Origin of the sequence: Bacillus sp. 2D03, from assembly GCF_003946765.1 — a bacterium.
In the GTDB taxonomy this organism is placed as follows: Bacteria; Bacillota; Bacilli; order Bacillales; family Bacillaceae_G; genus Bacillus_A; species Bacillus_A cereus.
In genome coordinates, this window is sequence record NZ_RPSJ01000003.1 from 403,149 (window position 1) to 454,083 (window position 50,935).

The following is a 50,935-nucleotide window of genomic DNA, read 5'->3' on the forward strand; positions in this document are numbered from 1 at the left end:
ATTCGCTTTAAATTCCAGCGATAAAGTAGCCACTAAATCATTATTTTCTCTTCTCTCATTCAGACTATTCTACTCACTTCAAAGTCATAATTACCTGCCTTTCAACAAACCCAAACTCTTCGTACATCTCTTTTGCAAAATTCCCAGCAAATACATTCAACCGAATTTCTAAATACTTCTCCTTTAATTCCTTAATACCAGCTTCCATCAGTTCTCGCGATAATCCTCTCCCGCGATATTCTGGGAAAACGTACAATTCATATATAAATCCAAGTTTTTCACGAGAAAAATAGTCTGTATTTTCCCCAATTAATATCCATCCCATTACTTTATTTTTTTCTTTAACGATTAAATAGTATGCTCCTTTTTCTACAATCGGCTTTGTAATTTCAATCGCTTTCTCGGTACTTAATTGACAATTGCCTCTCGTCCCTTCAAAAAGCGATTGAGCCGCACATTTTAATATTTCATTGGTATCTTCTTGATTCGCCTTAATTATCATTTTTACAACTCCCCTTGAATAATAGGCATTACTATCGCTTGTTCAAGATTCTCCGCTTCCATAACAATTGCTGTTAATCCGTGTTCTGTACTTGTTTCATGGAGCTCTCCCTTTTCCCAAAACACAGCTTGTCCCGCCTCTATATTTATCTTTTCTTTATTTACCCCACATACATATCCTGCTCCTTTCACAATAAGAAGCAGTTGAGATACAACTGCTTCATGATTACCGATGATTCCATTCTCGTGTAAATGCATAACACCGATATGTATATTCCCTCGATGGTTTAATATTTTCGACATGATGAAATTAGATTGAAATACTGATAGGTGCTTTCCTACTTTTTCACTAAAATCAAAAATTTTCATTACTAGTCCTCCTTATACGTATAAAACCATCCTTACTGTCTGCATCATATGTCCTTCAAAGTCTTCTTCAAATTGCTCTAATTCAGCAAAACCTTTCGCTTCATAAAAGCGTTTTCCTTTTTCATTTGCTGCTTCTACATGTATGTACAATTTCCGTATCCCATTTAATGCTTTAATTCCTTTTTGTAATAAAGCACTTCCGATCCCTTTTCCTTGCTGATCTGGCAACAAATAAATCGCACCTAATTCCGCTTCGTTTTGTAGTCTAACAGGTGAAAAGTTCGCAAACCCTATTACTTCACCCTCTTCTTCCGCAACGAATAAATGTGTATTTTTAAGACGATATTTCATTTTTTCATCAGAATATGCCTCGTCTAAAAAACTATCTTGAATTTCTCTCGGAATAATGCCTTCATATGTATCATGCCAAGCTATTTTTGCTACTGATTGTACAGCATGAATGTCTTCTTGCTTCATTTCTCTAATTATATATGTCATCTCGATGTCTCCATTCTCTTTAAATTATATTCTGCTAATATACTAGAAGAAACGGCAAAACCATTTTCATAATTCACCTTAATTAATTTTAATTTCTCAATTGAAGCTGTTGCAAAATCAAACTTTCCATAAATATATTCCATTACACTTAAAAACTGCTTTGTATGTAATCTATTTGCAATTGTACAATGCGGAACCCATTTTCCCGGTACGTAATATGAATTTGGGTTGTCATGAAAAGTTTTAAAATAATCATGATAAGAATAATGAAGTTTTAACAATTCATCGGTAACGGTCGGCGCTAGAAAGACCGTTCCATTAGTAGGAAAAATTCCAACAGAAGGAAAAGTTACTGCATCCATATTTTCTTGAATAGCTACAAACTCCCCTAGTTTCTCAGTATACAAATGAACATCTAACTCATTATAATCCGCAATCGTTATATGAGGTTCTACTCCAGCTAATTGATTTGTTCCAATTACATTTGTTAATTCATTTTGCAATTCTGTAATTTTATTAGTAAACACACGATCAAATGTAGCAATAATAGCGTACAATCTTTCTCACCCCTTCGTTACACATAGCGCTTCCCATTCTTCACGAATCATGCCCATTCGAATAGAATCATAGTATGTTCCGTTATAATAACGACACTTTCGCATTCTACCTTCTAAGCTCATTCCTATTTTCTCCGCTACTTTCATCATTCGTTCATTACCAGACCAAGTCGTGAGCCCTACTCTACCAATTTCCATCTTTTCAAATAATAAATCTCGATATAACGTTAACGCTTCTGTACCGTAGCCACCATTCCAGTAAGTTGGATTATAAATAACAATTCCCATCTCCAACCAACGCGTCGGTTTATGCTCCCAATAAAATCCGACCGTCCCTATAATTTGACCGTTATTTTCTATAATTAAATTTGACAGTGGTTCTTCTTGCAAACGAGTTTGCATCTTCTCTTTATAGGAAGAGTATTCTTGCATTGAGAACGGGAAATATGGCGCATCCCATTTCTTCCATTCTGGGCTTTCTTCTTTAAATATGATATTCCATAATGTTTTTATATCCGATTCTTCTATTGTACGAATTGTAACTTTCTTCCCCTTTAATACAACGTTTTGCATAATTCCCTCCTGCATTCCTCTTTATTTCATATATAATTATAATATTTTTTCAGAAAAATCAAAACTAATATCATTTATTATATTGTATAATTTTGTTATTAGATACCAATTATTGATTTAGAAAGCTGGTGATTCAGTGAAGAATCGATTTAGTATTGCTTTATTTCTCACTATTGTTACGACAAATATTATTCTATATTTCTTCTTACCATCAAATATTGTTACGAAATGGGACTTTAATGGAACGCCTACATCAACAATGGATAAAAGCACTTTTGTAATCGTAAATATAATTATATGTTCCTTCTTATTCTTTGTATTTTTAGCTTTATCTAAAGCAGCGAGTAACCAGAAATTTCTCCATTGGATCGGCAACACAATGTTACTATTCTTATTTTTTGTCGATATTGTCATCGCCCTCATCGCTCTTGGCTTTTCACTTCCTCTTGATCATTTCATATTTTTAGCATTAGGGCTTTTATTTATATTAATAGGTTATTTCAGTTCCAAAATTGATACGACTAAATCAACCGTTTCATTAGAATGGAATGATAAGTACCTTGAAAAAAGAGCTTCAAATATTAGTAGTATTTCAATGATGATAGCAGGTATTTTTTTAGCGATACTTCCTTTTATCGTTTCTGCTCCCTATAGAGGTTATGCTATACTAGCAATTCTTTTAGGAATGACGCTTATCATTCTGCCGAGTACGATTTATTTACTTATTAAAGACAGCAAGCAATCTACTCCTTTAAAAAAATAGGAGGTTATATCCCTCCTATTTCAGCTTAATGTTTTATTTTTCACTTTTTCTATCTCAACTAAAATCCCTTTCTCTATCCAACCCTCTACGCCATCTTTTTTAATTAAATCATATCCTGAACAGCTATCATCAATGAGAGAAACGATATCTCCCTTCCTAACGCTTATTTGCGCACAAGAAATATCAGTTTTCACTGTATATTCACCTGACTTAAGTTGTTTCATATATTCATTTTTTACAGTGAGCACATTATTCGTTTCCTTTTGTTTACATACGGTGTAATCTTGCACCTTCTCGATAGGCTCTATGTAATAATACGGATATGTCACTCCGCCCTGCATTTCTGAATTCGCATTAAAATCCGCTATTACTTCGTACTCTGGAAAATAGTCTACATATGTATAAGAAAACGTATCGTCCGTTTGTTTCCTCTGAATAATAAATACGTTTAACTGCCCTGCTTCTTTAATTGCATTTCCTCCATCAATTGCAATAATTTTTTTCTCCTTATCAATAACTGGATTATTAGACGGTGCTTCTTCAGAATAGTTCACGACAGGCCAATGACCGACTATTACATACTTATTTGCTTTATGTGATTGATTGAAAAACTCCGGCATTGCTATCGCATTTTTGCGCTCAGTTTCTTTCCAATCTACTCTATCTTCTAGACCGGCATGCACAAAAATATAATCTTCTGTTTCAATCGCTGTTGGCAACTCTGTTAGCCAATATAGTTCTTGTGAAAATTCACTTAACAATGCTTCTTTCACTTCACGAATTGAAGTGCCCTCATGAACTGAAAAACCCAATTGCTCTAGCCATTCATTAAAAATTGAATGCTTCCTCGTACATAAATAATTAATAAGACCAGGATTTTCATTTAGAAGAGCATCAACTAAAACTTCACAATTCCCTTCAACAACGTGAACCTTTGAATTGTTCTTTACAAGATTCATAACGTAGTTTACTACGCCTACGCTATCTCGTCCTTTCTCGCAAAGATCTCCATTAATAATTAAATAATCTTCATCTTTAAAGTTAACTTTATGTAGTGCTTCTTTTAAAAGATTTAATTCTCCATGAATATCAGATATGACAATAACTCTAGCATCATTAGGGATTGATAGTTTCTTTATTTTTTTCAAGTATAAGCGCTCCAATCATTCTCTTTATTAAATTAAAACAATTCGACAAAATACACTATATAACCTTTTCAAATACATATACCATAACTTACAACCTATTTACGGTTCAATAATAACTTAAAAAATAAGAAGAAGCTGTTCCCAACTTTTGCAGGACAGCTTCTTCTTATTTTTTATAGTTCTTTATAAAAAGAATAACTCACCTTATCATACCCTTCTCTTTCATAAAAACGATGAGCATCAATTCTTGAAAATGCTGACGTGAGGACGATAGACTCACATTCGTTTTCCTTTCCCCAGTTCTCTATATACGAAAGTAATACTTTCCCATGTCCTTTTGAACGATGTGCTTCTGCTGTTACAAGGTCATATACGAAAACGTGTTTCTTATTATAAAAGTTCGTACAAATCGCTACACCTGCAAGGCTAACAACTTCATCATTCTCATTACGCAGCGAAAATAGTTTATAATTTTCTTCTTTCATATTTCGAAATAAAGAGCTTGTTTCCTCTTTTGAAAGTTTCATTCGTAATTGCTGTAAAACAGGTAATACTTCATGTAATTGCTCTTCTGTTACTACTTCTTTAACATTCATTTTTAACTCTCCTCTAACTATTTATTTAATTTTCTAAATGTTATATCATTATTATAGAAAGTAACTGCCCTTCACTTAAGTGACAGTTTAAGTGTTTTTTATAAGGCCAGTTTTAAAGGAGAGTTTTATATGGATTTTACTATCCCATTGCAATTACAAAGTAACACACCTATTTACTTGCAAATTTACGAATATATTAAAGCTGAAATTATACAAGGGACTATTTCTGTCGGCACACGTCTACCCTCACACAGAAATTTAGCATCACAACTTAATATTAGCCGCATTACTGTTGAATCAGCTTATCAACAATTATTAGCTGAAGGTTATGTAGAAAGTAAACCGAAACGTGGTATTTTTGTAGCAAATTTCGATATTGACGTTATCCCAAATAAAAAGCGAAATGCAGCAAAGAAGACGAGCAATTTGATAGACGAAAAATTTGAATATGATTGTAGCCAAGGACTTATTGATCAAAATACATTTCCGATTACAAATTGGAAACGAGCATTACAAGAATCCATACTTACATACGAAAATGCACTATTTGCCAAAGAAGACCCTCAAGGTGAATTCGCTCTTCGAGAGCATATATCAACATATTTATATCATTCTCGCGGTGTCCATTCTTCACCTGATCAAATTGTGATTGGCGCCGGAACGCAGCCACTTCTCTGGCTACTACTTCAACTGCTTGGCCCTACAAAAGAATACGGCATTGAAAACCCTGGATTTCACCGTATACACGCAATCATTAAAAGCTGTGATAGACAAATTCATCCCATACCATTGGATGAAAAAGGGATTGATATTTCTAGTTTATACAATACAAATTCCAATGTCGCATACGTTACACCATCACACCAATTTCCGCTCGGGATTATTATGCCTTTATCTAGAAGATTAGAATTGTTAAAGTGGGCTAATGATTGCAGCGGATACATTATTGAAGATGACTATGACGGAGAGTTTCGCTACGCTGGTAAGCCGACTCCTTCTTTACAAAGTCTTGATTCAAATGAACGCGTTATTTATATGGGAACTTTCTCAAAATCTTTTTTACCTTCTTTACGAATGGGATATGTTGTTTTACCACCACACCTTTTAAAAACATATCAAGAACTGCATGGAATTTTCAAACAAACAGTCGCTACAATACAACAACTTGCTTTTGCTAACTTTATACAAAGCGGGAATTGGGAACGTCACCTTAATCGGAGTCGTACACTATATAAAAGAAAACATCATGCGTTAGTAAAATCCATTATGAAAGAAATGGGGGCTAATGTTCAAATTCTTGGCGAACAGTCCGGACTTCATATTGTTTTATGTGTCCATAACAGTATGAATGAAAATGAACTGATTGAATCCGCTAAAAAACAAAGCGTTAAATTATACCCACTTTCTCCATATGATTTCGTGAATGATTTACGTAAGGAATCATACGTATTACTCGGCTTTGGTAGTATTCCAGAAAATAAAATTGAAACGTTGGCTACATTATTAAAAGACGCTTGGTTTCCTAGTTGCAAGGAAACTTTTTAACAGTGGATTTAACTTGTAACATGTTAACAATTCAACAAAATAAAAAAGAAGGCTGTCCAAAATAACTTTTTGGACAGCCTTCTTCTAGTTATTCACCTGACCTAGCTTTCCTTCCCGGACGTTTCACACCAGTCGTTTCTGTTGAATAGGAAGCTTCGATTATAGCGGCTGGATCTACAGAGAGAACGAGATCTTTCATTTTCGGATAAATGAATCGGTTTGTAATGCAATAAATGATTCTCTTATGCTCCCCTAAAAAACCACCTTCTCCATGTAGATACGTAACAGATAGTTGCAATTCTTTCATAAGTAAATCGCCTATTTCTTTATTCTTACCAGAAATAATCATAACGCTCTTACCTTGATTAATACCATCTAATATAAAATCAATCATCTTCGTAACAATATAGAAAATTGCTAATGAGAACATCGCTTGTTCGATTGAAAATAAAATGGCAACAAAGATGAAAATAACTGCATTTACTGCAAGTAAAAATGTACTAATCGGTACATTAAAGTGTTTATTCATCCAAACTGCTAACATTTCCGAACCGTCAATTGCTCCACCCATTTTAACAACAATCCCAACACCAATTCCAAACAGTACTCCACCATAAAGTACAATTAATAACTCAGAAGTCGTAATTGCTGGAAATGGTTTTAAATAAATTAATCCGAGTGTTGTAACTACATTCGCATAAGATGTACGGATAAAAAATTTCTTTCCCATTACTTTTGCAGTAAATAATAAAATTGGGATATTAATTCCTAAGAACACACCATAAAGCGGCAATCCTGCAACTTTATTTGCCATAATAGCAATAGCCGTTACCCCGCCATCTACTAATCCATTAGGTGCTAAAATAAGCTCTAATGAACCTGCTACTATAATTGAGCCAATTGTTAATAATACGTATTCAAATACTTTCTTCATTCATTACCCCCAAAACTTATATATTTTCTTAGTATTATTTTAACGTAATTTTACTACTAATTCAAAGGTATCGATTTATATACACAAAAGTTTCTCCTTTATCACTATTTTTATGTAACACATGTAACGCGTAATACTAAAAACACACTTACAAATTAAAAGTAAGTGTGTTTTTAACATCTATTTAATCTTTACGTACGGCTTCATTTTTAATTTGAATATTTCCTCAACTGCCCTTTGATATCCACCGGCATTTCTAAGCGACTCTCCCACTTTACGACTATTCTCCTTAAACGTCACATCATCCATTACTTTCTTTACAGTCTCACGTAATAATTCAGAAGTTAACTCGTTGCGATTAAGTCTTATTCCTGCCCCTACTTCAGTCAATCGTTTTGCAACGAATGGCTGATCTCCTGTTACCGGAATTACAACTAATGGAACACCGTAATATAACGCTTCACTCGAACTATTCATACCACCATGTGTCACGAATACATCAGCATGCTGTAAAACTTCTAATTGCGGGACATAATTATACAACTTAAAGTTTTTCGGGATATTTTCAAATTGACTTATATTTATCTTCTTACCAACGACTAATACGACTGTCGCATCAACATCTTTAAACGCTTCAAAACATTTTTCATACAAAGCAGGTTGTTCATTAAAAACTGTTCCCATAGAAATGAAAATCACTTTTTCATTTTTTAAATCTTCGGTAGGAAAACTCCCCACTTCTTTTCGAGTAGCAATTGATGGACCTACAAATTTATACGATTCATCAAATACCTCTGAACGCGGCTGATATTCTTTTGAAGTATATACAATCGTAATATCACCAGGATGGTTCATAATATCATACATACTATTACATTTCATTCCATACTGCTTATTCCATCTTTGCATTCCCGTTAAACAAGATTGATATAATGGATCCATTTCATCTACTTGTCTCGATTCTTGCTCATCATGAAAATTAATGTACTGATTAACAGCAAACGTTGTACAGGATGAAACGCTTGGTAATTGTAAAATATTCGCTATAATACGTCCTACTGGAAAATGATTATCATATATTAAATAATCGTATTTTTCCTCTTTTGTTTCTTCTACAATTTGAGTAACAATACGCTCTGATGCTTCAATCATATGAGATAGCATCGTCAAAGGGCTCCCACCTTCATTTACTCGTTCCATAATATTAATTTGAGAGAGAAAATTCTCAAACACTCGGAATTCCGCACCTGTTGCTTCAACCTTCTTTCTATAATCTTCAATACAATAAGAAACAACTGTTTCCCCCCGCTGAATTAACTCACTTACAACAGCTAAAGTTGGATTAATATGACCTTCCCCAGGAAAATTTATTACGAGTACATTTGCCATAACATTCTCTCCTATCCAATTAATATAATAAAATTAACAATTAATTATATTAATTAATTTAAGTCTATTATAAATGAATGCATTCTACTTCTTCATGCTTTTCTCTTCATTTTATTATTGAGAAATATTTTCTATAGTCTACATTATTGTGATTTACAATCTTATAAATGAATGCTTAATTTTACTTTTACTCTTCATAGATTTAAAGATACGAGTCTTACATTAAAGTATTACCACCATTATTTTTAGACAATTCATACAAAAATAGAGAAATATAATATTTTTAATGAGTTTTCACTATAAATGTAAGTATGCTTTCAATCTTTTTATCTTTATCCTCATAACTCATCATCTGTTATATAATGAATTTATAGAATTTCCAGAAAAATAAGCACATGCCTTTAAAAGTGGTTACGAAACAATTATGTCTATTCCTCAATTAGAAGAATATAGACAGCCTTATCGTTATTTATACCGACTGTTATCTGTGCAAGGTAATGTGGAATTAAAGAAATGGTTAAGTCACCCATCCTATTTTTAAATACAAATGAGAGGGAGTATACAATGGATATTCAGAAAAAGCGTTCTGTAACAGAAAGTGAAATACAGCAAATGAAGGATTTGGCTTATATTTGTGGGCAACAAGACAATCTTGATTACTCTTCAGATTTACATATCAACTTTTTAAAAAATCGAAATGAAGATTATATAAACGATTTTCTTCTTTATAACGGTACTCAATTAATTGGCGCTTTAAATATGTATGATTTCGAAAGACCAACAAAGCTTGAACTAATAGGCTTTGTACATCCTCATTTTAGAAAACAACGTTTCGGAACTATCCTTTTACAAACTGCAATGAAAGAAATACAAAATAGAGAGACAGATGAAGCTCTTCTTATTATTAATGGGGATTCTATTTCTGGGAATGAATTTGTAAAACATATGAAGTTACCATATTTATATAGTGAATATAGTATGGAGTTCAAAACAAACGAAATTCAAAAAACAACAGATAATAATATACAGCTTACTCTTGCACCTTCAGAATCACTTCTTGATCTTATTGAAATTTCTGGTAAAGCTTTTGGTGATTCAGTAGAAAATACGGCTACATGGTTACAAAAAATGATGAATTCATCTTCCCATCAAGTTTACAGTGCCCTTATTGCTGGAAAAGTGATAGGAACAATTACAGTTTCTAAACAAGAGCAATCTACTACACTATCAGGATTCGCCGTTCATCCTTCTTATCAAGGTAAAGGATACGGAAAAGATATTCTTTGTAATATAGTACATACTCTTATTACAGAAGGAGTTTCAACAATTGAGTTAGACGTCGAAACGAAAAATATCCACGCTTTAAAACTATATACACAATGTGGTTTTGAAATTAACACGAGGCATGACTATTATAATTTAATTAATTTTTAGGTGAATACATATGTTAAAAAAACAATTTATTCTAATTATGATATTTTAGCAGACATCTATAATAAACATTGGGGACATTTTGTTGAATACTCCTATCCAGCCTCGTTTTACAAGATGCTCTTCCCTACTCTCGTATATTAGATCTTTGTTGCGGGACTGGTCATCTCTGCCGGTGATAGTTTAATTTAGTTGAACTAAAAAGTGTGTTTCGCAAAGTTTACTCCGTATTACATAACGAGGGTATATTCGCATTTGATATGAATAAAAAAATAAAAAAACTGAATCGAAATGATTCAGTTTTTTCTTAATATATTTACAATTGCAGTTGTTTCGTCATTTTCTTTATAGACACGCGGAATTCTTCTATCTAGCATACATGTAACTTCATAGTTTATTGTACCTAACATATCCGCTATTTCTTCTACTGCGATATTTTCTTCACCTTGTTTACCGTAGAATACTACTTCGTCTCCTACTTGTACTGGCATCGCTTTTGAAACATCCAACATTAACTGATCCATACAAACACGGCCAATAACAGGTACTCGAACCCCGTTAATTAACGCATAGCCTTTATTAGATAATTGACGATTATAACCATCAGCATAACCAATTGGTACAGTCGCAATCCATTCTTCACCAGTTGTTACATACGTATTCCCATAACTTACACCACGATTCTTCTTCGCATGTTTAATATGAGCTACTTTTGATTTTAACGACAACGCAGGCTGTAAAGAAACGACTGAATGATCCACTTCTTTTGATGGATACATACCGTACACTCCTATTCCAACGCGTACCATATTTTGAAATGTGTTACTTAATTCCATTGATCCCGCACTATTTGAACTATGAATATATGGTATTTGAATTCCTAATTCTTTCGCTGTATTAACAGCCTTTTCAAATAAACTTGTTTGCATATTCGTATATGATTTATCGATTTCATCTGCCGTAGAGTAATGCGTAAATATCCCTACTACCTCTACATACTCCATACGGTTTAATTCTTCTAAAAATGGTTTAACTTCTTCTTCTTGTAAACCGATACGACTCATTCCTGTATCAATTTTCACTTGAATTTGTACTTTCTTTTGAAGACGGTTTGCAATTTCATTTATACCATGTAAATCTTCTACTCTATAAACAGTCATCATAACGTCATATTGAATTACATCTTCTACAGCCGCTACTGGTGTGTATCCTAAAATTAAAATTGGTACAGTAATTCCTGCTTCTCTTAATTCTATTGCTTCATCTACAAATGCAACTGCAAGTTGATGTATTCCCGCTTCAATTGCAGCTTTGGCAACTTCAACTGCCCCATGGCCATACCCATTCGCTTTTACAGCAGCCATCATCTTAATTTCTTCATCATTTACATGTTTTTTAAATTCTTTTACATTATGTTTTACAGCGTTTAAGTCAATTTCTACAATTGTATCTCTTCCATATTTCAAACTCATTGGTCTAACTCCTAACTCAATAATTGCATTCCATTCTATTTCACGTTTCATATGACCTTTTACAATATAATACTTTTCATTATGCTAGTCAAACTACTAGAATTTTCGGAATTTTGAGTATGATATAATATCCTCAAGAAACTATTATATACGGAGACGAGGAGAATTACAATGTTTGTTCAATCTGCATTGCATCAACTAAAAGTTGCTATTGATACTTCTATTTATATGCTTAACCAATATAGTGAAAACGATTTAAAAATACAACCGATTCACTCAAAACGATCATTATTTGAAATGTGTGCACATCTTTCTCTTATTTGTCATGCTGATTTACTCATTTTAAATGGTATTTCAGAAAAAGAATTACATACCTTTTATATAGAACATACGCCCGTAACAGTTGCTCACATGCAACAAACGATGATTGAAGGATACAACCTTCTCTCTAAAACATTTCTTTCCTACTCCCAAATAGAATTAGCAGAAGTTATGACTGCCTATTGGGGGATTTCTTATTCGCGCTTTGAATGGTTACTTGAAATCGTTGCACACTTTTATCATCATCGTGGACAAATTCATATTTTATTATGTGAGCATATGAAAGATCCTCGCATTCCTTTATTTGAGTGATTTTCCACTCATTCATTAATTATAAATAGAGAAGCTACAAAACCAATAAAAAGTATCATTCCTAATAAAATAAATGTTTGAGCATAACCTCCTATTTTCATAAGATAAATAGAAATGATAGGTCCTATACTAGTGCCTAAAAATAAAATAAAAGTATATTCCCCTTGCTTTCCCTCCTAATTGACCTACAAGAGAAACTAAAGACGGAACGGATATAGCAATACCTATTACAAAACAGACACTCATCATTACAAGTAGAGATAGATCCGAAACAAAGCCCATTGAACTTAGACTAAAAATAGCAATCAACAATCCTCCTTGAAGAACCTTTCTTACTTCAAACCTCTTTGTTAAACGACCTGCAAGTGGTGACAGCAACATACCAAACAGCCCTGCTAAGCGAAAATAAAGGATTTGTTCTGCAGTTAAATTGTAAGTAGGAGAGCTCAAATAATTCCCTAAAACAGTATACATATTAACAAAAGCCATTATTAAAAAAGGATTTTTCACACTGACTAACTATTAGTTTTAAATAATTCGTAACTTCTTTAAGGCATAAGAAATTCCGCCTTCACTCGCCTTCGTTGTAACGAAATCAGCCCTTCTCTTCAACTCCTCTCCACCATTTCCCATCGCAACTCCTAATCCTACATACTGCAACATCTCAATATCATTTCCACCATCGCCAAAAGCAATGGCTTCTAATTTACTAATGTTTAAATGTTCCAATACTTTTTGAATTGCAGTTAGCTTCGATACTTTACTATCTTCCAATACATTTATAACGTAACCATGAAAACGCTCAAACGTAAGTGCTGGATATCTTTCAATGAATTTTTGAGCTTCTGTATCATCAGCATACAGACATATGCAATACATCTCATCTGATAAGTTTCTAACTTTGTCAGGATACCGCTCTAAATTTAAAGTTTCATTTAACGCTCGTATGACACGTTCATCTTTGGAAGCAATATTATTCATTGCAAATTCTTCTGTAAAGTAAGAAACACTGTGACCATGTAATTCAGCAAAATTTGAAATATCATGAACGATTTCGCTTGAAAGTACTGATTTATGTATAACTTCTTCCCCACATTTTATATGTGCACCATTTGCTGAAATAAACGTATTTATACCTAGTTCCTTAAATTGTGAGCATAAACTATATGGTCTTCCAGTTGTAACAACTACGTGAATTCCTTTATCTATTAATCTTTGTACCGCTTCTTTTGTACTTTCGTGCATGCTTCTATCAATCTCACTTAATAACGTACCGTCAACATCGAAAAATACAACTTTGTACATAAGTCTTTACATCCCGTCCAAATGATTCGTATCATTAATGAAATGCACCGTTTTTTGTTCACCCTCAATTTCAATTAAACTTATTCCCGTATCTCCCATTTTGAAATAGTAGTCCATTGAAATTGGCATTTTGAAAAATGCACGTAATAGACTATTAATTACGCCGCCATGGGCAACAATTGCAATTCGATCATATGTATTCTCTATCATAATTTTAGAAAAGATTCCTTCTATTCTCATTCGAAACTCAATAAATGACTCTCCGTTTTCAAAACGGTCATGAAGAAACTTTGGCTCTGGGTATTTCTTTGCTTCTTCAAATGATAAGCCAGCTTGTATTCCATTATTAAACTCCATTAATTCCTCTTCTAATTGAATTGGACAACCAATTGCTTCTGCTAATATTTCACCCGTTTCGCGAGCGCGTTTTAATGTGCTTGCCCAAATGAAATCTGGTGCAAAATCTTTTTTCACTTTCTGTACAAGTCTTTGTACTTGTTGTCTCCCTTTTTCAGTTAACTCGAAATCAGCTCGACCTTCATGCACATGTAAAATATCAGCTTCTGATTCTCCGTGGCGTATTAGTAGTATTTGCATGTTTCTCTCCCCCTTTATTTAACATTCATAAAATTCCATTATATCACATTTTAAGATTCCAAAATAAAAAAGGAACGGTCTCCCGTCCCTCATCCATTCACTTTTTCCGCATCATTCCAATAATATTTACTAAACGCTTCTGTTAACACATCAATTGTGTTATATAATTCATCTAACGTATTATCAACACCACCAACTTCAATTAACATCGCATTTTTCGATAAATCTTGATTATAAACGCCATTTCCATCTTTTTTATACTTTGGAAAAATCCCTCTACTTAATCCGTAATAGTTTTCATCTAAATAACTATTGATCGCTCTTGCAATTTTTTCATTTTCAGCATGGCCTTCATTTTCCATCCCAATTATAAAATATAATCTTGCATACGATTTTCCGTTAATTACTTTTGTTGTTACTTTCTTACGCTGATCGTCACGGTGTATATCAATCGGAAACCCAATTTTATTATTTTGTGCTAATGCTTCTTTTACATATTCATGAGACGCTTTATATGATTGCGGCCATTTCCATTTTTTACTCGCTAATAAATCACCCATATTCGTTTTATCATGAACTACCGGAATTCCTTGTCCTTCAAGTTGCTCTTTCATACGTTTCCCTAGTAAAGACACATTTACATCTGGGCTAGATGAATCAGTTGCCCCTGGTAATAATGGAAAGAAGGATTCCCAGCTATGTGTATGATAAATATATACTGCACTTTCACCTTTTTTCGCTCCGTTCTTTTTCTGAACCGGATTATTCTTTTCCGCTTCTGTAACTTTATCTTTTGCTATTTCCCGTTCTTTCGTTACTTCTTCAATCGGTACACTAGATTCATTTGGGATATTCGTCAAGTTTGTCCCTTCCCCAGCTACGATAATATTAGAATAATACTTTGACATACCAGGTACTTCTTTACCGACGAATGTTCTTAAATCTTTAATTTTCAAATCTGTCGCGATAGAGAACATTAAATTCCCAACTGACTCTCTTTTATTCTTCTTAAAATAATCAAATCCGTAATAGCGATTCTCACTTTCTATCATTTGAACAAAACCTTGCATCGATACTTTTCCAAACCATTGATTTGCATAATTCGATTTCATTGTATGTAAAAATGACGTCAAAATCGACGCTATCATAATTACTATTAGCGCATATAAAAGGAGTAACGAAATCAGTTTCTTCCCATGTATTCGAGTTGCATACTTTTTCACTGCATCACCTTCTTTATACATGGATATGTACAAGCTTTTCGGAATATACGCAAAAAAAAGAGAAATGGTATCCCATTTCTCTTCCTCACTTTTATTGTTCTTTTCCTGTATCATTTGAAGGTAGTTTCTTCACTTGTTTTTCTTTAAATATTTCTCCAATTGCCCCAAGAGTACCAAGTGTTTCAATTGCATTAGACGGAATAAAGACTTTATTTGCTGGTCCTTTTGCAACTTCAGCTAATGATTCAAATGATTTGTAAGCAAGTATACGCTCATCCAAATTCGCTTCACGAAGCAATTCAATACGATTTTGTTCTGCTTTTGCGATTTCTTCAATTGCCCTTGCTTCCCCTTGCGCTTCTAATTCTTTTGCTTCTTTTATACCTTCAGCTTCGCGAATACGCGCTTCTTTATCCCCTTCAGCCATCAAGATTTTACTTTGCTTTTCCCCTTCAGCACGAAGGACTTTATCTTGTTTTGCTGCTTCAGCTTCTAAAATAATCGCACGTTTATTACGCTCAGCCTTCATTTGTTTTTCCATTGATGCTTGCACATCTTTTGGCGGGTTAATATCAACAACTTCGACACGTTCAATACGTACGCCCCATTTTTCTGTTGCTTCATCAAGCGCTAAGCGGATTTCTGTTGAAATTTTTTCACGACCAGATAACGTTTCATCCAGTTCCATTTTACCGATAATTTGACGCATCGTTGCTGAAGTAATATTACGAACACCATATTCATAGTTTGAAATACCATATGTCGCAAGTTCTGGTTCAACAATTTGATAGAAAATAATAGTATCAATTTCTACTTGAACATTATCTTTCGTAATTACCTTTTGCGGTGGTACATTCGTTTGTTGAATACGTAAGTCATGATATACACGAACACGATCTACAATTGGTATTAAAATATTTAACCCTGGGTGCATGATACGTTGAAACTTACCAAATCTTTCAACAACCCCAACTTTTTGCTGAGGAATAATTTTAATTGTTAATGCGATAAATGTAACTACAATTAGTGCGAATATAATCGTTAACGTTAATGCTACCATATTTATTCACTCTCCTTTTTCACTTGTAATATAGTACTATGCCTCTTTATAACAACGACTTTTTCTCCAGCATCAATTGAAGAATCTGCAATAGCTGTCCAAGTATCTCCATCCACTTTCACAATACCATTCGCTTCATTTGTAATCGCTTGCATAACAATCCCTTTTTTACCAACAAGCATATCTACTGTATCAGTAAAACCTTTTGCTTCTCGAAAGTTTTTTGAAATTCTTTTCGTAAAGAATGTCAAAGTTAAACTTACAATTGCACCAACAGTAACTTGTAACAGTAGTGCATCAGGAGCAAACAAAGCAATAAGACCTCCGACAACAGCTCCAATTCCAAGCCAAAGCATGTAAAATGTAATCGACAACATTTCTGCGATAAATAAAATACCAGCTATTATAAACCAAATTACCCAAGCAGCCATATGCAACCCTCACTTTCTTTCTCATTTTCTATATGTATATGAAGAAAAGAATGGTTTATCCGCCCTTTCTTACACTTGGGCGTTTGCTACAAGCTATTGTACATACTCGCTGTTACAATGATTATTAATATAATACTATATCAATATATTCTTCATTATACATGAAAATCCCTTTCAAAAAGTGACAAAAAATTAAATTCTTTAAAAATTTTAATTTTTAAATTACAATTATTCTAATTACTAAATACTATTTTTTATAGAGGTGATAATCTTATTGAGAAACCTGTCACTAATCTACTATTTAGGTTCCAAAATATGCATTACTCTCGCTGACATCGTATATGTAATGATTATTACAACTCATATTTATATAGCAACTAAATCAGCTACTATTACTGCTCTTTTTCCATTATTACAAGTTATCACAAATCTAATTGCTAACATCTCTGCACCACTTATAATAAATCGTTTTCCATCTTATACGCTGTTATATACGCTCCAATGGCTGAAAACAGTCTTTTTACTATTATTAATGATTTTGTTCCCAGTCTTATCCACAAACATTATAGCTCTATTAACTTTTATTTTTGTCATTTCATTATGTAGTGGGTGGAGTGCTCCGTTATTATACGGTATTCTCCCGCGCCTTACACCGAAAGAAAAATTAGTAAAAGTAAATAGTATCTTTTCCTTTTCAACACAAATTGTGCAAGCCGTTGCTTATTCATTTACGAGTATTGTCGTTCTTCTCATTGGCGCTACTTCTACACTCATGATTAATAACATTTTAATGATTTTCGGATGCATTGCATTACATTTTTCATTACGTTCCATACATACTGAAAGAATAGCAGATTCTCCCTCTTCCAAAAGTACTGTTTTATTGGAAGATTGGAAACTCCTATTTCAAAATCCTTCTCTCCGTACCGTTACATATATGGACTTAATCGAAACTTTCGCAGGGACAATATGGATTGGTGCTATTACGATGGCATACGTTACGACTATCCTTCATAAGGGCGAAGAATGGTGGGGATATATTAATACAAGTTATTATGTTGGCACGTTAATCGGTGGTCTATTAGCCTGGAAAATGAGTTCCTATATTCAAAACAATTTAATACGATCTATGTCGATTGGCTCTCTTATGTTTAGTATTCTTACATTTTTATACGGTATGACAAGCAGCGGATTTATTGCGCTTTTTCTATGTGTTCTAATGGGACCATGTTATCAAATTAGAGATATTTCCCAAACGACTGTTTTACAATCAAGTGTCGCCCCTGCTTTATTATCCAAAATGTATACAGCACATGGTGCACTTCTTTCAACAGCCTCTGGACTATCTATGCTTAGCATTGGCATTATTACTGATATGTTCGGTGTTCGTACAATTTATATCATCGCTTCTATTCTTATTTTATGTTCCGCTTGTTTATCTTTTAGTTTATTAAAATATCATAAGACAGAGCAGAACGATATTTCACTTTAATCACTAAAACAAAGAGGACAGGGATTCCTGTCCTCTTTGTTTATTCTATTCATGATAAGTTGGGGATTTTTCTATGCTTTGTCGCTTGTTCAAAAGCATAAGCTAGCTTAATTAATATCCCTTTAAAGAAATTCACTTTCCTTATTTAAACATCTTTAATTTCCCGAAAAATAAAAATAGTCTGAAACGGATTGAACTTCGCTTCAGACTCTTACATTACTGTGCGTATACTTCATCTAACAAATGTAAAAACTCACCTTGTTTCCCAGCTAATTCAGGGCATTTTGCAATATCAACCCATTCGTAGCAAAATACTAATCCTTTATCTTCCTCACCAGCACTTACAATATGTTCCCAAGTATCCTTTACATCTGTTAGTAAAGTTACATGAAAAAAGTGGCGTTTTTCATATTCCTGTTTTTCTTTCATATGTATGATGTAATCTGCTAAAAAACGTTCTATGCATAAATGACGCAATCCGGATTCTTCCTGTACTTCACGCAATATAGCCGCTTCTAACGTTTCACCTTCATCAACCGTTCCTCCTGGCACTTGAATACCAGCTTCATGTATATCACGATGTTTAAAAACAAGTAATTGCATAACCCCCTCTTTTTCTCTTGTAATATATGCATGTACTTTTTTCTTATATAACATCGTCATTATACGTCTCTCCCCTCAATCATTTACTCTGTTACTTCTTCAAGCGTCAGTTGATTATCATACAAATATGTAGCTTGTGGATTTCCCACATACCTTACGTGCCATGGTTCATACCGATAACCCGTAATCCTTTCTTTCGCTTTTGTGTATCGAACAACAAAACCAAATTTATGGGCATTTTCAGAAAGCCACTGACCTTCTTTCGTTTCCCCAAAAACCGTCTCTAACTGAAATTTAGCAGATTGAGACGTAATATCCATAGCTAGTCCAGTTTGATGTTCACTTGTGCCAGGAACCGCGCTAGACATTGCTGTTTTTGCTACCCCGTCTTGTTTTTTATACATTGTATTTAATGCTTTTTGTCGATCAAAAGATCTAAATCCAGAAACTGCAAACAGGAAAATACGCTCGTTGTCAGCCTGCTGAAACATATCCTCAAGCGCCCTCGCTGCCTCTTTTCTCATCTTTTTCTTTTCTTGATCACCTTCACTAGAGTAGCGTACTTTCGGAATAACTAAATCTGGCGGTCTATACCCATCTGGTAAACGCCTACTTTTATTCACAAGTACAAGCATTGAATTCGGATTATTAATTACCGCAATATCCCCATCCATATTAGCAATCGTTTCTTTCGCTTTCGGAAATACGCTATTTACACTTACTTCCCGCGCCTGCTTATCCTTATACATTTTATAATTGATTCCTGCTACTCCAACAATAATTATTGCAGCTACGATACCGAGTAGTGCCCATCTTTTTTTCATATAACGACCTCTTATTTTAATAATTTGGCCATTTCATACTCATCGATGTCCTTTCCATCGATAATAAGAGCAGCTTTTTTGACACCTTCTTTCTCAAATCCAGCTTTTTTATATAGTGCCTGAGCTCTTGTATTGTGGGCCATTACTGTTAATTCTAAACGCCATACATCATGTAATTTTGCCCACTTCTCAACCTCTTTAAACAATCTAGTCCCAATACCTCGCCCGTTATACTCTTGCAAAATACCAATTACAATGGTTGCCACATGCCTCTTTCTTTGAATGTTATTTCCATTCACTAATATAAAACCTACTATCCTCTCATCTTCAACTGCTACAAATATTGTTGCATATTCATTTTCTATAAAGCGATGGATCATTTTTGCTTGTTGCTCAGCTGTAGTTTTCCTTTCTCCTGGTTCATATAACATAAACTTCGTTTCTTCATCTAATTGCTTACTTAATTGCAAAAATGATGCTGCATCTTCTATTTCGATTTCCCTAATCACTTCAATCACCCTACCAGTTTCATAATAAAAAGTTTTCCTTATAAAAAGATTTTCTCTACTTTCCCGAAAATTCCTTTGTAAATCTCCTACTATAAATTGACAAATTTCGATATTACTATAACAACGACAAATTATGTCTATTCTGTGACGTCTCATCATTACAAAGAAAAAACGCAAGCATTACACTTACGTTTTTTCAAAAATACTGTGAACTCATCCTCATCAGGTGAGGTCTCTCACCAATTTAAAATTCACTTTATCCATTCACTTTTTCTGCCTGCCAAAAATATTCACCAAATGCTTTAGCAAGTGCATCAATTGATCGATTCAATTCTTCCTCTGTATTATCTACACCGCCAACTTCTATTAATATCGCTTGTCCTGATAGGTCTTGATTATAGATTCCATTTCCTGTCTGGAACCCTTTTTGAATGACCCCACGGCTCACTCCTGGATATTTCTTATTAATCGCCTCATGTAAAGCTGTCGCTAATTGTAAGTTTTTTTCATAGTTTTTATTTCCTTTCCCTACTACAAATGCAAGCTTTGCATATGATTTATCTCCAATTGTTTTTGTCGTTACATTCTTTCGGGCACTGTCACGATGCAAATCAAAAAAGTATTGAAGATCTTTATTTCCAGCCATAGCTTGCTGCACAATTTCCCGTGACATTTTATACGAACTATTACTGTTTAAACCTTTACTTATTAACTTTTGACCAACATCACTCTTATCGTTAGTAGCTCCAATCCCTTCACCTTCTAGTTGTTCACGGAAACGATCTCCTAATATAGAAATATTCGATACAGAACTCGTTGCTTTATTCGGATTCGGGTCATTCGTTAAGTTAAGTAAAGGTAAATAAGATTCCCAGCTATGTGTATGATAAATAAACGCAACTTGTCTCTTCCCAGTCGTTTGGGACGGCTGTTTTTTCTCTTTACTCGTATCTTGTTTAGGTACTTGTCCAGTTCCACTAGTCCGTTCCTTCACCACTTCTTCAAGAGGAACACTCGACTCTATCGGTAAGTTAGAATAATTTGTACCCTCACCCGCAATAACAATTTCTGTATCGTACTTACCAAACCCCGGGAGCTCTTTCCCGACGAAACTGCGTACATCATTAAAGCGAATATTTGTAGCCATAGAAAAGAGAAAAGAAGAAATTGAAAAATCTTGATTCAAATTTCGATACTCCTGTGTAAAATAATGATTCTCTTTTCCAAGTACATACATGTAACCATTCATCGATAACTCATTTAACCAATTATATAAATACGTTGACTTTGTCTCTTTCATAGAGGTTACCATCATACTAATAAGAAAAAAAGTCGCTAGCATTGTAGTAATAACAAATAAAACTAACTTACGCATACTTGTAAACTTCATAAAAAAAAAGCCCCGATTCATACTATCACCTCTCTATTTCAAGTTATGTACAAGCCCTAGAGAATAGACCGTTAAAATTTCGGCTATATTGTTAATGAGGTGAAATGAATTGAAGCTATTAATAGGAATATTACCAATCGCTCTATCATTCATTTTTTATTTGTCCGCTAAGCAACCAAAAATCTCTATTGTGCTACATATTTCTGCGTACTTGGCACTGTATGTACTCGGTATAATTATTTCCATTAATATATACGATGTTTTAATACAAGATTTAGTTTTCATGACGAGCATTCATGGAATTTTACTGAATCCATTTTTCCTTATTGCAGGAGCGTATATAGGAACATACACTTTGTACCTACTTTTGTCTCACATTATTATGAAAATAAAAAATGGAGCGTAATGAAATGCAACCACCATTTATCTGTCATACATGCAAAAAAAGAATTATGAAAAAGAAAGATCTTATTACAGCCACATGGTACTTCCGCTTTTATTTATTTCACAGTGATTGTTTTAAACGACAGCAAGTGTTCATCTCACGATTTCTCCCTGTGAATACACTTTTCAATTCCTTTCTTATTATATATGGACTTATTTTTGGCAGTATTCTTATGATTACAGAACCATCTATTATTTGGCTGACTTTCTTTTTTCCCATTTTTTATCGGTTTCTTTCTTATTATTATGTTGAACGTTTTTTCTCTACATAACGCGCAGATTGACCTCTCGGAATACTTAAACATTCCCACTCATTTTCTTTTAACATCTTCCCAATGTATATAATCTGACCAATATGCAATGCATAATGAGCAATTTGCCTTTCAATTGCTTGCATGACAGTATGTGCTTCACCGCGAATGTATACCGTCTTCAATAAGTGTTCCGGCGTTAAAGTATTCATCGTATTAAAAACATATTTCCATCCTTCTTGCCAAGCTATAAGGGTTTCTTCTTTTGAGTGATAGCATCCTTCAAATTCACCATCTCGATTACGATCTGTTTTTTCACCATCAGACGTTAAAAAATCCGTCCATCTAGAACGCATATTACCGTGAAGATGCTTAATAATAATCGCTATACTATTCGTTTCTTCATGAGAAGACCATTGTATTTGTTCATATGATAATTGAGAAAGTGCCCGCTCCCCTTGTTTCTTTGTTGCTTTAAAGTTCGAAATCGCACATTGCAAATATTCTCGTCCGATATCCATATTAGCCCCTACCTTCACCCTAGCTAATTTTTGTTCCATTTGGCAATTCCATATTAGGCTGAAGTAACACAACATCACCAGCTTCAGGAACACCACCAAGCACAAGTACTTCTGATTTGAATCCAGCTACACGCTTTGGTGGAAAGTTTACAACAGCAACGATTTGTTGACCGATTAAATCTTCTGGACTATACCTTTTCGTAATTTGAGCACTTGACTGCTTTATCCCGATTTCTCCAAAATCTATTGCTAGTTTAATCGCTGGTACTCTCGCTTCTTTAAATTCCTCTGCATGTATTACAGTTCCAATTCTCAAATCCAAATTTAAAAAATCTTCAAAATTAGCCATTTATCATTCCCCCCCAATTATTACTTAGACAAAATACAAAAATCCCCTTCAAAAAAAAGAAAGGTGCCTAAGCACCTTTCTTTTGTAATTCACTTGATTCATTTGATTTATAGAAGAAGAAACCGAGAATCCCGCCAATACATGATGGAATTAACCATCCGATTCCTTCGTTATATAACGGTAACATTTGTAGTACATTAGAAATCGCGTCAATTTTAATTTTCGCACTTTCTAAACCGTTAAAGAAACTAATTAACAATGCACCTAAAATAGCTCCAATATAAATTGTATTACGCTTCCCAATCCACTTATGGAAATACGAAAGTACAATTAATACAATTGCAACTGGATAAATGATCATTAACACAGGTAATGTTACTGCGATTAATTGTGTTAAACCTAGGTTAGATACAATTAAACTAAATACACATACCATTGTTACAATCGTTTTATGCGAAAGTTTTGGGAATAAGTTTGTAAAGAAACCCGCACACGCAGATGTTAACCCAACAGAAGTTGTTAAACAAGCGAGTATAATAACAAGCCCTAATAAAATTTTACCACTCGTCCCATATAGCTCATTTACAACATTCGTTAAAATAAGACCACCGTTTTCTGAGATACCAAGTGATGTGCTTGTTGAACCAAGATAAGCAAGCGATAAATAAATTAACGTTAAACCAAGTACAGCGATAATACCTGATACTACTGTTATTTTTGCAATTTGACTACTCTCTTTTATCCCTTTAGAGCGGATAACTTGTACAACGACAATTCCGAATACGAGCGCGCTAATTGCATCCATCGTTAAATATCCTTGAATAAATCCACCAAAGAAAGCATTTTCTTTGTAAGCAGCTAACGGCGCAGCTGGCTCTCCAATTGGATCAATAATTGCCTTTCCGACAATAACAGCGACAATTAATACTAATAATGGTGTAAGAAACTTTCCGAACCAATCCACTAATTTAGATGGATTTAATGATAAATACCACGTTATTCCGAAGAAAACTATCGTGAAAAGAAATAGCATGTACCACTCTGAAACCATTGCCTCTGATAAAAACGGCTTCATACCCATTTCAAACGAAACAGCTCCAGTACGAGGAATCGCGAAAAATGGTCCAATTGCTAAATAACTAATCAATGGGAAAATAAACGCAAATATAGGGTGGACTCTAGAAGATAGCGCTTTCAAGTCCCCCTCTACAAACGCGACAGCTGTTACAGCTAGTAGGGGTAATCCGACTCCCGTTACAAGGAATCCTATTGTAGCAATCCAAACATTCTCTCCTGCTTGTTGACCTAAAACTGGCGGAAAAATTAAATTTCCTGCTCCTAAAAATAATGCAAATAGCATTAAACCAATTGCTACCGTATCACCTGGCCTTAAACGTCCCTTCATGCTCTTCATTTGCATAGCACTTTTTCATTGTTTATCTCTATATTTTACAATATGCTATGCATCCTCCTCTCTGCTCAAGATGATAAAATATGCCCCTTACAAAGCAGTGTCTTTCTCCATAATTTCTCCATTCCCCTTATTTTTACTCTAATCATTAATATAATTATTATTTTAATTTTTGATTTTTTTGAATTTTTAAATCATTAGAGTGTTATTACGTGGAGTATAGTTGTCAGACCTCTTTGTTTTTATCACACATATAGTAACATATTTAGTTGCAAAATAAAAACATATTTTCAAATTGATTTTTTTGAAAATCGAAATTATCTACATTTTTTATTCTCTTACACAAATATTGTTATAATCTCACCTATTATTCAATCGTTATTTTCAAATAACTTTATACCCGTAACATACAAAAGCCATCTAATATAATTTAGATGGCTTTTGTATGTTACTCTATCGTTTCAACTTCACGTGGATTTTTCATCTCTTCCACATACACAACTCTAAATCCGTGATCTTCTAAATCTTTCAATAATGTCTCTAATTCACCGTCGTTAAACTCTTCTCCTAATGTAAACATAATTCTACGAACTAATAAGGCATCATTATCAAAAGTCATCAAACTTTGAATACCAGTGTATTTCTTTAAAACTGTCGATAACTTTTGGATTGCTCCATTATAGTCTTGCGTTCCAATCATGACAGAGTATTTACTAGAGTGAACACCCCATGCATCCTCTAATAACTCAAAAACTTTTTTATGCGTTAAAATTCCAAGGAAAACCCCTTTTTCGTCAACTACTGATAAATAAGGCAATTTTTTTATTGTAAAAAATACTTTAAAGAAAGATGAATCTTCTCTCACAAATCCTTCTTTATCGTTTAATAATTGTATTACACTCTCATCAAGTGATCCTTTATATTCTAAAATATCTACTTTATATATATTCCCTAAAAATTTCTCTTTTTTTTCATCTAAAACTGGTACACAACGATACCCCGTTTTATTTAAATGCTCTAACGCTTCCCCTATCGTAATCGAACTTGAGCACAGTAAAACTTCCCTTTTCGGTACGTAATTCCCTTTAATCCTCATAAATAGCCTCCTTATGTTAAAATACTTTCTGTGCCATAACTATATTATATTTTCAGAAAAAAATAAATAATTTATTTTATTTTTCTGAAAATTATTCATTTTCTTGTCATAATTTATTCATGAATCCTTCACTTGCATATTTTTGCTATCAAATCTTCTCTCTGAATTACTGAATGAAAAATATATTGTAACTTCTTTCAAAAAAAGCTAAAATAATAATAAGAATTTTCTGAATATTATAAGAGTAGGTGGTTATATGTCCTTATTACGCTCACATATATGTAAATTTATAATTGGTATTATTGTTATTTTTGCCATAAGTCCTATTCCAGCTCTTTTTATTACACACAATTATTCTTATCAAAATGGATTTATTAGCATTTTTCAAAACTTCGCACAGCTTTCTTCTATATCAATTCCAAAGGTTGATTGGATGCATGAATCTATCTTTTTCTCAGCAAACCAAATGATACATACTTCTAATCATTCAACACCATTATTCCCTTACATATGGGAAATATATTTTATATCGATTGTTCGTTTTACTTTTACCCTTGCGATCGGATTTTTCATAAGTTTGGGTATCGGCCATTTATTTTTCAAAGTACCTAACTCGTTTAAAAAGTTTACTACTGTATTGAAATGGATACCTTACTCTTTTTGCACTGTAGTATTACAATGTTCAGTCTTATTACTACTTCTATACATCGCACAATTTATAAACCTTCCTTACTACTCATCATTTATCATCGTATGTAGTACTTCCATGATTATCGTTATGCAAGCAGTAAAAAAATGGATTCCTTTCTTAAAAAACACAAATGAATATGAAATAAAACATGATTCTTTTCTTGTGGATACATTGTTTTTGGCGCTTACTTCGAATCATAAATCAATTTTAGGTTCCATTATTCTTTCATTCGTTTTTATGGAATGCGTTTTTCATGCAAATGGACTGTTACAATTTATCGTTCAATTTGGCGGAAATTCACCCATAATTGTTACAATCGGCTTATTACTACTCTATATCCCATATAGCATACTTTCTTTCCTTCAAACACTATGGACCACAAACTACTCCAAGCAACAGTCATACACTTTAACGAGAAGTGTTCCAAAACCTTAATTTAAAATAACCCTCTATAATCTAAAAGTAGGGGGTTATTCCTTTTGTATAGCGGACAAAATAACAGCAAATTCAAAAACTATTACAGAAACATACCAATATTTACCCTTTTCCTTTGACTATTCTTTTCATTTGGATTTATTATAAAAGTATAACATAATTGCAGGAGGTGACATCTTTATTCCAAACCTTGGAATGGAGAACACGCTTGGACATATTAAATATTTTTCTCATCTTTGTACTTATTCTTATTTCTGGCTTTTTCGTTGCATCAGAATTCGCTGTTGTAAAAGTACGAAAAAGTCGAATTGACCAACTTGCAAATGAAGGTAATAAACAAGCTTTAGCTGCAAGAAGCGTCCTATCTAATTTAGATGTTTATTTATCAGCTTGTCAGCTCGGAATTACAATCACTTCTTTAGGGCTTGGTTGGCTTGGTGAACCAACTGTGGAGCATATACTACGACCGCTCTTTGAAAAAATTAATATTACTGGAACACTGGCTAACACTTTATCTTTTGTTATTGCCTTTAGTGTTATTACCTTTTTCCACGTTGTATTAGGTGAATTAGTTCCAAAGTCTTTCGCAATTCAAAAAGCAGAAGCAATCACACTCAAATTTGCAAGACCGCTTATTTTATTTGATAAAATTATGTACCCATTCATTTGGCTACTCAATAGTACAGCTATATTTTTCACAAAATTACTCGGATTAGAACCTGCGAAAGAAAGTGAACTTGCTCATTCTGAAGAGGAATTGCGACTCATTTTAGGTGAAAGTTTTAAAAGCGGTGAAATAAACCAAACCGAATATAAATATGTAAATAACATTTTTGAATTTGATGATCGAGTTGCAAAAGAAATTATGGTTCCTCGTACCGAAATGATTTGCTTATCTACTGAAAATACGTTAGAAGAAAATATGGATATCGTCGCTACTGAAAAATATACACGCTATCCAATTATCGAAAAAGATAAAGATGATATCATTGGGATGATCAATACGAAAGAAGTATTCCATGATCAAACGAAAGGTATTTATAAACCACTTGAATCTTATATACATCCTGTTCTAACTGTATTTGAAACAGTTCCAATTCGTAAAACATTAGTCCACCTTCAAAAAAATCGCGTTCAGATGGCAATCGTTATGGATGAATATGGTGGTACTGCTGGACTTTTAACGATGGAAGATATTCTTGAAGAAATCATTGGAGAAATTCAAGATGAATTCGATGCGGATGAATCACCTATGATTGAAAAGCGTACACCTAAGCTTACTGTTTTAGATGGAAAGGTGCTTATTTCTGAAGTAAATGATATGTTTGGCCTACATATTGATGATAGTGATTTAGATACAATCGGAGGATGGCTTCTTTCTCAAGCAGTTGACTTAAATATTGAAGCTGGCTACTCCATTGAATATGCTGGTTTTCAATTTAAAGTATTAGAACTTGATGGACATCAAGTCAAAAAAGTTGCTGTACATAAACTAGATATTAAAAAGGAGCTATAAAGTGACTGTTTTATTAACAATTTGTATCATTGCCTGTTTCATTGTTTCATTTCTCGCCTTCATTTATCCAATTATCCCTGGCATACTAGCTGTCTGGGCTGGATATTTGATTTACCATTTCGGTATAAATGGAGGCGAATTAACAACTTCTTTTTGGATTATTCAAGTCATTTTCACTCTTTTCATTTTCGTTGCTGATTTTATTGCAAATGGATATTTCTTAAAAAAATACGGTAGTTCTAAATGGGGCGAACGTGTCGGAATGATTTCTATCATTGTCGGATCGTTCTTCTTCCCGCCATTCGGACTTATTATCATACCGTTCTTATCAGTATTTATAACAGAACTAGTGCATAAAAAAGCGCCAAAAGATGCCTTTCTAGTTGGAGTCGCTACTGTAGTTGGTTTTTTAAGCAGTACAGTAGCGAAAGCAATTCTCCAAATCATTATGATTATCATCTTCTTGTGTTATATCATCTTTTAACCATCCCGACTTCGGGATGGTTTTTTAATATGCAATACCTACTCGACTATTTTCATATATGTTTTTCTTACATAGATCCCATGCAAAGTGTGCTGTATCACCCACTGTAATTTTTGATCCACCCTCTGGCAATATATCTTTTTCAGTTCGATATACCTCTGTCGCCTCACCATCTATTAAATGTGTCGGACAAACAACTGTCCAACATAAATTATTACTATTACTTAGTACTTTATATGCAGCCAAATGATCTTCCGCTGCCGTTGTCGTTTTCCTTTTTGATTCCGTTGATTGAAAACGATATAAATTTAGATTTGTTCTTGCTTGTAAAATACCAGCTGTTCCTATTGTTATGATTCTACGAACCCCTTCTTCTTCCATTTGCTTAATGATTTGTGGCATACTCTTCCCTAATGTTCCATTTTGATCCGTTCCAAGTGCACTAATTACTATATCGCTTCCTTCTATCACTTTCTTTATATCATTTTCGTTCAATACATTACCTTCTATCACTCGTAGCCTTTCATGTTGTATTTCTATTCTATTTAAATCACGCGCTAATGCATTCACTTCAGCTGAATCCTTTAATGCTAAATTAATTATGTTTGAACCTACTCGTCCTGTTGCTCCCAATATACATACTTTCATTTGTTTTCCCCCTCTTTCATTCTCTTTCTATTTTTCAATAATCTCAATAAATTTACAACAAAAAAGCTTCCTCATATATGAGAGGAAGCTTTATTATTACTTTATTTCTTTTCTTTAGAATCAGTAGACTTCTCGGTTCCGCTTGTTTCTTTATCCTTTTTATCCTCTTGTTGTGTTGTTGTGTCGTCTTCTTTCTTCTTGTCCTCACCTTTACTACAACCTACCATTAATAAAGAACTTGCAAGTGCCATAGCAGTTAATGATTTAACCCATTTATTCATTTGCGTTTCCTCCTTGTGATAGAATATGTACAACCTCATATTACTCTCTATTTTTAAAGGAGAGATTGAAAAACAGTAAATATACGGTAAATTTTTGTAAATTTTCTGATAACAAAACCTGATTTTATTTCATTTCCAATCGATACACAATAAAACTAGTTTTTTCTCTCAATGGACGTAAAAAAACTAAGGCGCATACCATTTCGCCTTAGTTTCTCATGCAAACTTTTCATTTTCATATAGATGTGTAATCTTATATTCCTTCTTCATAACATATTGCCACACACTATAAGCGTAACGGTTCATTTTCAGGAAACAATTTTCCAAAAATGAGCGAAACTCTGGATTAGCAACTTCCACTGCAACTTGAGCAAACTTTAAAGCTAATCGTTTCAAGTGCGCAATATAACTGATTGCAATATGAATATCCCCTGTATATTTACTAACTGTTTCCTTTTCCATTTCATGCAAATCAAACTCCGTTGTTTCACAGGTTATATGCTGCACATTCTCTCCTTCTTGAAAATTTACTTGTTCATTATATGCTTGTAACATATATGGTAAATGGTGCTGTAATAGATTTTTTAATTCTTCGTCTCTGACCTTTCCAGCATACTCTCCAACCTTGTATATTAGCATATAACTATATCTCATTAATTCTTTCATACAGTCCATTAAAGCGCCTCCCTTCTCTTTTGTCCATATACTATAAATATGATGCTAAAACATTCGCTATTCTTGCTAAAAACCAATCCCATCTACTAATTTCCTCAAAATCTTCTTCAGAAAATCGTTTTGATTTATGAAAGTCTACCTGTAATCGACTCCATACTTCATCAACAACTGTTTTATCATATATGATACAGTTAGACTCGTAATTTAAATAAAAACTTCTATTATCAAAATTCGCTGTCCCAATATCAACAATTTCTCCATCTATGATTGTTACTTTCCCATGAAAAAATCCATTTCGATATTGATAAATCTCCGCTCCAGCATGTAACATATCTTTCAAATATGGATAGGCAGCTTGTTTTAACAATATGGCATCACTTTTAAATGGCACGAGAATTTTTACATTAACACCACGATTTAATGCAGCTTTTAACTCTTTCACCATTTCTTTACTTGGTACAAAATATGGTGTAGCTATAATTAAAGACTTTTTAGCTTTTTTTAAAAGTGCCCCATACTTTTCCCATAAGCCTTTTCCATTTGAAAATAAATATTGATATTTTATATTCCCTAATGTAGGTATACTTTCATGTATAGGCATTTTTTCTCCTGTATCTTCTTTCCAATCTTCGGCAAACTTTCTTTCCATATCCGCTGCACCCTCACCATGGATGCGCACGTGATAATCACGCCATGGCCCAAACTTTGGATTTTGTCCAAGGTACTCCTTTCCGATATTAAAGCCACCGACGTATGATACCTTTCCATCTATCGTAACAATACGTCTATGATTTCGTTGATGCAAAGAATAGAACATATTTTTCAGTTTCGGTTTTTTACTAAATGTAAACTTCACACCGTTTTCTTTTAATCGGCTAATTACCTTTTTCTTCAGCTTATATCCGCCTACCCGATCGACTGACAATTTCACTTCTACTCCGCTAGATGCTTTTTTCTCTAATAACTGTAAAAACTCTTGGCTTATTTCGTCTTTTCCTACAATATAAAAATGGATATATATATACTTTTCTGCATCGTTTATATCGTCAAATAATTTTCTATATAACTCTTCACCGTTCGTATATAGTTGAAATTCACCTAATCGAACTTGTCCTAATTCATATTCACTAGCCATTTCCTTCCCCATTTCCACATCGATGTTCATCCAAATGAATACACCTATTAAACAAAGGATTATAGCGAAAAAGTGCTTCATGGATAAATTCCTTTCTCCACTTACTGTTATTTCTATATCTTCCCTTTTTTATTACATTATCATTCAAGAAAATATGTCATTGCATGATATATGTCCATATCAAACAATAGCTCATTTGCATATTGTATGTTGTATCTTAAAATAAAAGGAGGAAATAACAATGGGCTTCGCACATGGTAATGGATTTGCGCTATTAGTCGTATTATTTATCCTCTTAATCATCGTCGGTGCTGCTTGCTTCTGCTAAGTAGCTACTGTCATATGATATGTGGATGAAAAAACTATAAAAGCGGACACCTATTTTTAGGTGTCCGCTTTTCATTTTAAAACCATTTCCGACTGCTATAGTAACTTAAATGGCTAAATATTCATCTCAAAAGGTTAACAATGTGGCTACTTTCTTACTCTCTGCCTTACGTATATGACGCTGTTCTGCACGTAACACAGCAATACGATGTAATTCTTTCTCTTCTTCTGTTTCAGGGATAACACGCGGTACTGGAACTGGATTATTTTCCTTACTAAGTGCCACAAAAGTAACGAATGACGTTGCCGCTATACGCTTCTCACCTGAAATTAAATCTTCAGCCACTACCTTCACAAACACTTCCATCGAAGTTCTTCCTGTCCAAATTACAAAAGATTCATAACTAACACAATCTGAAGAACGAACAGGATGTAAGAAATCGACCCAGTCCATAGATGCTGTGACACATTCCTTTCTTGAATGTCTGGATGCTGAAATAGAAGCAACCATATCCATCTCCGCTAATATCTTCCCACCAAATAGCGTGTTATGATCATTTAAATCTGTTGGGAATACTCGGCTCGTTTTGAACACCCTTGACTCATTGGCTGTTTTCCCCTTTACTTCTGTCATTGTTATCACCCCTTTAATGAACTATCCCTAATATTTCAATAATCACTATACTAAATGAACTACACGTTTAATATTAACAACATTCAGAACTTTTAGTCCACAAAAAAGAACCGATTTTATCAATCGGCTCCTCTAAATACATATTGTTCTTTCGGCTGTTCAACTTTATTCCATTTTGTTACTTCTAATACAGGAATATTCGCATGAAACGGCTGATAAAACTCAGTAGTTATCTCTCCTTCTACTTGAATCCAGTCATCATTATTCCACTCTACGCCTTCTGGCTTTTTCACTAACATACCATACACACCAGAATCTGCTACGCAATGTATAATACCGAAACGGAATAAGAAGTATTGTTCTTTTTTAGAAGAATCATCTCTAAAAACAAACCCTTTAAAAGATAATTTTTTCCCAGTAAACTCGCCAGGATAATTATAAATTGTTTCCATACCCTTTAGGAAGTCTTCATCTTTCAAATTAATATTATCTTTCGTAACAAACTCTTTCTTCCCTTTTTCCATTACACCGCGGTATCCTTCTTTCCCGTAATAAATGCTCGTATCAGGTCTTAGAAATTGTCTTGTCATAAATGGATCCTTACTTTCTGCTTGTGCAACAGGAAAGTGAAATCCTTTCGCTTTAACAATATCCGAATCTAGCGTCGCAATTGGGAAAAATAATCCTGAGATAATTGGAAAACAAAACAATGAGTACGAAAATGCTTTTTTCCACCATGTATTCTCATCTTTTGAATGATCATGCCCGCAATGGCTATGGTCACAACTGCAATCATTTCTCTCTTTTTCCTTTTGGTGCTCTTTTTGGAAAACGACGATAATTTGTACAATCGTTAAGAAACCTAAAATAATTGCTGCTGTTGTTGATAAATAGGCATACTTCATATTGATATACTTCGTAATGTTACCGGAAATATGAAGTTGCGCAATTAATATTGTAAAACCTAATAATATATATGCTCGAAACATAACCTACCACCCCATCGCATAAATGAGTAGTGAGCTTGCATAAACAACAAGAGTAACTGTAACTATAACAACAATTACAAATTTCGTTTTAAATGTCGCAAGCATCATAAACATATTTTTAATATCCACCATCGGTCCGTAAACGAGGAACGCGACAAGTGAAGCTGTTGAAAACGTACTTTGGAACGAAGAAGCGATAAATGCATCTGCCTCTGAACAAAGTGATAAAATGTAAGCAAGTCCCATCATAACAGCTGATGAAGAAAACGGACCTTGTCCAATAGCAAGAAGTGTTGAAGTTTGTACAAACGTTTGTACCGCTGCTGCAATTAACGCACCTAGTACTAAATATTTTCCCATTGAGAAGAACTCCTCAACAGCGTGTGTACATACATCCCACATTTTTTTACGCAGTGGACGCTTATTATTCACTTCTGGGAAGTGATCATCTCTTAATTGATGTTCTTTAAACATAAAGGATAATATAATTCCAACGATAATGGCTACGATAATCGCTACAATAGAACGATACCATACCATGTGCATACTACTCCCAAAGGCAACATAAGTAGCAAATAATACAACTGGATTAATAATAGGTCCAGTTAACATAAATGCAATCCCTGCGTATGGTGGAACACCTTTTCCAATTAATCGTCTTACAATCGGAACAATTCCACATTCACAGCCCGGAAACAACATACCTAAAAAAGTAGCTAATAAAACAGACAGAAATCGGTTCTTCGGCATCCATTTTGCCACCATATCTTCTGTCACGAACATTTGAATGAATCCTGAAATAAATACACCAATGAGCACGAAAGGAAGTGCTTCGATCAATATGGAGATAAAAATTGTATTCATTTGCAGGAATGCTTTCGGTAATTGAAACAATTCCATGATGTATTTCCTCCAACTTTTCATTAACAATATGTAATTTTAACCCCATTTCATTAATTGAACAAGGCTTATATGGAATACATACCCTTTATATACATTACATTGTACAAGTTATATTCTATTCAAAATTTGAGATTTCATAGCAAAAAAGCTGCTCTAGCGTAGTTGTATAACTATGCTAGAGCAGCTTTCTTATCGTTAAAAGTAACGTTTCTTCCAAAAAACAAAAGCTAACGTGAAAGATAGTGTTACACATATGATGAGTACAATTACAAAACCGTGGGCTTCCCCTTCAAACGGAACCTTTACGTTCATTCCAAAGAAACTAGAAACCATCGTCGGTAAAGATAAAATGATCGTAATTGACGTTAACAGTTTCATAACACTATTTAAATTATTTGATATAACGGAGCTAAAAGTATTCATCATTCCACTTAAAATGTGACTATATATTTCCGCCATTTCAATAGCCTGTTTATTTTCAATTAATACATCTTCTAATAAATCTTGATCGTCTTCATACATTTTTAAAAATGTACTATTACGCATTAACTTTTGAATTACAATTTTATTAGCCTTTAATGACGTTGTAAAGTATACTAAACTTTTCTCAAGGCCTAACAATGTGAAAATCTCTTTATTTTTCATTGACTGATTTAATTGATGCTCTAAATCAATTGTTTTTCGATTTATTTGCTTTAAGTATCTTAAATAATAAGTAGAAATTGTATATAAGAGCTGAAGTGCAAAGCGCGTCTTCTTAAACGTATAAAATTCTTTAATACGTTGATTAATAAAACGTTCAAAAATTGGATTCTCTTCTAAGCAGATTGTAACAAAACAATCCGGCATCACAATCATACCTATTGGAATCGTGTCATAAATCGAATTTCCTTCTTCGTCATGTCTAACTGTCGGAATATCGACGATAATTAAAGTATTATTGTCTTCCTTTTCAATACGAGAGCGTTCTTCATCATCCAAAGGGTCTTTAATGAAATCTAAGTCTACATTTAAAGTTTGTACTAGATATTGAATTTCTTCTTCTGTTGGATGAAGTACATTAATCCAGCACCCCTTTTGCATTTCCTCAATCTCTTGTAGTTTTCCGTTTCGGTCTGTTAAATATATATTTAACATACTATCACCCCGATTCTTTTTACATGTAGGAATCTACCTCTCTTAAATCACAGTTTTTAAACCGCCATTCTCAGCATATGAAACATACGTTTAAATTTCAATAGAAAAATTATTTTGAAAACGTTTTTATAAGAAAAATATTATAAAGTGAAACTTTAATCAGTGGGGGCTTCATCCCCCCACTGATTTTCAGCCCTCACCAATCGGGCTTTTACGGGCTGCCCGCCCCCAACCAAACTTCTTTTCTTTCGCTGAATTTTGAGATGAGGATCTTACTGCCCGTTAGAGCGGGATAAACATAGAAAAAGACAGAGTGCTCTCTGCCTTAAAAGCTTATGTTGCCTTTATAACATATTTAGAAAGCATCCACAAGTTAAACCCAACTGAAATCGTATAGCCCGCGTATGTTGAAATGATAAAACTTACATAATCGAAATACGGAAGCAATACAATATTTAAAACTATCTTCACAATAATTCCAATCACTAGTCCTAGCACCGTCTTCTGCTGTTGATTGATTCCTTGTAGCATAGCAGCCGTTACTGTAAAAAGAGAAAATAGTATGCAAGCAGGAGCATAATACTGTAAAATGATTCTCCCCATCTCTGGATCATTTCCAGCACCAAATAAAAGGGTATATACAGGCTTGGCTAACACCATCATTCCAATTGCCGCCGGTACCGTAATCGCTACTACTAATACATTTGTTCTCGTAAAATGTTTGTACAATAGCTTCGTATTTCCTGCTGTATAAGCTTTCGTCATCTCTGGTACGAGAGACATACTAAAAGCTGTCGCAACGGATACCGGGATAAGCACAACCATTTGAACAAGACCAATTATCGCATTAATTTTTTCCGCTTCGCCTTGCATATACCCTATCTGTATAAGTAGTTTATTAATTGTAAATGTATCAATCGTCTGATACAACGGAATTGCTAAGCCCACTACAACAAAAGGAATAGAATATGTAAAGAGCTCCTTATAAAGCGAGAAAAAAGATTTCGTTGTTTGTGGTATACTTGCCATTTCTTTTTTCTTTAAGTGCCTTCTCCTTCTCATATAATACGCACTTAAAACAGTTAATCCACCTACAGCTCCCATAAAGGCACCAAACGTTGAAATACCAACTGCTAGCGAAACAGAAGCTTTTAAAACATATAAAACGACAAAGCTTCCTATTAAAATGGTTAAAACCCGAAAAAATTGCTCTACAACTACACTTAATGCAGAAGGCCCCATCGATTGGAATCCTTGAAAGAAGCCCCTTAATAAACTCATTACTGGCACAAGTATTAACGCAAAACTTACAATTCGAATATTAGTAGTAACCGCTCCTACACTATTCCCCGTTTGATCATTCCCATCGATGACAAGTTTAGCTAAATGCGGAGCTAGCATATATAACGTAAAACACGAAATGACTCCCATTATAAACATAAACACGATTCCACTTTTCAACACTCTCTTAACCGTATGATAATCATTCAGTTGATCATATTTTGATACCATCTTTGAAACAGCTAGCGGTAATCCCATTGTTGCTATGCTGAGCATGATGGTATAAGGACGATATGCATATGTGTATAGAACGTAACCACTCGTACCGACCATCGCTGTAAATGGTATAACATATATAAACCCTAACATTTTTGATATCATCGTTGCCATCGTTAAAAATATCGTTCCACGTATAAACGGTGACCCTTTCATCACATTCCTCCGCTACGCTTTATTATATTACACATTATGGACAACTCCTTTTCTTTAGAACCGAAACAAATAAAAAAGCCAATGAAAAATCATTGACTTTAACGCGCTGCTTTTTTCTTTTTGAAATACTTTAAACCAAAGTATAGAGCAATAAAAAGAACAGCTCCTATAATTATGTAATGTGTGTAATCAGATGCATACTCTTTAATTTGTCGCCAATTCCCACCAAGTTTTTCACCTAAGTATATAAATAGAATTGACCATGGAATGATCGCTACAACCGTATAAAGTGTAAATAGTTTTAATGGCATCTTAGCTAGTCCTGCTGGAATAGAGATCGCATGACGTACTACTGGGATAAAGCGCGCAGAAAATATTACGCCTGCTCCATAACGCTTAAACCAACCTTCCGCTATGTCTAAATGATGTTTATTAATAAGTAGATATTTCCCATATTTCTCTACAACCGGACGCCCTCCGTAGTATCCAAGCCAGTATAAAAAGATTTGCGCTAAAGTACCACCAATCGTTCCGGCGATAACTGCACCCACAAAACTAATTTTACCATTCGCTACTAAAAAGCCAGCATACGAAAGTACAATTTCACTCGGGATTACTTCAATCATTAAAGCAAGAGCTACTCCAAAGTAACCTAAGCTTGCAAAAAATTGCAATAACTGATCTATTATGTTTGCTAACATGTTCTTTTTTATCTCCTTTTTTCTTCACATACCATCCCATTATTACATAAAGGCTGCAATCTGCCAATATCTTCATTTTAACAATATGTACAATTCAAGCAGGATTAATCTATTAATTTCTCTTTCTGCGGATCTTTCATGTAGGCAAACATCTCTTTAATTTGGTCTTCTGTATTTCTAGCAATTGATAAATTAGGCAATTCATTTTCACCAAAAAACTCCACCTCTTCTGTTTCAATGCTAGTTTTCTTTTCTCCACCAATAATCTCACATCCAATGAAAATCTTATATACATGCGTCGCCGATGGAGATGGTTGATGTTTTTCTTTATCAAATATAGCTAGTAACTTAAAATGATCTACCTCATAACCAGTCTCTTCGAAAACCTCTTTTGCTGCAACTTCGGTTGGCGTATAACCGACATCAGCCCATCCACCTGGCAATGCCCATTTCCCATCGCTTTTTTCTTTCACAAATAATAGCTTTTCATTTTGAAAAACAACAGCTCTTATATCAACTTTAGGTGTTTGATAGCCTGTCTCACTTGCAAATAATTTCTCTACGACTTCCCAATCTGTTTTCGTGTAATGTGACATCATTGAAATAGAAATATCTCGTAATTGCTGGAAACGCTCAATATCATACACATCCTTAGAATACGTTAAACCCGCTTGAGCTATAGATTGTATTTGTTTTACCCAATCAATCCATTTAATCGTCATATATCCGCATCCCCATTCTCTATCAAATATATTACTTCATTTTTATTGATACATCTTTATTATACAAAAAAAAGAGATTGATAACGTCTCAATCTCTTTCAAAATTAATCCAATTCATGTAAGTGGTCTTGTATATACTTTCTTCTTTTATTTATATATTCATAAATCATATCAGCCTCTTGATCAAATGTTTCTAATTTTTCTTTCATGTATGGATCTTGTAGTAAATATGGACGAATCAATTCACACAACCCTTCTACTTTCGGCCTCATAAACGAAACTGTAAATTGATCTTCTAATATTTCTTCTAAAATACTTCGATACCGCTTTCTAAATACAGGTATGTCTAGCAATCTTGCACTCAACGTATTATAACCTTGAATACGAATATATTCATGATTAAGCGGTCTCCCTTGTACATCTCGCCCCCAAGTCGCATCATAATCCCACGGTATAACTTCAAATAAATTTGTTTCATCGTTATGATATAGTGCATAGTTATGAACAAAACCATCAAAGTTTTGCGTAAAAATAACTCCTGCTAACCATCGTAAATATTTATCTACATGTAGAAACTTCCCAATTTCTTTTTCATAGGCTTCCCTCGTCAAAGTATTCGCTTGAAATACAAATTCACTCAGTTGTTCTTCACTATTTTTATTCGAATATTTAAATTCATAACCCGCAAAGAGCTCTGTCTTAACATCTTTATCTCGTTCACTCATTAATGAAAAATTCGCATCATCATCTATCGCATAATAAATAGAACCACTCGGTAATCCTCTATTTTTCAAAAAATTTTCATCAACCGATTCTAACTGTAAGTACACACCTTGAATTTGACCATTAATTTTTATAAATACATGTTGTGATTTTGGCGAAAGTACACCAATATCATGAAAAAAATCTAAAGATAATTTATTTCGTATGAGAGACGGATCCATAAACTCCGAATTCAAATGAAATTCTTTCGCACCTTGAAATTTTTTAGGCTTATAAAACATAACATGATAAGACTTTTTCTCAAATTCGCGAATATGAGCTCCTCGGTATACGATATCAATATCATACTTCTTTTTTCCATAAGTTAATTTTGCTGGCACTGGACTATCTGACCAAATGTCCTTTTTCAATTCCACTAAGTACATTGGATGAACAAAAAAATCATATGAAGGCAGCATGTTTTCTCATCCCTTCTCAGTTCTCTTCCTTCAATGTATGCGCCTTTTCTTGTCCATACATCCGCAATCATCTATTTATATAAAATTACACTCTTGTCCTGTTCAGAAAGATGCCTACATACATATCATGTTAAGGAAAAAGAATACCTTTTCACTTTAATACATGATAAGGAGGATTTCTATGAAACGTGATATTAGAAAAGCTGTCGAAGAAATCAAAAGTGCTGGGATGGAGGATTTCTTACACCAAGATCCAAGTACTTTTGAATGCGATGATGATAAATTCACTCATCATCATTGTACAACTGGATGTAAATGTACAACTGGGGGTAAATGTCCAAGAACAAGATGTACTCGCGTGAAACATTGTACGTTCGTTACAAAATGTACGCATGTGAAAAAATGGACATTTGTTACGAAATGTACTCGTGTACGTGTTCAAAAATGGACGTTCGTTACGAAAGTAACGCGTAGAAAAGAATGCGTATTAGTTACGAAACGTACTCGCAGAAAACATTGTACATTCATTACAAAATGCATACGCTTTGAAAAGAAATTTTTCTGGACAAAACGAAGTTTCTGTAAAAAATGCGAATTCTTCCCTAACAGACACGGTGGCTCTTGCGATGATTCATGTGATCATGGTAAAGACTGTCACGATAGCGGACACAAATGGAATGATTGCAAAGGCGGACATAAATTCCCATCTTGCAAAAATAAGAAATTCGATCACTTCTGGTATAAAAAACGTAACTGCTAGTTTTTATACCACCAAAAAAAGGCCGTTTTGCGGCCTTTTTTACATTTATTGAAAGTGACTTATATCTGCAAATTGTTTCACTTTACCGATACCCTCTTCAAATTCTATTATGCTCAAACTGGCACTATGCATAAATGGATCATCCCACACATTTTCTATTTCAATTCCCGCGAAATGCCCTACAAGTAATTTTGCTGCTGCCGCATGAGACACAATCAATATGTTTTGTCCTTTATGCTTCTCTAAAAGAAGCTGCATCCCTTCAATTACTCTTTCATAAACAGCCTCAAAATTTTCGCCTGATGTTGACTGAAAAAGATGTGGCTCATTCCAAAACAGATGTACTTCTTCTGGAAATTGCTTTTCTATATCCGCGATTGTTTGTCCTTCCCATATACCCATGTTGATTTCATAGAAATGCTCATCCGCTATAATGGGTATATCACGTTCCCCCTTTATTAACTCTGCCGTATGAAGTGTTCTTTCGCTCGGACTACTATAGATCGCATGGATTGGTAAATCTTTCATTCGATTCCCTAATTGTTTCGCCTGAACTATACCATTTTCAGTTAAAGCAGAATTTTTCCGTCCCTGCATTCGCTTCGCTACATTCCACTCTGTTTCACCATGCCTTGTTACATATATAGTTGTTTTCATTTCTTACTCCCCCTCACCATGTTGGTCGTAATTCCCACGGTTCAACTCTCCCTACAATCCACTCCGCTCGTTTACTTTCAATCCCTTTTATAATTCCATCAGCTATCTCTTCATGAGTAAGCCATCTTCCATATGTATCTTCTAAAATAAAGCCTAAAATATGAAATAAACTATATGTTTTAGACGACAAATCTAGTTCTTTACAAATATTTGATAGTGCATGCTTTGCACTTGTGTGTACCCATGCAACAACTAATGTGATTGGGCCATTTTTCTTAATTGTACTTTTAATAGCTAGCTTTACATCTTCATCATTATGATAATCTAACGAAAGGCATGTAATATTTTCTGGTGCAGAACTCATTCGCTTAACATTTTCTAATTTCACTTCATCTCGCCCGATAATAGAAACATAAAATCCTTTCTCACAAAGCCACATAGAAACTTTCTTTAGCATTCCTGTTCCACCAATTACAAGTGCATGCAAATGCTATCCCTCCCTAATAAAATGTCATATGAGATTTCTCATCTCTATAATAATTTAAACGGTCTTGCAGTGTCCCTGAGTGAAACTCAAATTTATGACCGTCAGGATCAACAAAGTATATAGATTCGCAATCTCTTACATCACGTTCTCTTCCTTGTAAAATATGAACATCATTTTCTTCTAATCGCTGTATTAGACATTTAAAGTCTTCTTGTTCAACAGAAAATGCAATGTGCGTATAAGATTGATGAATCTCATTTCTCGGAATATGCGTCTCTTCATTAAGCGCTATCCATACTCCACATATGTTAAAATAAGCTAATTTTCTTCCTTTAACTAATAATTCTCCTTCTAATACTTTTTCATAAAACATAATAGAGTTTTCTAAATTAGATACCGAAAAACAAATATGATTGATTCCTCTTAACAACTATAATTCCTCCTTATACAAATAAAAGATGAGCGAAAATTCACTCATCTTTTATTATACTATTTTTTTGTAATATATGCCCATTTATAACTGAAGTCCCCGCCAAACGTATGGTTAGCAATGCCTTTTACAAATGGCTTCTCTAAATAAGCTGTACTTTGTTGGTACGTAGGAGAAATTGCTGCGTCTTGACCAATTAAGATTTTTTCAGCTTCCGCAAGTGCATTCCAGCGTGCTTTATCATCTTTTAATAGCTCTCCTTTTGATTTCGCTACTAAATCATCATACTTCGGATTAGAATAATCCATTTCATTAAATGAGCTTCCAGTAACAAACATATCAATATAAGTCATTGGATCCGGATAATCAGGGCTCCATGCAGATAATGAGAATTCATATTGGAATTTCTTTTCTAAATCTAGCTTCTGCTTGTATGGTTGCTGTTTCAAATTCACTTTAATACCAGGCAAGTTTTTCTCTAGTTCTTCCTTAATAAAGTCGCCTACTTTTTTACGGCTACCGTTATCATCGTTTAGTAATTCAACCGTAATTGTATCTTGACCAAGCTCTTTCTTCGCTTCTTCCCATAATTTTTTTGCTTTCTCTGCGTTATCTTTACTATCACGGAAGTTTTTATTTACAGAGCGGAAATCTTTTCCATCCGGACCTGTCGTGAATTTTTCAGGTACTAAGAAATATGCTGGCAATGAACCGTCATTTAAAATGACATCAGCAATTCCTTTTTTATCGTATGCTAAATCAATCGCTTCACGTACTTTTTGGTTTTTAAATGTTGCATTTTTTTGGTTAAAACGTAAGAAATATATGCGTGGATCTAACTTCGTTTTAAATTCATCTGGCTTATTCTTTTTATATTTATCAACAAATTCAGAAGTTAAAATAACTCGATCTGCTTGATCACTATCATATAAATTTACTCCCGTGCTTGTTTCCTTCACAATACTTACATTAATTTCGTCTAACTTTACAGTATCTTTATCCCAATAATTAGGATTTTTCTTTAACTGATAATTTTGTTCATGTTTCCATTGACTCATTGTAAATGGTCCATTATATACTAATTTATCTGCTTCTAATCCGTATTTATCTCCTTGCTCTTTCACATATTTTTCATTTAATGGGAAAAATGTAGGGAACGACGTAAGCTCAAGAAAATAAGGTGCTGGTTGCTCTAATTCTACTACCAACGTTTTATCATCCTTCGCTTTAACACCCAATTGATCTGCTGGTAATTCACCTTTATTTACTTTCTGTGCATTTTTCACATCAAATAAAATGAATGCATATTCTGCCGCTGTTGCTTTATCTAATGTACGTTGCCATGCATATACAAAATCTTGTGCTCGAACTGGATCACCATTTGACCATTTCGCATCACGTAATTCAAATGTATATGTCTTTTTATCTTCACTAATCTTCACATCTTTTGCCATACCTGGTGTTGGTTTATTATCTTTATCTAGACGATATAAACCTTCCATTGCATTTACAAATACACGGAAAGATACAGAATCCGTTGATTTAGACGTATCCATTGAAGGAATTTCAGCTGTTTCTAGCAAATTTAAAACTTGTTTATCTGCCATTCCCTTATTCGATTCTTTCTTCGTTGTCGAAGCCTTCTCACCATTCCCACACCCTGCAACCAATACACTCGTCGTTAACGCAAGTGCAGCAATTGTTGTTGTCTTTCTCTTCATTCTTCCTTCCCCCAATCTATATGTATAAGTTAAATCCTATATAATATATTTTATTATACAAAAGATTCTGATTATTTTAAATATTTATTTTAACAAACATAGAAAAAAGCGATCGGAAATTTCTTTCCAGCCGCTTTCTTGAATAGCATTTACTTGTAATCCATCCTCTATATCAAATGGATTTTGAACTTTAAATATTTCTTCCATCAGCTTCAAAAACTCTTCTTCAGTTTTAGATTCACCATTAACCATAAGTGAGTATGGTTCCACTTCACCTAATTTATAATCGACAACAAATTGAATCTTCACCTTTTGTCTTGGCGTTCCGGTGTTATATCCTTGGAATTCTACTAATTCTAACCCTTCCGTTCCACGATAATATATCCAACCTGAATTTTGAAAATAATTTTCGAAAGATTCACCTATTGAAAAGAAAGGATATTCATAAAGCGAGCTTGTACGAACCTTTTGAATAACGTCTCGATCAGTTGGAAAAAAGAAATGACTAAAAAATATGCTAGCAACTGCTAAAATAGTAACAATTGTCGCTCCCATTTTGCTCGTTCCGCCGCTATCATTGATTAGATAGTTTTCAACTGATTTATCTTTTATTTCTCTTGCTTTTATTCGGTATATACGTCTTTCCGCAAATTGATAGTATAATCCATTTGCAAAAATCCCCATTCCAAACAGAATAAAAATGAGTAATAAAAACGTAAGAGGCACCATATTAATGATTGGCAACGCTACATTAAATCCCATATAATACGAAAATGCATCACACGCTACTAATAACAACATAAATAAAGCAGCTGGTACATAATACTTACGATATCCTAGCCAGCCTATATTGAAAATAGCAGCCCAACCATTCCAACTCCACCTAGCAATCCGCTTATTCTCAAGTTCCCATTTCCTTTTGTAATACGGATATTGTCTCCCTACATATACTTCTAGTTCTTTATCTATTAACGAGCTACCTTCCTCTTGTTCATTATCCAAGTTTCGCTGACAACTTGCACAATTTAACTGTTCCTCCTCGCAAGATTGCCCACAATTTATACATTTCAAAACAATCCCTCTTCCCATTCATACGTCATTTCAAAATACCTTCGTGTTTTAATAACCACTCTTTCCTCCATAAACCACCAGCATATCCAACAAGCTTTCCACTCTTTCTTATTACACGGTGACATGGAACAATTATTGAAATTGGATTCCGACTATTTGCCCCTCCTATTGCCCGTACAGCTTTTGTATTTCCAACTTTCTCTGCAATATCTAAATATGAAGCACTTACGCCGTATGGAATAGTATAAAGTGCATCCCATACATTTTTTTGAAATGCTGTTCCCTCCGCAGACAGCGGGACCGTAAACTCTTTTCTTTTCCCTTTAAAATATTCATCTAACTCATTTATACATTGTTCTATCATTTCATTTTTATTTTCTTCTTGTCGTTCATCAACAAATATAACAGACGTAATTCCTTCTTGATTCGCTGTAATTTCAAGCAAACCTACTTCGCTTTCATAATAAGCCTGGTACATATGCCATCCTCCAATTCAGTTCATATTAGTCATTGTAACACGAATATACAAAATTTTTCGTATAAGCGTTTTATTAGAGAAACAAAAAAGAGAATGATACAATGTAAGAAAATTCAATTTAGGAGGCTATTGGATGAATTCCGAACTTTTTTCACCTTATACAATTAAGGACGTTACATTAAAAAACCGGATTGTTATGTCACCTATGTGCATGTATTCATCGGAAAACGGGGATGGCCAAGTAACGAATTTCCATCTCATTCATTATGGAACAAGAGCTGCCGGTCAAGTTGGTTTAGTTATGATTGAAGCAACAGCCGTGTTACCTGAAGGTCGAATTTCAAATAAAGACTTAGGCATTTGGGATGACAACCTAATTGAAGGCTTACATAAAACGACTACTTTTATACATGATAATGGTGCAAAAGCTGCCATTCAACTCGCTCACGCCGGAAGAAAAGCAGAATTAGAAACAGATGCGTTAGCTCCTTCAGCCATTCCATTTAATGAAACAATGAAAATGCCAATAGAAATGAGCAAACACCAAATTAAAGATACTGTATTAGCTTTTCAGCAAGCTGCAGTACGATCAAAACAAGCTGGATTTGATGTTATTGAAATACACGGTGCTCACGGTTATCTTATTAATGAATTTCTTTCTCCGCTTTCCAATGAGCGGACTGATGAATATGGTGGTTCACCTGAAAACCGCTATCGTTTCTTACGCGAAATCATTGACTCGATAAATGAAGTTTGGAACGGACCGTTATTTGTCCGTATTTCAGCAAATGATTATCATCCTGACGGGTTAACAGTTCAAGATTATGTTCAGTATACAAAATGGATGCAAGAACAAGGAGTAGATTTAATCGATTGTAGCTCTGGAGCTGTTGTCCCTGCACGCATCGATGTTTATCCTGGGTATCAAGTACAATATGCTAAACATATTAAAGAGCATACTAAGATTGCAACTGGTGCAGTTGGATTGATTACGACTGGGCCACAAGCAGAGCAAATTTTAAATAATAACGAAGCAGATTTAATTTTTATCGGACGTGAATTACTTCGCAATCCGTATTTTCCGAGAATAGCGGCCAATGAACTTGGCTTTGAATTGCAAGAACCTCACCAATATAAGCGAGCACCAGGAAAAATTCATACGAATAAATAAAACCGAGAAGTCATTCTTCTCGGTTTTATTTATTCTATCGTTGTAATTTCATTTGAATTATAAGTATGGATACCTGATTCTTCTCGCAGCGCGGTTATATACATCCCTTTCGCCACATCTTTAGCTGAAATTGGTTTATATTTTTTAAAAGCTCCTTTAAAGATAAACGGAATAATACGAGATAACTTTTCAGCCATTCGTTCGCCGAAACGAAATTCTTGTCGATTTCCTACTAATAATGATGGTCTAAAAATGTGAATACCACCAATCACTAACTTTTGCAATTCTTCTTCCATTTTTCCTTTCACTTGTGAATAAAAGAAGAATGATTTAGGATCCGCTCCCATAGAAGACACGACAAGGAAATTTTGTACCCCTTGTTTTTCAGCTAAACACGCAGCTCGTAACGTATATTCATAATCTACTTTTTTAAAATTTGCTTTTGTTTTTGCTTTTTTTATTGTTGTTCCTAAGCAACTAAAAACATCATCCACAGCAAAGAACTCTTTATATTCCTCTAATACCGAAAAATTAACTTGTTTCTGCTGTAACTTCTCATGTTGCATTTGCATTGGCTCTCTTACAAAAATAGTAACCGAATCGTAGTAATCTGATTCAAGTAATAGACGCGTTATCTCTTGTCCAACTAAACCACTTGCACCGAGTATTAACGCTGTTCGCTTATTCATATATGCATATACCTCTTATTTTACTTTTCTCTCCTTCAGTAAAATACAACCTTTAGGAGTTTCCTGCTCTTATTTTACCACAAGTAAAACACTATGCGTACGCATAGTGCTTTACTCACTCTTTTTTCTCATCTCTCTCTTGTAATTTCGTTATTGTTGTAGCGTCCCCTAAATTACTTATTAATCTTCTTAAAAAAATTAATACGAAAGATAATGGCAATACTACCGCTAATATTAATAAAATAGCTTCCATTAAGTAACCCAAGCGCTCATCCCCCTCTTTACCTCCTTTTCAATATATGAAAACAGCGTTGTCACATATGCATGCATTTGCAAAAATAATACACCTATATTTGACAACTTTATAACAAAAACAAATCGGAATGATTATTATTTATTGCAACTTTATTAAAGATGTATTATACTAAGTTCGCAAACTAAAACGTAATTATTCCGTTTTGCATTAAAATGATATTTTTCTTCTATTATTGGGGAAAATATATCCGTAAAAAAGAAAAGAGGAGAACTTCATGCCTAAAAGATTGACTATATTTTCATTCTTACTTATTTTTACCTTAATTTTCGCTGGCTGCTCAAATAAAAAAGAAAGTAATGCCAAGAAAGATGGAAAGCTAACAGTTTATACAACGATTTTCCCACTTGCTGATTTCGCAAAGAAAATCGGTGGCGACTATGTAAATGTTGAAGCGATTTACCCACCTGGTGCAGATTCACATACATTTGAACCAAGTCAAAAACAAACAGTACAAGTTGCAAAAGCCGATTTATTTGTTTATAACGGCGCTGAATTAGAACCATTTGCTGAAAAAATGGAAAAAACATTACAAAAAGAAAATGTTAAAATTGTAAATGCATCTAAAGGTATTGAGCTTCGTGCTTCTACTGAAGAAGAGCATCATGATCATGGAGATGGCCATAAAGAAGATGAACATCATCACGATAAAGACCCGCATGTTTGGTTAGATCCTACTCTAGCGATGAAACAGGCAGAAAAAATTAAAAATGCACTTGTAGAATTACAACCTGAACATAAACAAGAATTCGAAAAAAACTTTGCAGCACTTCAAACTAAATTTACTGATTTAGACGATGGATTTAAGGCAGCTGTAGCGAACGCAAAAACGAAAGAAATTTTAGTTTCTCATGCTGCCTATGGTTACTGGGAACAACGATACGGCCTAAAACAAATTCCTATCGCTGGAATTTCAGCTTCTGATGAACCATCTCAAAAGCAGCTTGCTGACATTACAAAAACAGTAAAAGAACATAATCTAAAATATATTTTATTCGAAACATTCTCTACTCCAAAAGTAGCATCCGTAATTCAAAAAGAAACTGGTACAAAAGTTTTACGCTTAAATCACTTAGCTACTATTTCTGAAGATGATGCAAAAAATAATAAAGATTACTTCACTTTAATGGAAGAAAACGTAAATACATTGAAAGAAGCAACAAACTAATCCATTATACTTTCTAGGCAGCTGAATCTGTTATTCAGCTGCCTTTTTATGTATTTATCCTTGACTTGACCAAAATAACAAGTAAAATTATCCATATTAGCTTTAAAGCTATATTAATTTAGAAGGTGAGTTGGAATTATGAATCTTCACATTTGTGAAGTAACAGCAAAAAATTGGCGTTCAGTAGTTGCTTTAGACGTCGCAAAAGATCAGCAACAATTTATTGAAAGTAACGCGTTTTCTTTAGCAGAATCATTATATGAAGGAAACGGAACGTCAGTAGGTTTATATGATGGAGAAACACTTGTAGGATACGCAATGTATGGATGGTATTCAGTAAAACATAAAAGTGTATGGCTCGATCGCTTTATGATTGACCAACAATATCAAGGAAAAGGATACGCAAAACGTTTCCTTCGCTTACTCATTCAATTATTACAAGAAAAATTTGAATGCAAAATAATTTACTTAAGTTTACATCCAGACAACAAACTTGCAATGGGACTGTATGAATCATTTGGTTTCCGCTTAAATGGGGATATTGATGATGAAGGTCCAGTTGTAGGTGTTGTAATGGAGTTACTAATAGACGAAAATACAAGCCTGTGAAAACAGGCTTTTTATTATACATTTATCAATTTTTAGTTTCTCCCCCTTATTTAATTCTGTTTTGCAATCTAATAGAATGCTCATAAAAAATAAGCCTGCAATTTACGCAGACTTATTTCACACACTCCTCGAAATGTTCTTGGAACCACTCTTTATTAATATCTCTTCCGATAAAAACTACTTCACTTACTCGCTCTTCGCCCTCTTGCCACTCTCTATCGTACGAAGCAGCAAATAACGTATGTACACCTTGGAAAACGATACGTTTATCTACTCCATCTATTGATAAAATTCCTTTGTAACGATATAAATATTCCCCTAGCTCTTGAACGACAGCTGACATCCACTCATTAAGCTTTTGTAAATCCAGCGGACGTTCTTCACGTAATACAAATGATTTCACACCTTCTAAGTGGTTATGTTCTTTATGAGGGTAAATTTGCAACGTATCTTTCGTTTTAAATGTTTGGATTTGTAATAAAGATGGTATATCTACCTCACAGTTAGTCGCCTCAATTAACTTTGCAGTCGGGTTAATCCCTTGAATTTCATGCAAGAGATGTTCTTTCTCATTCTCTTCAATTAAATCTAATTTATTTACTAAAACGACATCAGCAAACGCAATTTGCTCTTTTGCTTCTAATCCTTTTTCAAAATGTTTATGTATATGATAACTATCTACCACCGTTACAACACCGTTAATTTGGTAAGCAGATTGGATGACTGGATCTAAAAAGAATGTTTGAATAATCGGCCCTGGATTTGCAAGGCCAGTCGTTTCAATTACTAAACCATCAAAATCCATTTTCCCTTCTGCTTTTACGTCCAGTAATTGTTTTAAAGCGACGAGTAAATCTTCACGTACAGTACAACATAAACAGCCATTTGTCATTTCCATAATTTCTTCTTCCACATTCATAATCAACTGATTATCAATGCCAATTTGCCCTATTTCATTTACAATCACCGCTAATTTCTTACCGTGATTTTCTGATAAAATACGATTTAATAAAGTCGTTTTCCCTGATCCAAGAAAACCAGTTAATATTGTTACTGGAATCATTTCGTACCTCTCCTTATACCTATATGTTTCTACATTATAGCATATGAACACTCCCCCACTTAACAAAGCTTGAAGTGGGGGTTTCTAACGTTTCGACCTAACGAACGATTAACGTCAGGGGAGTTAACACATTAGCGAGCTGTTTCACGCCTAACCCCTCTATCCCATTTGTCCATGCATTTGGGATTACTTTTCGTAAAATGTTAGCCGCAGCATTTACATCTGCATTAA

The 50,935-nt window shown here is 33.9% G+C and carries 59 protein-coding genes and 3 pseudogenes; 17 read left to right on the plus strand and 45 right to left on the minus strand.

The features are described from left to right. Nucleotides 1–73 precede the first annotated feature (73 nt). The 5 genes from EBQ15_RS10275 to EBQ15_RS10295 are packed head-to-tail and all read right to left on the minus strand — an operon-like array spanning nucleotide 74 to nucleotide 2,498. A complete protein-coding gene (locus tag EBQ15_RS10275) occupies nucleotides 74–502 on the minus strand; it encodes a GNAT family N-acetyltransferase (RefSeq protein ID WP_000584232.1) in 429 nt (142 codons plus the stop codon). 2 nt (nucleotides 503–504) lie between these two features. Beyond that, nucleotides 505–870 (minus strand): hypothetical protein, encoded by a 366-nt coding sequence (locus tag EBQ15_RS10280; protein WP_000688080.1) that lies wholly within the window; start codon nucleotides 868–870, stop codon nucleotides 505–507. Nucleotides 871–882: 12 nt separating this feature from the next. After that, nucleotides 883–1,368: a GNAT family N-acetyltransferase gene (locus EBQ15_RS10285; protein ID WP_000221048.1), complete on the minus strand. Its 486-nt coding sequence runs from the start codon at nucleotides 1,366–1,368 to the stop codon at nucleotides 883–885. Next, a complete protein-coding gene (locus tag EBQ15_RS10290; protein WP_000270887.1) occupies nucleotides 1,365–1,925 on the minus strand; it encodes a 2'-5' RNA ligase family protein in 561 nt (186 codons plus the stop codon). Before EBQ15_RS10290 ends, EBQ15_RS10285 begins: the two co-directional genes overlap by 4 nt. A 6-nt stretch (nucleotides 1,926–1,931) precedes the next feature. Further along, a complete protein-coding gene (locus EBQ15_RS10295; RefSeq protein ID WP_001181857.1) occupies nucleotides 1,932–2,498 on the minus strand; it encodes a GNAT family N-acetyltransferase in 567 nt (188 codons plus the stop codon). Nucleotides 2,499–2,634: 136 nt separating this feature from the next. Between EBQ15_RS10295 and EBQ15_RS10300 the strand changes: the two genes are divergently transcribed. Then, entirely contained in the window at nucleotides 2,635–3,261 is a 627-nt protein-coding gene (locus EBQ15_RS10300; RefSeq protein WP_001999660.1) for a DUF1648 domain-containing protein, read from the plus strand. Nucleotides 3,262–3,281: 20 nt separating this feature from the next. On the opposite strand, the gene EBQ15_RS10305 is transcribed toward EBQ15_RS10300, so the two are convergent. Together EBQ15_RS10305 and EBQ15_RS10310 are read right to left on the minus strand one after the other, a co-directional pair. Next, the gene (locus tag EBQ15_RS10305; protein WP_000721383.1) at nucleotides 3,282–4,409 is read right to left on the minus strand and encodes a metallophosphoesterase; all 1,128 of its coding nucleotides are present in this window, start codon (nucleotides 4,407–4,409) and stop codon (nucleotides 3,282–3,284) included. A gap of 173 nt (nucleotides 4,410–4,582) precedes the next feature. Beyond that, complete coding sequence (locus EBQ15_RS10310; RefSeq protein ID WP_001101111.1) at nucleotides 4,583–5,005, minus strand: GNAT family N-acetyltransferase; 423 nt, start codon at nucleotides 5,003–5,005, stop codon at nucleotides 4,583–4,585. Between the two features lie 129 nt (nucleotides 5,006–5,134). Here EBQ15_RS10310 and pdxR point away from each other — a divergent pair, with 129 nt between their 5' ends. Beyond that, nucleotides 5,135–6,550 (plus strand): MocR-like pyridoxine biosynthesis transcription factor PdxR, encoded by a 1,416-nt coding sequence (pdxR, locus tag EBQ15_RS10315; RefSeq protein ID WP_000348042.1) that lies wholly within the window; start codon nucleotides 5,135–5,137, stop codon nucleotides 6,548–6,550. Nucleotides 6,551–6,638: 88 nt separating this feature from the next. Here the strand turns inward: pdxR and EBQ15_RS10320 are convergent, their stop codons facing one another. Both EBQ15_RS10320 and EBQ15_RS10325 read right to left on the minus strand, forming a co-directional pair. Further along, nucleotides 6,639–7,484 carry a YitT family protein gene (locus EBQ15_RS10320; RefSeq protein WP_000755125.1) on the minus strand — a complete coding sequence of 282 codons (846 nt, stop codon included), beginning with the start codon at nucleotides 7,482–7,484 and terminating at the stop codon, nucleotides 6,639–6,641. 180 nt (nucleotides 7,485–7,664) lie between these two features. Then, nucleotides 7,665–8,873 carry a macrolide family glycosyltransferase gene (locus EBQ15_RS10325; RefSeq protein WP_000024497.1) on the minus strand — a complete coding sequence of 403 codons (1,209 nt, stop codon included), beginning with the start codon at nucleotides 8,871–8,873 and terminating at the stop codon, nucleotides 7,665–7,667. A gap of 391 nt (nucleotides 8,874–9,264) precedes the next feature. Between EBQ15_RS10325 and EBQ15_RS10330 the strand changes: the two are divergent. From EBQ15_RS10330 to EBQ15_RS31575, 3 genes and pseudogenes are all read left to right on the plus strand, one after another. Next, nucleotides 9,265–9,414 (plus strand): annotated as a pseudogene (locus tag EBQ15_RS10330) (nitrate reductase); the annotation flags it as partial. A gap of 23 nt (nucleotides 9,415–9,437) precedes the next feature. Beyond that, nucleotides 9,438–10,307, plus strand: coding sequence for a GNAT family N-acetyltransferase (locus tag EBQ15_RS10335; protein ID WP_000354424.1), 870 nt, complete (start codon nucleotides 9,438–9,440; stop codon nucleotides 10,305–10,307). After that, nucleotides 10,308–10,570 (plus strand): annotated as a pseudogene (locus EBQ15_RS31575) (class I SAM-dependent methyltransferase); the annotation flags it as partial. Between the two features lie 30 nt (nucleotides 10,571–10,600). Here EBQ15_RS31575 and alr read toward each other — a convergent pair. Beyond that, nucleotides 10,601–11,776 (minus strand): alanine racemase, encoded by a 1,176-nt coding sequence (gene alr / locus EBQ15_RS10345; RefSeq protein ID WP_001987589.1) that lies wholly within the window; start codon nucleotides 11,774–11,776, stop codon nucleotides 10,601–10,603. 171 nt (nucleotides 11,777–11,947) lie between these two features. On the opposite strand from alr, the gene EBQ15_RS10350 reads away from it, so the two are divergent. Further along, nucleotides 11,948–12,409 carry a DinB family protein gene (locus tag EBQ15_RS10350; RefSeq protein ID WP_000498002.1) on the plus strand — a complete coding sequence of 154 codons (462 nt, stop codon included), beginning with the start codon at nucleotides 11,948–11,950 and terminating at the stop codon, nucleotides 12,407–12,409. A gap of 8 nt (nucleotides 12,410–12,417) precedes the next feature. On the opposite strand, the pseudogene EBQ15_RS10355 reads toward EBQ15_RS10350, so the two are convergent. The 6 genes and pseudogenes from EBQ15_RS10355 to EBQ15_RS10380 form a co-directional block, all read right to left on the minus strand. Continuing rightward, nucleotides 12,418–12,904: pseudogene (locus EBQ15_RS10355) on the minus strand (MFS transporter); the annotation flags it as partial. 33 nt (nucleotides 12,905–12,937) lie between these two features. Then, nucleotides 12,938–13,714 (minus strand): Cof-type HAD-IIB family hydrolase, encoded by a 777-nt coding sequence (locus tag EBQ15_RS10360; RefSeq protein ID WP_000278972.1) that lies wholly within the window; start codon nucleotides 13,712–13,714, stop codon nucleotides 12,938–12,940. A gap of 6 nt (nucleotides 13,715–13,720) precedes the next feature. Then, entirely contained in the window at nucleotides 13,721–14,311 is a 591-nt protein-coding gene (locus tag EBQ15_RS10365; protein ID WP_001166452.1) for a histidine phosphatase family protein, read from the minus strand. Between the two features lie 89 nt (nucleotides 14,312–14,400). Beyond that, nucleotides 14,401–15,648 carry a stage II sporulation protein P gene (gene spoIIP / locus EBQ15_RS10370; protein ID WP_000613904.1) on the minus strand — a complete coding sequence of 416 codons (1,248 nt, stop codon included), beginning with the start codon at nucleotides 15,646–15,648 and terminating at the stop codon, nucleotides 14,401–14,403. Next, nucleotides 15,626–16,594, minus strand: coding sequence for an SPFH domain-containing protein (locus tag EBQ15_RS10375; RefSeq protein WP_000226253.1), 969 nt, complete (start codon nucleotides 16,592–16,594; stop codon nucleotides 15,626–15,628). Before EBQ15_RS10375 ends, spoIIP (EBQ15_RS10370) begins: the two co-directional genes overlap by 23 nt. 2 nt (nucleotides 16,595–16,596) lie before the next feature. Continuing rightward, nucleotides 16,597–17,025 (minus strand): NfeD family protein, encoded by a 429-nt coding sequence (locus EBQ15_RS10380; protein ID WP_000741974.1) that lies wholly within the window; start codon nucleotides 17,023–17,025, stop codon nucleotides 16,597–16,599. Nucleotides 17,026–17,299: 274 nt separating this feature from the next. On the opposite strand from EBQ15_RS10380, the gene EBQ15_RS10385 reads away from it, so the two are divergent. After that, nucleotides 17,300–18,517: an MFS transporter gene (locus EBQ15_RS10385; protein ID WP_001245224.1), complete on the plus strand. Its 1,218-nt coding sequence runs from the start codon at nucleotides 17,300–17,302 to the stop codon at nucleotides 18,515–18,517. Nucleotides 18,518–18,733: 216 nt separating this feature from the next. On the opposite strand, the gene EBQ15_RS10390 is transcribed toward EBQ15_RS10385, so the two are convergent. From EBQ15_RS10390 to spoIIP (EBQ15_RS10405), 4 genes are all read right to left on the minus strand, one after another. Then, entirely contained in the window at nucleotides 18,734–19,180 is a 447-nt protein-coding gene (locus EBQ15_RS10390; protein WP_000178285.1) for an NUDIX hydrolase, read from the minus strand. 23 nt (nucleotides 19,181–19,203) lie between these two features. Then, nucleotides 19,204–19,944 (minus strand): M15 family metallopeptidase, encoded by a 741-nt coding sequence (locus EBQ15_RS10395; protein WP_000747651.1) that lies wholly within the window; start codon nucleotides 19,942–19,944, stop codon nucleotides 19,204–19,206. A gap of 11 nt (nucleotides 19,945–19,955) precedes the next feature. Beyond that, complete coding sequence (locus EBQ15_RS10400; protein WP_000617567.1) at nucleotides 19,956–20,453, minus strand: GNAT family N-acetyltransferase; 498 nt, start codon at nucleotides 20,451–20,453, stop codon at nucleotides 19,956–19,958. 256 nt (nucleotides 20,454–20,709) lie between these two features. After that, complete coding sequence (gene spoIIP, locus EBQ15_RS10405) at nucleotides 20,710–21,864, minus strand: stage II sporulation protein P (RefSeq protein ID WP_001079280.1); 1,155 nt, start codon at nucleotides 21,862–21,864, stop codon at nucleotides 20,710–20,712. An 88-nt stretch (nucleotides 21,865–21,952) separates the two neighbouring features. Between spoIIP (EBQ15_RS10405) and EBQ15_RS10410 the strand changes: the two genes are divergently transcribed. Both EBQ15_RS10410 and EBQ15_RS10415 read left to right on the plus strand, forming a co-directional pair. Next, nucleotides 21,953–22,249 carry a hypothetical protein gene (locus tag EBQ15_RS10410; protein ID WP_000770736.1) on the plus strand — a complete coding sequence of 99 codons (297 nt, stop codon included), beginning with the start codon at nucleotides 21,953–21,955 and terminating at the stop codon, nucleotides 22,247–22,249. A gap of 4 nt (nucleotides 22,250–22,253) precedes the next feature. Beyond that, on the plus strand, nucleotides 22,254–22,559 hold the full coding sequence (locus EBQ15_RS10415; RefSeq protein ID WP_033682818.1) for a hypothetical protein: 306 nt from the start codon (nucleotides 22,254–22,256) through the stop codon (nucleotides 22,557–22,559). On the opposite strand, the gene EBQ15_RS10420 is transcribed toward EBQ15_RS10415, so the two are convergent. From EBQ15_RS10420 to cbpA, 4 genes are all read right to left on the minus strand, one after another. After that, nucleotides 22,532–23,098 carry a DUF1572 domain-containing protein gene (locus tag EBQ15_RS10420; protein ID WP_000435828.1) on the minus strand — a complete coding sequence of 189 codons (567 nt, stop codon included), beginning with the start codon at nucleotides 23,096–23,098 and terminating at the stop codon, nucleotides 22,532–22,534. The two genes, EBQ15_RS10415 and EBQ15_RS10420, sit on opposite strands and share 28 nt — an antisense overlap. Continuing rightward, nucleotides 23,079–23,408: a chaperone CsaA gene (gene csaA / locus EBQ15_RS10425; RefSeq protein ID WP_001263017.1), complete on the minus strand. Its 330-nt coding sequence runs from the start codon at nucleotides 23,406–23,408 to the stop codon at nucleotides 23,079–23,081. The genes EBQ15_RS10420 and csaA overlap by 20 nt, the downstream gene beginning before the upstream one ends. 67 nt (nucleotides 23,409–23,475) lie before the next feature. Beyond that, a complete protein-coding gene (gene brnQ4, locus EBQ15_RS10430; RefSeq protein ID WP_011110049.1) occupies nucleotides 23,476–24,813 on the minus strand; it encodes a branched-chain amino acid transport system II carrier protein BrnQ4 in 1,338 nt (445 codons plus the stop codon). 454 nt (nucleotides 24,814–25,267) lie between these two features. Beyond that, nucleotides 25,268–25,915, minus strand: a complete 648-nt coding sequence (gene cbpA, locus EBQ15_RS10435; RefSeq protein ID WP_001220526.1) for a cyclic di-AMP binding protein CbpA — start codon at nucleotides 25,913–25,915, stop codon at nucleotides 25,268–25,270. Nucleotides 25,916–26,171: 256 nt separating this feature from the next. Here cbpA and EBQ15_RS10440 point away from each other — a divergent pair, with 256 nt between their 5' ends. The 3 genes from EBQ15_RS10440 (at nucleotide 26,172) to EBQ15_RS10450 (ending at nucleotide 29,041) form a co-directional block, all read left to right on the plus strand. Beyond that, nucleotides 26,172–27,041, plus strand: coding sequence for a hypothetical protein (locus tag EBQ15_RS10440; RefSeq protein ID WP_000055260.1), 870 nt, complete (start codon nucleotides 26,172–26,174; stop codon nucleotides 27,039–27,041). A gap of 208 nt (nucleotides 27,042–27,249) precedes the next feature. Further along, on the plus strand, nucleotides 27,250–28,557 hold the full coding sequence (locus EBQ15_RS10445) for a hemolysin family protein (protein ID WP_033683856.1): 1,308 nt from the start codon (nucleotides 27,250–27,252) through the stop codon (nucleotides 28,555–28,557). Between the two features lies 1 nt (nucleotide 28,558). Continuing rightward, complete coding sequence (locus EBQ15_RS10450; protein WP_000217334.1) at nucleotides 28,559–29,041, plus strand: DUF456 domain-containing protein; 483 nt, start codon at nucleotides 28,559–28,561, stop codon at nucleotides 29,039–29,041. 24 nt (nucleotides 29,042–29,065) lie between these two features. Here EBQ15_RS10450 and EBQ15_RS10455 read toward each other — a convergent pair whose 3' ends face one another. The 4 genes from EBQ15_RS10455 to cls form a co-directional block, all read right to left on the minus strand. After that, nucleotides 29,066–29,689: an NAD(P)-dependent oxidoreductase gene (locus EBQ15_RS10455; RefSeq protein WP_000861639.1), complete on the minus strand. Its 624-nt coding sequence runs from the start codon at nucleotides 29,687–29,689 to the stop codon at nucleotides 29,066–29,068. A 101-nt stretch (nucleotides 29,690–29,790) separates the two neighbouring features. Then, complete coding sequence (locus EBQ15_RS10460; protein WP_001045960.1) at nucleotides 29,791–29,970, minus strand: hypothetical protein; 180 nt, start codon at nucleotides 29,968–29,970, stop codon at nucleotides 29,791–29,793. Between the two features lie 216 nt (nucleotides 29,971–30,186). After that, the gene (locus EBQ15_RS10465; RefSeq protein ID WP_000340540.1) at nucleotides 30,187–30,645 is read right to left on the minus strand and encodes a spore coat protein; all 459 of its coding nucleotides are present in this window, start codon (nucleotides 30,643–30,645) and stop codon (nucleotides 30,187–30,189) included. A 31-nt stretch (nucleotides 30,646–30,676) separates the two neighbouring features. Then, a complete protein-coding gene (gene cls, locus EBQ15_RS10470) occupies nucleotides 30,677–31,861 on the minus strand; it encodes a cardiolipin synthase (protein WP_001999650.1) in 1,185 nt (394 codons plus the stop codon). A gap of 160 nt (nucleotides 31,862–32,021) precedes the next feature. Here cls and EBQ15_RS10475 point away from each other — a divergent pair, with 160 nt between their 5' ends. Further along, on the plus strand, nucleotides 32,022–32,108 hold the full coding sequence (locus EBQ15_RS10475) for a YjcZ family sporulation protein (protein ID WP_000505094.1): 87 nt from the start codon (nucleotides 32,022–32,024) through the stop codon (nucleotides 32,106–32,108). A gap of 126 nt (nucleotides 32,109–32,234) precedes the next feature. Here the strand turns inward: EBQ15_RS10475 and EBQ15_RS10480 are convergent, their stop codons facing one another. From EBQ15_RS10480 to cotH, 8 genes are all read right to left on the minus strand, one after another. Continuing rightward, complete coding sequence (locus tag EBQ15_RS10480; protein WP_000141164.1) at nucleotides 32,235–32,741, minus strand: acyl-CoA thioesterase; 507 nt, start codon at nucleotides 32,739–32,741, stop codon at nucleotides 32,235–32,237. A 119-nt stretch (nucleotides 32,742–32,860) separates the two neighbouring features. Then, the gene (locus EBQ15_RS10485) at nucleotides 32,861–33,730 is read right to left on the minus strand and encodes a TIGR03943 family putative permease subunit (RefSeq protein ID WP_000488060.1); all 870 of its coding nucleotides are present in this window, start codon (nucleotides 33,728–33,730) and stop codon (nucleotides 32,861–32,863) included. Between the two features lie 3 nt (nucleotides 33,731–33,733). Continuing rightward, nucleotides 33,734–34,630 carry a permease gene (locus tag EBQ15_RS10490; protein WP_000418716.1) on the minus strand — a complete coding sequence of 299 codons (897 nt, stop codon included), beginning with the start codon at nucleotides 34,628–34,630 and terminating at the stop codon, nucleotides 33,734–33,736. Nucleotides 34,631–34,828: 198 nt separating this feature from the next. Beyond that, nucleotides 34,829–35,770 carry a magnesium transporter CorA family protein gene (locus EBQ15_RS10495; RefSeq protein ID WP_000932389.1) on the minus strand — a complete coding sequence of 314 codons (942 nt, stop codon included), beginning with the start codon at nucleotides 35,768–35,770 and terminating at the stop codon, nucleotides 34,829–34,831. A 333-nt stretch (nucleotides 35,771–36,103) separates the two neighbouring features. Next, a complete protein-coding gene (locus tag EBQ15_RS10500) occupies nucleotides 36,104–37,483 on the minus strand; it encodes a putative polysaccharide biosynthesis protein (RefSeq protein WP_000678847.1) in 1,380 nt (459 codons plus the stop codon). A gap of 98 nt (nucleotides 37,484–37,581) precedes the next feature. Then, a complete protein-coding gene (gene uptA / locus EBQ15_RS10505) occupies nucleotides 37,582–38,184 on the minus strand; it encodes an undecaprenyl phosphate transporter UptA (protein WP_000880691.1) in 603 nt (200 codons plus the stop codon). Nucleotides 38,185–38,288: 104 nt separating this feature from the next. Then, nucleotides 38,289–38,906 (minus strand): NUDIX hydrolase N-terminal domain-containing protein, encoded by a 618-nt coding sequence (locus tag EBQ15_RS10510; RefSeq protein WP_000153584.1) that lies wholly within the window; start codon nucleotides 38,904–38,906, stop codon nucleotides 38,289–38,291. A gap of 104 nt (nucleotides 38,907–39,010) precedes the next feature. Next, nucleotides 39,011–40,087, minus strand: a complete 1,077-nt coding sequence (gene cotH, locus EBQ15_RS10515; RefSeq protein WP_000938003.1) for a spore coat protein CotH — start codon at nucleotides 40,085–40,087, stop codon at nucleotides 39,011–39,013. A gap of 181 nt (nucleotides 40,088–40,268) precedes the next feature. On the opposite strand from cotH, the gene exsB reads away from it, so the two are divergent. Further along, complete coding sequence (exsB, locus tag EBQ15_RS10520; protein ID WP_000817497.1) at nucleotides 40,269–40,847, plus strand: exosporium protein ExsB; 579 nt, start codon at nucleotides 40,269–40,271, stop codon at nucleotides 40,845–40,847. Nucleotides 40,848–40,892: 45 nt separating this feature from the next. Here the strand turns inward: exsB and EBQ15_RS10525 are convergent, their stop codons facing one another. The 6 genes from EBQ15_RS10525 to EBQ15_RS10550 all read right to left on the minus strand — a co-directional run bounded on the left by EBQ15_RS10525 (nucleotide 40,893) and on the right by EBQ15_RS10550 (nucleotide 45,691). Beyond that, nucleotides 40,893–41,504, minus strand: coding sequence for a phosphoserine phosphatase 1 (locus tag EBQ15_RS10525; RefSeq protein ID WP_000858827.1), 612 nt, complete (start codon nucleotides 41,502–41,504; stop codon nucleotides 40,893–40,895). A 13-nt stretch (nucleotides 41,505–41,517) separates the two neighbouring features. Beyond that, entirely contained in the window at nucleotides 41,518–41,991 is a 474-nt protein-coding gene (locus EBQ15_RS10530) for a short-chain dehydrogenase (protein ID WP_000543115.1), read from the minus strand. 13 nt (nucleotides 41,992–42,004) lie between these two features. After that, on the minus strand, nucleotides 42,005–42,421 hold the full coding sequence (gene fosB, locus EBQ15_RS10535) for a FosBx1 family fosfomycin resistance bacillithiol transferase (RefSeq protein WP_000943770.1): 417 nt from the start codon (nucleotides 42,419–42,421) through the stop codon (nucleotides 42,005–42,007). A 59-nt stretch (nucleotides 42,422–42,480) separates the two neighbouring features. Then, nucleotides 42,481–44,142, minus strand: a complete 1,662-nt coding sequence (locus EBQ15_RS10540) for a peptide ABC transporter substrate-binding protein (protein WP_000824279.1) — start codon at nucleotides 44,140–44,142, stop codon at nucleotides 42,481–42,483. An 84-nt stretch (nucleotides 44,143–44,226) separates the two neighbouring features. Then, entirely contained in the window at nucleotides 44,227–45,231 is a 1,005-nt protein-coding gene (locus EBQ15_RS10545) for a DUF2628 domain-containing protein (protein ID WP_080480394.1), read from the minus strand. Nucleotides 45,232–45,238: 7 nt separating this feature from the next. Then, entirely contained in the window at nucleotides 45,239–45,691 is a 453-nt protein-coding gene (locus EBQ15_RS10550; protein WP_000283914.1) for a methylated-DNA--[protein]-cysteine S-methyltransferase, read from the minus strand. A gap of 133 nt (nucleotides 45,692–45,824) precedes the next feature. Here EBQ15_RS10550 and namA point away from each other — a divergent pair, with 133 nt between their 5' ends. Continuing rightward, nucleotides 45,825–46,862 (plus strand): NADPH dehydrogenase NamA, encoded by a 1,038-nt coding sequence (gene namA / locus EBQ15_RS10555; protein WP_001083643.1) that lies wholly within the window; start codon nucleotides 45,825–45,827, stop codon nucleotides 46,860–46,862. Nucleotides 46,863–46,891: 29 nt separating this feature from the next. Here the strand turns inward: namA and EBQ15_RS10560 are convergent, their stop codons facing one another. Both EBQ15_RS10560 and EBQ15_RS31115 read right to left on the minus strand, forming a co-directional pair. After that, nucleotides 46,892–47,551, minus strand: coding sequence for an oxidoreductase (locus EBQ15_RS10560; RefSeq protein ID WP_001042738.1), 660 nt, complete (start codon nucleotides 47,549–47,551; stop codon nucleotides 46,892–46,894). A 115-nt stretch (nucleotides 47,552–47,666) separates the two neighbouring features. Then, nucleotides 47,667–47,816 (minus strand): hypothetical protein, encoded by a 150-nt coding sequence (locus tag EBQ15_RS31115; RefSeq protein WP_000540932.1) that lies wholly within the window; start codon nucleotides 47,814–47,816, stop codon nucleotides 47,667–47,669. Nucleotides 47,817–48,081: 265 nt separating this feature from the next. Between EBQ15_RS31115 and EBQ15_RS10565 the strand changes: the two genes are divergently transcribed. After that, entirely contained in the window at nucleotides 48,082–49,032 is a 951-nt protein-coding gene (locus EBQ15_RS10565) for a metal ABC transporter substrate-binding protein (protein WP_001126151.1), read from the plus strand. Between the two features lie 138 nt (nucleotides 49,033–49,170). Further along, nucleotides 49,171–49,641 carry a GNAT family N-acetyltransferase gene (locus EBQ15_RS10570; RefSeq protein ID WP_001048681.1) on the plus strand — a complete coding sequence of 157 codons (471 nt, stop codon included), beginning with the start codon at nucleotides 49,171–49,173 and terminating at the stop codon, nucleotides 49,639–49,641. A 112-nt stretch (nucleotides 49,642–49,753) separates the two neighbouring features. Here the strand turns inward: EBQ15_RS10570 and EBQ15_RS10575 are convergent, their stop codons facing one another. Then, nucleotides 49,754–50,704, minus strand: coding sequence for a CobW family GTP-binding protein (locus EBQ15_RS10575; protein WP_000613419.1), 951 nt, complete (start codon nucleotides 50,702–50,704; stop codon nucleotides 49,754–49,756). Nucleotides 50,705–50,935 lie beyond the last annotated feature (231 nt).

What these genes read in the sequence shown, in the direction of transcription:
- EBQ15_RS10455 (WP_000861639.1), bottom strand. Translation starts at nt 29,689, where the DNA reads ATGAAAGTATGTATATTGGGAGCAACAGGACGAGTAGGTTCAAACATA.
- EBQ15_RS10540 (WP_000824279.1), bottom strand. Translation starts at nt 44,142, where the DNA reads ATGAAGAGAAAGACAACAACAATTGCTGCACTTGCGTTAACGACGAGT.
- csaA (WP_001263017.1), bottom strand. Translation starts at nt 23,408, where the DNA reads ATGGCTAATTTTGAAGATTTTTTAAATTTGGATTTGAGAATTGGAACT.
- brnQ4 (WP_011110049.1), bottom strand. Translation starts at nt 24,813, where the DNA reads ATGAAGGGACGTTTAAGGCCAGGTGATACGGTAGCAATTGGTTTAATG.
- EBQ15_RS10460 (WP_001045960.1), bottom strand. Translation starts at nt 29,970, where the DNA reads ATGAATAAATGGGTTAAATCATTAACTGCTATGGCACTTGCAAGTTCT.
- EBQ15_RS10480 (WP_000141164.1), bottom strand. Translation starts at nt 32,741, where the DNA reads ATGACAGAAGTAAAGGGGAAAACAGCCAATGAGTCAAGGGTGTTCAAA.
- spoIIP (WP_001079280.1), bottom strand. Translation starts at nt 21,864, where the DNA reads ATGAATCGGGGCTTTTTTTTTATGAAGTTTACAAGTATGCGTAAGTTA.
- uptA (WP_000880691.1), bottom strand. Translation starts at nt 38,184, where the DNA reads ATGTTAGCAAACATAATAGATCAGTTATTGCAATTTTTTGCAAGCTTA.
- EBQ15_RS10440 (WP_000055260.1), top strand. Translation starts at nt 26,172, where the DNA reads ATGTCCTTATTACGCTCACATATATGTAAATTTATAATTGGTATTATT.
- EBQ15_RS10490 (WP_000418716.1), bottom strand. Translation starts at nt 34,630, where the DNA reads ATGGAATTGTTTCAATTACCGAAAGCATTCCTGCAAATGAATACAATT.
- EBQ15_RS10390 (WP_000178285.1), bottom strand. Translation starts at nt 19,180, where the DNA reads ATGACGATGTTATATAAGAAAAAAGTACATGCATATATTACAAGAGAA.
- EBQ15_RS10325 (WP_000024497.1), bottom strand. Translation starts at nt 8,873, where the DNA reads ATGGCAAATGTACTCGTAATAAATTTTCCTGGGGAAGGTCATATTAAT.
- EBQ15_RS10495 (WP_000932389.1), bottom strand. Translation starts at nt 35,770, where the DNA reads ATGTTAAATATATATTTAACAGACCGAAACGGAAAACTACAAGAGATT.
- EBQ15_RS10500 (WP_000678847.1), bottom strand. Translation starts at nt 37,483, where the DNA reads ATGAAAGGGTCACCGTTTATACGTGGAACGATATTTTTAACGATGGCA.
- EBQ15_RS10380 (WP_000741974.1), bottom strand. Translation starts at nt 17,025, where the DNA reads ATGGCTGCTTGGGTAATTTGGTTTATAATAGCTGGTATTTTATTTATC.
- EBQ15_RS10420 (WP_000435828.1), bottom strand. Translation starts at nt 23,098, where the DNA reads ATGGAACAAAAATTAGCTAGGGTGAAGGTAGGGGCTAATATGGATATC.
- EBQ15_RS10335 (WP_000354424.1), top strand. Translation starts at nt 9,438, where the DNA reads ATGGATATTCAGAAAAAGCGTTCTGTAACAGAAAGTGAAATACAGCAA.
- EBQ15_RS10295 (WP_001181857.1), bottom strand. Translation starts at nt 2,498, where the DNA reads ATGCAAAACGTTGTATTAAAGGGGAAGAAAGTTACAATTCGTACAATA.
- EBQ15_RS10570 (WP_001048681.1), top strand. Translation starts at nt 49,171, where the DNA reads ATGAATCTTCACATTTGTGAAGTAACAGCAAAAAATTGGCGTTCAGTA.
- EBQ15_RS10550 (WP_000283914.1), bottom strand. Translation starts at nt 45,691, where the DNA reads ATGTACCAGGCTTATTATGAAAGCGAAGTAGGTTTGCTTGAAATTACA.
- EBQ15_RS10320 (WP_000755125.1), bottom strand. Translation starts at nt 7,484, where the DNA reads ATGAAGAAAGTATTTGAATACGTATTATTAACAATTGGCTCAATTATA.
- EBQ15_RS10275 (WP_000584232.1), bottom strand. Translation starts at nt 502, where the DNA reads ATGATAATTAAGGCGAATCAAGAAGATACCAATGAAATATTAAAATGT.
- EBQ15_RS10360 (WP_000278972.1), bottom strand. Translation starts at nt 13,714, where the DNA reads ATGTACAAAGTTGTATTTTTCGATGTTGACGGTACGTTATTAAGTGAG.
- EBQ15_RS10365 (WP_001166452.1), bottom strand. Translation starts at nt 14,311, where the DNA reads ATGCAAATACTACTAATACGCCACGGAGAATCAGAAGCTGATATTTTA.
- EBQ15_RS10485 (WP_000488060.1), bottom strand. Translation starts at nt 33,730, where the DNA reads ATGTTTCGAGCATATATATTATTAGGTTTTACAATATTAATTGCGCAA.
- EBQ15_RS10560 (WP_001042738.1), bottom strand. Translation starts at nt 47,551, where the DNA reads ATGAATAAGCGAACAGCGTTAATACTCGGTGCAAGTGGTTTAGTTGGA.
- cbpA (WP_001220526.1), bottom strand. Translation starts at nt 25,915, where the DNA reads ATGAGGATTAAAGGGAATTACGTACCGAAAAGGGAAGTTTTACTGTGC.
- EBQ15_RS10565 (WP_001126151.1), top strand. Translation starts at nt 48,082, where the DNA reads ATGCCTAAAAGATTGACTATATTTTCATTCTTACTTATTTTTACCTTA.
- cls (WP_001999650.1), bottom strand. Translation starts at nt 31,861, where the DNA reads ATGAAGCACTTTTTCGCTATAATCCTTTGTTTAATAGGTGTATTCATT.
- exsB (WP_000817497.1), top strand. Translation starts at nt 40,269, where the DNA reads ATGAAACGTGATATTAGAAAAGCTGTCGAAGAAATCAAAAGTGCTGGG.
- EBQ15_RS10395 (WP_000747651.1), bottom strand. Translation starts at nt 19,944, where the DNA reads ATGAAAAAAAGATGGGCACTACTCGGTATCGTAGCTGCAATAATTATT.
- alr (WP_001987589.1), bottom strand. Translation starts at nt 11,776, where the DNA reads ATGAGTTTGAAATATGGAAGAGATACAATTGTAGAAATTGACTTAAAC.
- EBQ15_RS10525 (WP_000858827.1), bottom strand. Translation starts at nt 41,504, where the DNA reads ATGAAAACAACTATATATGTAACAAGGCATGGTGAAACAGAGTGGAAT.
- spoIIP (WP_000613904.1), bottom strand. Translation starts at nt 15,648, where the DNA reads ATGATACAGGAAAAGAACAATAAAAGTGAGGAAGAGAAATGGGATACC.
- EBQ15_RS10280 (WP_000688080.1), bottom strand. Translation starts at nt 870, where the DNA reads ATGAAAATTTTTGATTTTAGTGAAAAAGTAGGAAAGCACCTATCAGTA.
- EBQ15_RS10575 (WP_000613419.1), bottom strand. Translation starts at nt 50,704, where the DNA reads ATGATTCCAGTAACAATATTAACTGGTTTTCTTGGATCAGGGAAAACG.
- pdxR (WP_000348042.1), top strand. Translation starts at nt 5,135, where the DNA reads ATGGATTTTACTATCCCATTGCAATTACAAAGTAACACACCTATTTAC.
- EBQ15_RS10285 (WP_000221048.1), bottom strand. Translation starts at nt 1,368, where the DNA reads ATGACATATATAATTAGAGAAATGAAGCAAGAAGACATTCATGCTGTA.
- EBQ15_RS10545 (WP_080480394.1), bottom strand. Translation starts at nt 45,231, where the DNA reads ATGGGAAGAGGGATTGTTTTGAAATGTATAAATTGTGGGCAATCTTGC.
- cotH (WP_000938003.1), bottom strand. Translation starts at nt 40,087, where the DNA reads ATGCTGCCTTCATATGATTTTTTTGTTCATCCAATGTACTTAGTGGAA.
- EBQ15_RS10465 (WP_000340540.1), bottom strand. Translation starts at nt 30,645, where the DNA reads ATGGACTGTATGAAAGAATTAATGAGATATAGTTATATGCTAATATAC.
- EBQ15_RS10510 (WP_000153584.1), bottom strand. Translation starts at nt 38,906, where the DNA reads ATGACGATTAAATGGATTGATTGGGTAAAACAAATACAATCTATAGCT.
- EBQ15_RS10475 (WP_000505094.1), top strand. Translation starts at nt 32,022, where the DNA reads ATGGGCTTCGCACATGGTAATGGATTTGCGCTATTAGTCGTATTATTT.
- EBQ15_RS10310 (WP_001101111.1), bottom strand. Translation starts at nt 5,005, where the DNA reads ATGAATGTTAAAGAAGTAGTAACAGAAGAGCAATTACATGAAGTATTA.
- EBQ15_RS10350 (WP_000498002.1), top strand. Translation starts at nt 11,948, where the DNA reads ATGTTTGTTCAATCTGCATTGCATCAACTAAAAGTTGCTATTGATACT.
- EBQ15_RS10375 (WP_000226253.1), bottom strand. Translation starts at nt 16,594, where the DNA reads ATGGTAGCATTAACGTTAACGATTATATTCGCACTAATTGTAGTTACA.
- EBQ15_RS10415 (WP_033682818.1), top strand. Translation starts at nt 22,254, where the DNA reads ATGCAACCACCATTTATCTGTCATACATGCAAAAAAAGAATTATGAAA.
- namA (WP_001083643.1), top strand. Translation starts at nt 45,825, where the DNA reads ATGAATTCCGAACTTTTTTCACCTTATACAATTAAGGACGTTACATTA.